This window comes from Streptomyces sparsogenes subsp. cuspidosporus (assembly GCF_039532705.1).
In the GTDB taxonomy this organism is placed as follows: Bacteria; Actinomycetota; Actinomycetes; order Streptomycetales; family Streptomycetaceae; genus Streptomyces; species Streptomyces sparsogenes.
In genome coordinates this window covers 55,934-112,419 of the sequence record NZ_BAAASD010000019.1, presented here as the reverse complement: position 1 = coordinate 112,419, position 56,486 = coordinate 55,934, and the positions used below count along the sequence as shown (strand labels likewise).

General features: G+C 72.9%; 54 protein-coding genes and 1 riboswitch (1 of these 55 cut by a window edge). Of the genes, 12 read left to right on the top strand and 42 right to left on the bottom strand.

The window, feature by feature from the left end:
• Window positions 1-97 precede the first annotated feature (97 nt).
• Window positions 98-721: an NADAR family protein gene (locus ABFY07_RS22830; protein WP_346176268.1), complete on the top strand. Its 624-nt coding sequence runs from the start codon at window positions 98-100 to the stop codon at window positions 719-721.
• Here ABFY07_RS22830 and ABFY07_RS22825 read toward each other — a convergent pair.
• Window positions 670-1,317, bottom strand: a complete 648-nt coding sequence (locus ABFY07_RS22825) for a DUF4190 domain-containing protein (protein ID WP_346176267.1) — start codon at window positions 1,315-1,317, stop codon at window positions 670-672. The genes ABFY07_RS22830 and ABFY07_RS22825 overlap by 52 nt on opposite strands.
• Window positions 1,318-1,605: 288 nt before the next feature.
• On the opposite strand from ABFY07_RS22825, the gene ABFY07_RS22820 reads away from it, so the two are divergent.
• Both ABFY07_RS22820 and ABFY07_RS22815 read left to right on the top strand, forming a co-directional pair.
• Window positions 1,606-2,628: an adenosine deaminase gene (locus ABFY07_RS22820; protein WP_065965215.1), complete on the top strand. Its 1,023-nt coding sequence runs from the start codon at window positions 1,606-1,608 to the stop codon at window positions 2,626-2,628.
• Window positions 2,625-3,335 carry a glycerophosphodiester phosphodiesterase gene (locus tag ABFY07_RS22815; RefSeq protein WP_346176266.1) on the top strand — a complete coding sequence of 237 codons (711 nt, stop codon included), beginning with the start codon at window positions 2,625-2,627 and terminating at the stop codon, window positions 3,333-3,335. The genes ABFY07_RS22820 and ABFY07_RS22815 overlap by 4 nt, the downstream gene beginning before the upstream one ends.
• On the opposite strand, the gene ABFY07_RS22810 is transcribed toward ABFY07_RS22815, so the two are convergent.
• On the bottom strand, window positions 3,307-3,861 hold the full coding sequence (locus ABFY07_RS22810; protein WP_346176292.1) for a Uma2 family endonuclease: 555 nt from the start codon (window positions 3,859-3,861) through the stop codon (window positions 3,307-3,309). The two genes, ABFY07_RS22815 and ABFY07_RS22810, sit on opposite strands and share 29 nt — an antisense overlap.
• 160 nt (window positions 3,862-4,021) lie before the next feature.
• Window positions 4,022-5,476, bottom strand: coding sequence for a gamma-aminobutyraldehyde dehydrogenase (locus tag ABFY07_RS22805; RefSeq protein ID WP_346176265.1), 1,455 nt, complete (start codon window positions 5,474-5,476; stop codon window positions 4,022-4,024).
• Between the two features lie 178 nt (window positions 5,477-5,654).
• On the opposite strand from ABFY07_RS22805, the gene ABFY07_RS22800 reads away from it, so the two are divergent.
• The 5 genes from ABFY07_RS22800 (at window position 5,655) to ABFY07_RS22780 (ending at window position 10,867) form a co-directional block, all read left to right on the top strand.
• Complete coding sequence (locus tag ABFY07_RS22800; RefSeq protein WP_346176264.1) at window positions 5,655-6,128, top strand: Lrp/AsnC family transcriptional regulator; 474 nt, start codon at window positions 5,655-5,657, stop codon at window positions 6,126-6,128.
• Between the two features lie 2 nt (window positions 6,129-6,130).
• The gene (locus tag ABFY07_RS22795) at window positions 6,131-7,492 is read left to right on the top strand and encodes an aspartate aminotransferase family protein (protein ID WP_346176263.1); all 1,362 of its coding nucleotides are present in this window, start codon (window positions 6,131-6,133) and stop codon (window positions 7,490-7,492) included.
• A gap of 189 nt (window positions 7,493-7,681) precedes the next feature.
• On the top strand, window positions 7,682-8,410 hold the full coding sequence (locus ABFY07_RS22790; protein ID WP_065965206.1) for an ABC transporter ATP-binding protein: 729 nt from the start codon (window positions 7,682-7,684) through the stop codon (window positions 8,408-8,410).
• On the top strand, window positions 8,392-9,636 hold the full coding sequence (locus ABFY07_RS22785) for a hypothetical protein (protein WP_346176262.1): 1,245 nt from the start codon (window positions 8,392-8,394) through the stop codon (window positions 9,634-9,636). The genes ABFY07_RS22790 and ABFY07_RS22785 overlap by 19 nt, the downstream gene beginning before the upstream one ends.
• A gap of 91 nt (window positions 9,637-9,727) precedes the next feature.
• Window positions 9,728-10,867, top strand: coding sequence for an LOG family protein (locus ABFY07_RS22780; RefSeq protein ID WP_346176261.1), 1,140 nt, complete (start codon window positions 9,728-9,730; stop codon window positions 10,865-10,867).
• 55 nt (window positions 10,868-10,922) lie between these two features.
• Here the strand turns inward: ABFY07_RS22780 and ABFY07_RS22775 are convergent, their stop codons facing one another.
• The 9 genes from ABFY07_RS22775 to rpsB all read right to left on the bottom strand — a co-directional run bounded on the left by ABFY07_RS22775 (window position 10,923) and on the right by rpsB (window position 20,746).
• Window positions 10,923-11,954, bottom strand: a complete 1,032-nt coding sequence (locus tag ABFY07_RS22775) for an ABC transporter ATP-binding protein (RefSeq protein WP_346176260.1) — start codon at window positions 11,952-11,954, stop codon at window positions 10,923-10,925.
• Complete coding sequence (locus ABFY07_RS22770; RefSeq protein ID WP_346176259.1) at window positions 11,954-13,567, bottom strand: ABC transporter permease; 1,614 nt, start codon at window positions 13,565-13,567, stop codon at window positions 11,954-11,956. Before ABFY07_RS22770 ends, ABFY07_RS22775 begins: the two co-directional genes overlap by 1 nt.
• Before the next feature lie 128 nt (window positions 13,568-13,695).
• Complete coding sequence (locus ABFY07_RS22765) at window positions 13,696-14,778, bottom strand: thiamine ABC transporter substrate-binding protein (RefSeq protein ID WP_346176258.1); 1,083 nt, start codon at window positions 14,776-14,778, stop codon at window positions 13,696-13,698.
• A riboswitch (TPP riboswitch) is annotated at window positions 14,772-14,876 on the bottom strand. It overlaps the preceding gene by 7 nt.
• Window positions 14,877-14,938: 62 nt before the next feature.
• Window positions 14,939-16,045, bottom strand: a complete 1,107-nt coding sequence (gene rlmN / locus ABFY07_RS22760; protein ID WP_346176257.1) for a dual-specificity RNA methyltransferase RlmN — start codon at window positions 16,043-16,045, stop codon at window positions 14,939-14,941.
• A 93-nt stretch (window positions 16,046-16,138) separates the two neighbouring features.
• Window positions 16,139-17,317: a phosphatidate cytidylyltransferase gene (locus ABFY07_RS22755; RefSeq protein WP_346176256.1), complete on the bottom strand. Its 1,179-nt coding sequence runs from the start codon at window positions 17,315-17,317 to the stop codon at window positions 16,139-16,141.
• Window positions 17,317-17,874, bottom strand: coding sequence for a ribosome recycling factor (gene frr / locus ABFY07_RS22750; protein WP_346176255.1), 558 nt, complete (start codon window positions 17,872-17,874; stop codon window positions 17,317-17,319). Before frr ends, ABFY07_RS22755 begins: the two co-directional genes overlap by 1 nt.
• A gap of 104 nt (window positions 17,875-17,978) precedes the next feature.
• A complete protein-coding gene (gene pyrH, locus ABFY07_RS22745; protein WP_065965195.1) occupies window positions 17,979-18,761 on the bottom strand; it encodes a UMP kinase in 783 nt (260 codons plus the stop codon).
• Between the two features lie 169 nt (window positions 18,762-18,930).
• The gene (gene tsf / locus ABFY07_RS22740) at window positions 18,931-19,767 is read right to left on the bottom strand and encodes a translation elongation factor Ts (protein WP_065965194.1); all 837 of its coding nucleotides are present in this window, start codon (window positions 19,765-19,767) and stop codon (window positions 18,931-18,933) included.
• A gap of 100 nt (window positions 19,768-19,867) precedes the next feature.
• Window positions 19,868-20,746 carry a 30S ribosomal protein S2 gene (gene rpsB / locus ABFY07_RS22735; protein ID WP_346176254.1) on the bottom strand — a complete coding sequence of 293 codons (879 nt, stop codon included), beginning with the start codon at window positions 20,744-20,746 and terminating at the stop codon, window positions 19,868-19,870.
• Window positions 20,747-21,208: 462 nt separating this feature from the next.
• On the opposite strand from rpsB, the gene ABFY07_RS43200 reads away from it, so the two are divergent.
• Window positions 21,209-22,048 carry a murein hydrolase activator EnvC family protein gene (locus tag ABFY07_RS43200; RefSeq protein WP_428836990.1) on the top strand — a complete coding sequence of 280 codons (840 nt, stop codon included), beginning with the start codon at window positions 21,209-21,211 and terminating at the stop codon, window positions 22,046-22,048.
• Here the strand turns inward: ABFY07_RS43200 and ABFY07_RS22725 are convergent.
• From ABFY07_RS22725 to proS, 18 genes are all read right to left on the bottom strand, one after another.
• Entirely contained in the window at window positions 22,002-22,556 is a 555-nt protein-coding gene (locus ABFY07_RS22725) for a TetR/AcrR family transcriptional regulator (RefSeq protein WP_346176291.1), read from the bottom strand. The genes ABFY07_RS43200 and ABFY07_RS22725 overlap by 47 nt on opposite strands.
• A 75-nt stretch (window positions 22,557-22,631) precedes the next feature.
• Window positions 22,632-23,465, bottom strand: coding sequence for an RNA polymerase sigma factor WhiG (whiG, locus tag ABFY07_RS22720; protein ID WP_346176253.1), 834 nt, complete (start codon window positions 23,463-23,465; stop codon window positions 22,632-22,634).
• 129 nt (window positions 23,466-23,594) lie between these two features.
• Window positions 23,595-24,956, bottom strand: a complete 1,362-nt coding sequence (gene dprA / locus ABFY07_RS22715) for a DNA-processing protein DprA (protein WP_346176252.1) — start codon at window positions 24,954-24,956, stop codon at window positions 23,595-23,597.
• A complete protein-coding gene (locus ABFY07_RS22710) occupies window positions 24,956-26,578 on the bottom strand; it encodes a YifB family Mg chelatase-like AAA ATPase (RefSeq protein WP_346176251.1) in 1,623 nt (540 codons plus the stop codon). Before ABFY07_RS22710 ends, dprA begins: the two co-directional genes overlap by 1 nt.
• On the bottom strand, window positions 26,578-26,937 hold the full coding sequence (locus ABFY07_RS22705) for a YraN family protein (protein ID WP_065965184.1): 360 nt from the start codon (window positions 26,935-26,937) through the stop codon (window positions 26,578-26,580). The genes ABFY07_RS22710 and ABFY07_RS22705 overlap by 1 nt, the downstream gene beginning before the upstream one ends.
• Window positions 26,938-27,020: 83 nt before the next feature.
• On the bottom strand, window positions 27,021-27,329 hold the full coding sequence (locus tag ABFY07_RS22700; protein ID WP_004944840.1) for a DUF2469 domain-containing protein: 309 nt from the start codon (window positions 27,327-27,329) through the stop codon (window positions 27,021-27,023).
• A gap of 39 nt (window positions 27,330-27,368) precedes the next feature.
• On the bottom strand, window positions 27,369-27,887 hold the full coding sequence (locus tag ABFY07_RS22695) for an NUDIX hydrolase (RefSeq protein ID WP_346176250.1): 519 nt from the start codon (window positions 27,885-27,887) through the stop codon (window positions 27,369-27,371).
• Window positions 27,880-28,632, bottom strand: a complete 753-nt coding sequence (gene lepB, locus ABFY07_RS22690; protein ID WP_346176249.1) for a signal peptidase I — start codon at window positions 28,630-28,632, stop codon at window positions 27,880-27,882. The genes ABFY07_RS22695 and lepB (ABFY07_RS22690) overlap by 8 nt, the downstream gene beginning before the upstream one ends.
• A gap of 41 nt (window positions 28,633-28,673) precedes the next feature.
• A complete protein-coding gene (lepB, locus tag ABFY07_RS22685) occupies window positions 28,674-29,426 on the bottom strand; it encodes a signal peptidase I (protein WP_346176290.1) in 753 nt (250 codons plus the stop codon).
• Window positions 29,427-29,637: 211 nt separating this feature from the next.
• Entirely contained in the window at window positions 29,638-30,813 is a 1,176-nt protein-coding gene (gene lepB / locus ABFY07_RS22680; RefSeq protein WP_346176248.1) for a signal peptidase I, read from the bottom strand.
• The gene (gene lepB, locus ABFY07_RS22675; protein ID WP_346176247.1) at window positions 30,806-31,591 is read right to left on the bottom strand and encodes a signal peptidase I; all 786 of its coding nucleotides are present in this window, start codon (window positions 31,589-31,591) and stop codon (window positions 30,806-30,808) included. Before lepB (ABFY07_RS22675) ends, lepB (ABFY07_RS22680) begins: the two co-directional genes overlap by 8 nt.
• Window positions 31,592-31,653: 62 nt before the next feature.
• The gene (gene rplS / locus ABFY07_RS22670) at window positions 31,654-32,004 is read right to left on the bottom strand and encodes a 50S ribosomal protein L19 (RefSeq protein WP_065965179.1); all 351 of its coding nucleotides are present in this window, start codon (window positions 32,002-32,004) and stop codon (window positions 31,654-31,656) included.
• 130 nt (window positions 32,005-32,134) lie between these two features.
• Window positions 32,135-33,115 carry a tRNA (guanosine(37)-N1)-methyltransferase TrmD gene (gene trmD / locus ABFY07_RS22665; protein WP_346176246.1) on the bottom strand — a complete coding sequence of 327 codons (981 nt, stop codon included), beginning with the start codon at window positions 33,113-33,115 and terminating at the stop codon, window positions 32,135-32,137.
• The gene (gene rimM, locus ABFY07_RS22660; RefSeq protein ID WP_065965178.1) at window positions 33,115-33,699 is read right to left on the bottom strand and encodes a ribosome maturation factor RimM; all 585 of its coding nucleotides are present in this window, start codon (window positions 33,697-33,699) and stop codon (window positions 33,115-33,117) included. Before rimM ends, trmD begins: the two co-directional genes overlap by 1 nt.
• A gap of 82 nt (window positions 33,700-33,781) precedes the next feature.
• Window positions 33,782-34,021 carry an RNA-binding protein gene (locus ABFY07_RS22655; RefSeq protein ID WP_030267150.1) on the bottom strand — a complete coding sequence of 80 codons (240 nt, stop codon included), beginning with the start codon at window positions 34,019-34,021 and terminating at the stop codon, window positions 33,782-33,784.
• Between the two features lie 2 nt (window positions 34,022-34,023).
• The gene (gene rpsP, locus ABFY07_RS22650; protein WP_065965174.1) at window positions 34,024-34,473 is read right to left on the bottom strand and encodes a 30S ribosomal protein S16; all 450 of its coding nucleotides are present in this window, start codon (window positions 34,471-34,473) and stop codon (window positions 34,024-34,026) included.
• A gap of 155 nt (window positions 34,474-34,628) precedes the next feature.
• Window positions 34,629-35,222, bottom strand: a complete 594-nt coding sequence (locus ABFY07_RS22645) for a hypothetical protein (RefSeq protein ID WP_065965172.1) — start codon at window positions 35,220-35,222, stop codon at window positions 34,629-34,631.
• Between the two features lie 226 nt (window positions 35,223-35,448).
• A complete protein-coding gene (gene proS / locus ABFY07_RS22640) occupies window positions 35,449-36,864 on the bottom strand; it encodes a proline--tRNA ligase (protein ID WP_065965171.1) in 1,416 nt (471 codons plus the stop codon).
• A gap of 370 nt (window positions 36,865-37,234) precedes the next feature.
• Between proS and ABFY07_RS22635 the strand changes: the two genes are divergently transcribed.
• Window positions 37,235-38,200 (top strand): methyltransferase domain-containing protein, encoded by a 966-nt coding sequence (locus ABFY07_RS22635; RefSeq protein ID WP_346176245.1) that lies wholly within the window; start codon window positions 37,235-37,237, stop codon window positions 38,198-38,200.
• A 58-nt stretch (window positions 38,201-38,258) separates the two neighbouring features.
• Here ABFY07_RS22635 and ffh read toward each other — a convergent pair whose 3' ends face one another.
• The 5 genes from ffh to nsdA form a co-directional block, all read right to left on the bottom strand.
• On the bottom strand, window positions 38,259-39,794 hold the full coding sequence (ffh, locus tag ABFY07_RS22630; protein ID WP_346176244.1) for a signal recognition particle protein: 1,536 nt from the start codon (window positions 39,792-39,794) through the stop codon (window positions 38,259-38,261).
• Window positions 39,795-40,098: 304 nt separating this feature from the next.
• Entirely contained in the window at window positions 40,099-42,816 is a 2,718-nt protein-coding gene (locus ABFY07_RS22625) for a [protein-PII] uridylyltransferase (protein ID WP_428836989.1), read from the bottom strand.
• A 58-nt stretch (window positions 42,817-42,874) separates the two neighbouring features.
• Window positions 42,875-43,213 carry a P-II family nitrogen regulator gene (locus ABFY07_RS22620; protein ID WP_065965167.1) on the bottom strand — a complete coding sequence of 113 codons (339 nt, stop codon included), beginning with the start codon at window positions 43,211-43,213 and terminating at the stop codon, window positions 42,875-42,877.
• The gene (locus tag ABFY07_RS22615) at window positions 43,210-44,502 is read right to left on the bottom strand and encodes an ammonium transporter (protein WP_346176243.1); all 1,293 of its coding nucleotides are present in this window, start codon (window positions 44,500-44,502) and stop codon (window positions 43,210-43,212) included. The genes ABFY07_RS22620 and ABFY07_RS22615 overlap by 4 nt, the downstream gene beginning before the upstream one ends.
• Window positions 44,503-44,720: 218 nt before the next feature.
• Window positions 44,721-46,220: a transcriptional repressor NsdA gene (gene nsdA, locus ABFY07_RS22610; RefSeq protein ID WP_076970716.1), complete on the bottom strand. Its 1,500-nt coding sequence runs from the start codon at window positions 46,218-46,220 to the stop codon at window positions 44,721-44,723.
• Window positions 46,221-46,658: 438 nt separating this feature from the next.
• On the opposite strand from nsdA, the gene ABFY07_RS22605 reads away from it, so the two are divergent.
• Window positions 46,659-47,330, top strand: a complete 672-nt coding sequence (locus ABFY07_RS22605; RefSeq protein WP_346176242.1) for a bifunctional DNA primase/polymerase — start codon at window positions 46,659-46,661, stop codon at window positions 47,328-47,330.
• A 134-nt stretch (window positions 47,331-47,464) separates the two neighbouring features.
• Here ABFY07_RS22605 and ftsY read toward each other — a convergent pair whose 3' ends face one another.
• From ftsY to ABFY07_RS22580, 5 genes are all read right to left on the bottom strand, one after another.
• Window positions 47,465-48,682, bottom strand: coding sequence for a signal recognition particle-docking protein FtsY (gene ftsY, locus ABFY07_RS22600; RefSeq protein ID WP_346176241.1), 1,218 nt, complete (start codon window positions 48,680-48,682; stop codon window positions 47,465-47,467).
• 35 nt (window positions 48,683-48,717) lie between these two features.
• Window positions 48,718-49,386, bottom strand: a complete 669-nt coding sequence (locus ABFY07_RS22595; protein ID WP_346176240.1) for a response regulator — start codon at window positions 49,384-49,386, stop codon at window positions 48,718-48,720.
• The gene (locus ABFY07_RS22590; protein ID WP_346176239.1) at window positions 49,383-51,518 is read right to left on the bottom strand and encodes a sensor histidine kinase; all 2,136 of its coding nucleotides are present in this window, start codon (window positions 51,516-51,518) and stop codon (window positions 49,383-49,385) included. The genes ABFY07_RS22595 and ABFY07_RS22590 overlap by 4 nt, the downstream gene beginning before the upstream one ends.
• Complete coding sequence (locus tag ABFY07_RS22585; RefSeq protein ID WP_346176238.1) at window positions 51,515-51,844, bottom strand: hypothetical protein; 330 nt, start codon at window positions 51,842-51,844, stop codon at window positions 51,515-51,517. Before ABFY07_RS22585 ends, ABFY07_RS22590 begins: the two co-directional genes overlap by 4 nt.
• 139 nt (window positions 51,845-51,983) lie before the next feature.
• Window positions 51,984-52,373 (bottom strand): hypothetical protein, encoded by a 390-nt coding sequence (locus ABFY07_RS22580; protein ID WP_104531371.1) that lies wholly within the window; start codon window positions 52,371-52,373, stop codon window positions 51,984-51,986.
• Between the two features lie 236 nt (window positions 52,374-52,609).
• Between ABFY07_RS22580 and ABFY07_RS22575 the strand changes: the two genes are divergently transcribed.
• Window positions 52,610-53,599, top strand: a complete 990-nt coding sequence (locus ABFY07_RS22575; RefSeq protein ID WP_346176237.1) for an LLM class flavin-dependent oxidoreductase — start codon at window positions 52,610-52,612, stop codon at window positions 53,597-53,599.
• Window positions 53,600-53,643: 44 nt separating this feature from the next.
• Here ABFY07_RS22575 and ABFY07_RS22570 read toward each other — a convergent pair whose 3' ends face one another.
• Together ABFY07_RS22570 and smc are read right to left on the bottom strand one after the other, a co-directional pair.
• A complete protein-coding gene (locus tag ABFY07_RS22570; protein WP_346176236.1) occupies window positions 53,644-55,062 on the bottom strand; it encodes a sugar porter family MFS transporter in 1,419 nt (472 codons plus the stop codon).
• A 213-nt stretch (window positions 55,063-55,275) separates the two neighbouring features.
• Window positions 55,276-56,486 carry the 3' end of a chromosome segregation protein SMC gene (smc, locus tag ABFY07_RS22565; RefSeq protein WP_346176235.1) on the bottom strand. The gene runs 2,377 nt beyond the window's last position, so only the last 1,211 of its 3,588 coding nucleotides appear in the window; its start codon lies off the right edge, out of view; it ends in the stop codon at window positions 55,276-55,278.

Sequence of the window (56,486 nt, the reverse complement as noted above, 5' to 3'; positions counted from 1 at the left end):
AAGTGCCGGGCAAATGCTATGGGCTGACCGATCTTCGGGCCCAACCGTCGCGATGGCTCCATCGAGCGCTGTCGGTGGCGGGTGCGAGAATCCGGGCATGGAGACGAACGGGGAGAGGGATTCGGTTTCGGCGGACGGCGGGCCGCGTTCGGTGGCGGAGCTGGCCGAGCGGGCCGGGCGCGGCGAGCGCTTCAGGTACGTCTGGTTCTGGGGGCATCGTCCGCCGCGCGGCGGGGGCCTGGGCCCCGGCTGCTTCAGCCAGTGGTGGCCCTCCGAGTTCGTCGTCGACGGAGTGCGGTACGCGACGGCGGAGCACTGGATGATGGCGGGCAAGGCCCGGCTGTTCGGCGACGCGGACGCCGAGCGGCGGGCGTTGGAGGCGGTCCACCCCAAGCAGGCCAAGGACGCGGGCCGTTCGGTGCGCGGCTTCGACCAGGCGGAGTGGGAGCGGCACCGCTTCGAGTTGGTGGTCCAGGGCAGTGTGCACAAGTTCGGCGCGGATCCGGGGCTGCGCGACTATCTGCTGAGGACGGGGTCACGGGTGCTGGTGGAGGCCAGCCCGCTGGACCGCGTCTGGGGCATCGGACTGGCGGCGGACGACGATCGGGCGCAGGACCCGGCCCGCTGGCGGGGGCTGAATCTGCTGGGCTTCGCGCTGATGGAGGCCCGTCAGCGGCTGTCGGCCGGGGAGTCCACGAGCGTGGCGGCGACCTCCGTGTAGCCGGGTCCGGCGGCGTACGGGTCGTCGTCCTGCTCGTCCGCGACATAGACGAAGATCATCACCACGCTCGCGATCACGGCGATCACCCCGAGAACGAGTCCGGTCAGGGCCTGTCCGCCGTTGTCCGCCTCGCCGCGCGTGGCCTTGGCGCGGCCGAGCGCCCCGAAGATGATCGCGAGCACGCCCAGGATGACGCCGAAGACGACGGTGAGGAAGAGGACGGTGCCGACGATGCCCAGCACCATGGCGGCGGTGCCGTTGCCGTTGTCCGGGGCGTAGGACCCGGGCCCGTAGCCCGGGCCCGGGTAGCCATAGGCCGGATACCCGGGGTCCGGATACCCGGGATAGGGGGGCTGCGCTCCGTACGGGGTCGCGCCGTAGCCGGTCTGCTCATAGCCCGGCTGCCCGTAGCCGGTCTGCCCATAGCCCGGCTGCCCATAGCCGGCGGGCGGGTACGGGACCGACCCGTACGGCCCGGGCGGGGGCTGATACGCGCTCGGCGTGCCGGGGCCGGTCGGCGCGAGGGGCGGCGGGGGCACCGCGCCCGGCCCGGCCTGCGGGGGCGGCGGCTGGACCGGGGGTGCTCCCGTGACCAAGGGTGCTCCCGGCACTGGCGGGGCACCTGGCACCGGCGGGGCGCCCGCCCCCGGGGCGGCCGGCTTGTCCAGGGCCACCCGCGGCTCCGGCGGGGCCCATGGATCACGCTCGCGCGGCTCCGGCGCCTTCGGCTGTCCCGTCTGGTCAGGCTGGTCAGGCTGGTCAGGCTGGTCGCCCATGTCTCCCCCAGGTGATGTCCGCCCATGTTACGGCCTGCGCCGGCCCGGGGCCGACGCCCCATTACGATGACCGGAACCGTCGCAGCCGGCCGCCTCCCGGAGGATTCGTTGACCGATCTGACCACCTTCATCGCGGGCCTTCCCAAGGCGGAGCTGCATGTCCACCATGTCGGCTCCGCCTCCCCGCGCATCGTGGCCGCGCTCGCCGCCCGCCACCCCGACTCCGCTGTCCCCACCGACCCCGAGGCTCTCGCCGACTACTTCGTCTTCCGCGACTTCGCGCACTTCATCGAGGTCTACCTCTCCGTCGTCGACCTGGTCCGCGACGCCGACGACGTACGGCTGCTCACCTACGAGATAGCCCGCGACATGGCCCGGCAGAACATCCGCTACGCCGAGCTGACCGTCACCCCGTACAGCTCCACCCGGCGCGGCATCCCCGACGTCGCCTTCGTCGAGGCGATCGAGGACGCCCGCAAGGCGGCGGAGTCCGAGCTGGGCACGGTGCTGCGGTGGTGCTTCGACATCCCCGGCGAGGCGGGCCTGGAGGCCGCCGAGGAGACCACCCGCATCGCCTGCGACCTGGGCGCCGCGGGCCTGGTGAGCTTCGGCCTGGGCGGCCCGGAGATCGGCGTGCCCCGCCCCCAGTTCAAGCCGTACTTCGACCGCGCCATCGCGGCCGGGCTGCACAGCGTGCCCCACGCGGGCGAGACCACCGGCCCGGAGACCATCTGGGACGCGCTCACCGAGCTGCGCGCGGAGCGCGTCGGCCACGGCACCAGCGCCACCCGCGACCCGAGGCTGCTGGCGCACCTCGCCGAGCGCCGGATCCCGCTCGAGGTCTGCCCCACCTCCAACATCGCCACCCGCGCGGTCGCCACGCTGGACGAGCACCCGCTGAGGGAGATGGTCGAGGCCGGGGTGCTGGTGACCATCAACAGCGACGACCCGCCGATGTTCGGCACGGACCTCAACACGGAGTACGCGGTGGCGGCGCGGCTGCTGGACCTGGACGCAGCGGGCGTCGCGGCCCTCGCCAAGAACGCGGTCGAGGCGTCCTTCCTTGACCCGGAGGGCAAGGCGCGGCTCGCGGCCGAGATCGACGCCTACACGGCGGTCGCGGGTCGATGACGGCGGCGGCCCCGTCCTGCACGGCGGTCGGCCACCGCGGCGACCCGTACGTGTGCCGCGAGAACACCCTCGCCTCGGTGCGCTCCGCGGTGCTGGCCGGGGCCGGCGCGGTGGAGATCGACGTGCGCTCGACCCGGGACGGCGTCCCGATGCTGCTCCATGACGCGACCCTCAAGCGGCTGTGGGGGCACGACCGCCCCCTCGCCGCGCTGACCGCCGCCGAGGTGGGGCGGCTGACCGGCGGCGGCGTGCCCCTGCTGCGGGACGCCCTCGCCGCGGCCGACTCGACCCGCGTGATGATCGACCTGCCCGACGCCTCGGCCGCGCACGGCGCCCTCACCGAGGTCCGCGAGTCCGGGGCGGCCGACCGCGTCTACTACTGCGGCAACCTGGCCGCCCTGCGCGCGGTACGCCGCGCGGACCCGGACGCGGAGATCGCCCTGACCTGGACCACCCTCGCCCCGCCCCGCCCGACCCTGCTCGCCGATCTGCGCCCCCGCTGGCTCAACTACCGCTTCGGCCTGGTCTCCCCCGAGCTGGTAGCCCGCAACCACGCGGACGGGCTGCTGGTCTCCGCGTGGACCGCCGACACCCGGCGGTCGATGGCGCGGCTGCTGCGCGCGGGGGTGGACTCGATCACGACCAACCGGATCGGGGCGCTGTGCGCGATGCTGCGGGTCAGTCGCGGGAGAACTCGTCCGTCGTGAGGGTGAGCTTGACGACCGTGCCCGTCAGATCGATCGGCTCACCGAAGGCGACCTTCAGCTCGCTGAGATACTCGCCCCCCTTGGGGTGCGTGTGGAGGTGGCACCTGCCGGTGTACGGGTCGACGATCAGGTAGACCGGAACCTCGGCTTCGGCATAGACCGCCTTCTTGTCCCCGTAGTCGTTGGCGGCGGTCGACCTGGAGATGACCTCGAGGACGAACTCCATGTCCTCGGGCTTGCACCGGCCCTTGTCGTCCGCTTTCGCGTCCTCCTTGAGAGCGACCAGGTCGGGGCAGAGCCCGTTGAGGCCCGGGAAGTCGAACCGGACGTCCGACGCCAGGCGCTTCCTCGCATACCGGGTGCGCAACTGCTCGTAGACGGCACTGATCGTGTCCCAGTGGAGTTTCCGCTGCGGCGACATGAAGACGGCCCCCTTGACGATCTCGACCTTGTAGCCCTCGGGGACTGGCATCTGCTCCAGCCGCTCGAACAAGTCGTCCAGAGTCAGCTCTCCGCTGTCGGCCATCTCGATCCTGTCGGTCAGTACAACCCTGTCGGTCAGCTCGATGGTCACGGCCGTGCTCCTCCCCGCCGCGCTTCGGATGCGCGGCCGTGCGGTACAACGATAGGCACGGTTCCCGCGACACGGTTTACGCGTCCCGGGAACCGTGCCTGCCGTCGGGGGGTCAGCCGTCCAGCGAGGTCATCACGTGCTTGATGCGCGTGTAGTCCTCGAACCCGTACGCCGACAGGTCCTTGCCGTAGCCGGACTTCTTGAAGCCGCCGTGGGGCATCTCGGCGACCAGCGGGATGTGGGTGTTGATCCAGACGCAGCCGAAGTCCAGGGCCTTGGACATCCGCATGGCGCGCGCGTGGTCCTTGGTCCACACCGAGGACGCCAGCGCGTACTCCACGCCGTTGGCGTAGTTGACGGCCTGGGCCTCGTCGGTGAAGGACTGGACGGTGATGACCGGGCCGAAGACCTCCTTCTGGATGATCTCGTCCTCCTGCTTGAGCCCGGAGACGACGGTGGGGGCGTAGAAGAAGCCCTTCTCGCCGACGCGGTGGCCGCCCGCCTCGACCTTGGCGTGCGCGGGCAGCCGGTCGATGAACCCGCTGACCTGCGCAAGCTGGTTGGCGTTGTTGAGCGGGCCGTACAGCACGTCCTCGTCGTCGGGGGCGCCGGTCCTGGTGTCGGCGGCGGCCTTGGCCAGGGCGGCGACGAACTCGTCGTGGATGGACTCGTGGACCAGGACGCGGGTGGCGGCCGTACAGTCCTGGCCCGCGTTGAAGAAGCCCGCGACCGAGATGTCCTCGACGGCCTTGGCGATGTCGGTGTCCTCGAAGACCACGACGGGCGCCTTGCCGCCGAGCTCCAGGTGGACCCGCTTGAGGTCCTTCGAGGCGCTCTCGGCGACCTGCATGCCGGCCCGGACGGAGCCGGTGATGGAGGCCATGGCGGGCACGGAGTGCTCGACCATCAGGCGGCCGGTCTCGCGGTCGCCGCAGATGACGTTGAAGACGCCGCGGGGGTGGCCCAGCTCGGTGAGCACCTCGCCGATGATCTCCGCGATCAGCACGGTGGAGGCGGGGGTGGTGTCGGAGGGCTTGAGGACGACGGTGTTGCCCGCCGCCAGCGCCGGGGCGAACTTCCACACGGCCATCATCATGGGGTAGTTCCAGGGCGCGACCTGCGCGCACACCCCGATCGGCTCGCGCCGGATGATCGAGGTCAGCCCGTCCATGTACTCGCCGGCCGAGCGCCCCTCCAGCATCCGCGCCGCGCCCGCGAAGAAGCGGATCTGGTCGATCATGGGCGGGATCTCCTCGCTCGCGGTGAGCGCGAGCGGCTTGCCGGTGTTCTCGGACTCGACGGCCACGAGCTCCTCGGCGCGCGCCTCGAAGGCATCGGCGATCTTGAGCAGCGCCTTCTGGCGCTCGGCCGGGACCAGGTCGCGCCAGGCCGGGAAGGCGGCCGCGGCGGCCGCCATGGCGGCGTCCACGTCGGCCCGGCCGGACAGCGGGGCCGTGGCGTAGGGCTCGCCCGTGGCCGGGTTGACCACCTCCGTGGTCCGCCCGTCCGCGGCGTCCCGGAACTCCCCGTCGATGTAGTTGCGCAAACGACGCAGTTCGGTGGTCACGTGCCACCCCTCCTTGTCGGGTGTCCATTGGATGAGACACCACAGTAGTCGGCATGACGACGCTTTCAACATACCCGCCACACCAAAACAACGGAATCAGCGATATAAGGCCCTCTCGACAACGAATTTCATCGAATAAGGGTTGCGAGACGGCTGAGGCTCGTGCACAGTGGGCTCCGTGGCCACACCTGACAAGAACGGCACACCGCCGATCGACTCCGTCTCCCTGGCGATCATCGAGCAGCTCCAGGAGGACGGCCGCCGTCCGTACGCCGCGATCGGCAAGGCCGTGGGCCTGTCCGAGGCGGCCGTACGGCAGCGCGTGCAGAAGCTGCTCGACCAGGGCGTCATGCAGATCGTCGCGGTCACCGACCCGCTCACCGTGGGGTTCCGGCGGCAGGCGATGGTCGGCATCAACGTCGAGGGCGACCTCGACCCGGTCGCCGACGCCCTGACCGCCATGGACGAGGTCGAATACGTGGTCGTCACCGCGGGCTCCTTCGACCTCCTCATCGAGATCGTCTGCGAGGACGACGACCATCTCCTCGAGGTGATCAACAAGCGGATCCGCACGCTTCCCGGCGTGCGCTCCACCGAGAGCTTCGTCTACCTCAAGCTCCGGAAGCAGACCTACACCTGGGGAACGAGATAGCAATGAGCGCCGACCTCTCCACCACGGCGTACGACCACCTGTGGATGCACTTCACCCGCATGTCGTCGTACGAGAACGCCCCCGTACCCACCATCGTGCGCGGTGAGGGCGCCTACATCTACGACGACAAGGGCAAGCGCTACATCGACGGCCTCGCCGGGCTCTTCGTCGTCAACGCGGGCCACGGGCGCGTCGAGCTCGCCGAGACCGCGTACAAGCAGGCCCAGGAGCTCGCCTTCTTCCCGCTGTGGAGCTACGCCCACCCCAAGGCCGTCGAGCTCGCCGAGCGGCTCGCCGGCTACGCCCCCGGCGACCTCAACAAGGTCTTCTTCACCACCGGCGGCGGCGAGGCGGTCGAGACCGCCTGGAAGCTGGCCAAGCAGTACTTCAAGCTCGTCGGCAAGCCCACGAAGCACAAGGTCATATCCCGCGCCGTGGCCTACCACGGCACCCCGCAGGGCGCCCTGTCCATCACCGGGCTGCCGGGCCTGAAGGCCCCTTTCGAGCCGCTCGTCCCCGGCGCCCACAAGGTGCCCAACACCAACATCTACCGCGCGCCCATCTTCGGCGACGACCCCGAGGCGTTCGGCCGCTGGTGCGCCGACCAGATCGAGCAGCAGATCCTCTTCGAGGGCCCGGACACGGTGGCCGCGGTCTTCCTGGAGCCCGTGCAGAACGCGGGCGGCTGCTTCCCGCCGCCGCCCGGCTACTTCCAGCGGGTCCGCGAGATCTGCGACCGCCACGACGTGCTGCTCGTCTCCGACGAGGTGATCTGCGCCTTCGGGCGGCTGGGCACGATGTTCGCCTGCGACAAGTTCGGCTACGTCCCGGACATGATCACCTGCGCCAAGGGCATGACCTCCGGCTACTCCCCCATCGGCGCCTGCCTGGTCTCCGACCGGCTCGCCGAGCCCTTCTACCGCGAGGACAACACCTTCCTGCACGGCTACACCTTCGGCGGCCACCCGGTCTCGGCGGCCGTGGCCCTGGCCAACCTCGACATCTTCGAGCGCGAGGGGCTCAACCAGCACGTCCTGGACACCGAGGCCGACTTCCTCGCCACCCTGCGCCGGCTGCACGACCTGCCGATCGTCGGCGACGTGCGCGGCAACGGCTTCTTCTACGGCATCGAGCTGGTGAAGGACAAGGCCACCAAGGAGTCCTTCGACGCGGAGGAGACCGAGCGCGTCCTGTACGGCTACCTCTCCAAGGCGCTGTACGACAACGGGCTGTACTGCCGCGCCGACGACCGCGGCGACCCGGTCGTCCAGCTCGCGCCGCCGCTGATCGCCGACCAGGCGCTCTTCGACGAGATCGAGCAGGTGCTGCGGGCGGTCCTGACCGAGGCGTGGACCAAGATCTGAGCGCCTCCGGGCCGCCCCTTCCGACCGGCCGGATTGCGGCTGATCGGAGGAAACGGCAGCGTGCCCGCGCCGAGCCTGGGCGCGGGCACGGGCCGGAGTCCTTACCGTGCCAGTGACCCATTGGCTCTGCGGTCGTTCCCCCAACCGGGGGAACGCACGGACGATCGCAGCTGAGGCGAGGTGCTTCGCATGGTGGCTCCGCCGGACAACGACGTGCTCTGGGCACGCACCCTGACGTACGCCTACGGCGGGTCGCCCGCCCTCGCCGGCGTCTCCCTCGGCGCCCGCGACGGCGAGATCCTGGCCGTGACCGGCCCGCGCGGCTGCGGGAAGACCACCCTCCTCAAATGCCTGTCCGGCCTGCTCGTCCCGGACCGCGGGGAGGTGTGGTTCAACAGCGCCCCCGTGCACACCCTCTCCCCGCTCGGCCGCGAACAGCTCCGCCGCGACCGCTTCGCCTGGATCGACACGGAGCCCCAGCTCATCGCCGAGCTCACCGCCTGGGAGAACGCCGCGCTGCCCCTGATGCTGCGCGGCACCGGCCGGCGCGAGGCCAAGAGCACCGCGCACGAGTGGCTGGACCGGCTCGACATCGGCGAGTGCGCCCGCCTGCGCCCCGCCGCGCTCCCCCAGGCACAGCGCCAGCGCGTGGCGATGGCCCGCGCGCTGGCCTCCGCGCCCGCCGTGCTGTTCGCCGACGAGCCCACCGCCCCGCTGCACAGCACGGACCGCGCCCAGGTGCTGCGCACCCTGACCACGGCGGCCCGCTCGCACGGCATCACGGTGCTCCTGGCCACCCATGACGAGGAGGTGGCCACCCTCGCCGACCGCACCGTCGCGCTGCTGGACGGCCGCCGGGTGGGTTCGCCGCACTCCCCCGAGGCGGAGGGCAGGTCCGCGTGCTCAGTCTCCGCCTAGCCCGCGGCGCCCGGCCCCTGGCCCTGGTGCGCCGGTCACTGGTGGCGACCGCGGCGGCGGGCACGGGCTTCCTGCTGCTCTGCGCCCTCGGGTACGCGGCCGGGCATCCCGAGCAGGCCGACGACGCGGTCGTACGGCTGCTGTGGTGCGTGGTGCCCCTGGCGGCCACCGCCCAGCTCGCGGTCTCGGTCGCGCGCGCCGACCCGAGCGTCCCGTTCGGCCCGGTCTTCGCGGCGGCCGGCGGCGGCCCGGCCAGGTCCGCGCTGCTCGCGGCGGCCTCGGCCGCCCTGTCGTGCGCGCTGGGCTGTGTGCCGGCCCTGCTGGTCTTCCTGCACCTGCGGGGCGATCTGGGCGGCTCGTGGCCGCTGTGGCCCGATGCGGCGAGCGGGGCGGCGAGCGGCGCGCTCGGCGCCGGTCACCCGGTGCCCTGGGCGGCCGCGGTCACCCTGCTCGCGCTCGTACCGGCGGTGGCGGCCGCGGCCTGCGCGGTCCACCTGTGGCCCCGGGGAGCGCGGCGCGCGCGGGGGGCGCGGGGAGGCGGCCGGGCGCGGGGCGCGGAGACGGCCCCGCGCGGCGCGGCGCCGGAGTTCGCGACCCGGCGACTGCCCTGGGGCATCGCGCTGACCGCGGCCGGCATCGCCATGGAGGCGTACACGAACAACGCCGGCAGCGGCCCTCCCCCGCCCCCCGGCAGGCTGCTGCCGCTCCCCGGCCACCTGGGGAGCAGCCCGCCCGGCGTGGTGGGCGGCTGGGCGCTCACGGCGGTCGGCCTCGTGCTGGCCGGGCCCGGCCTCACCCACCTGTGCGGCAGATTGCTGTCCGCGGGCCGCCCGGGGGCGCTGCGGCTGCTGGCCGGGCGGGTGCTGCAGCAGGAGGCGGGGCGCCTGGGGCACCCGATCGGCGTGCTGTGCGCCGTCGCCTCCGGCGCGTACGCCGCGGTCCAGCTCTACGGCGCGGGCCCCGGCTCGTCCGGCGACCGCCCCTTCGGCCCGCTCACCGGCCTGGGCGCCGCGCTGATCATGATGTGCGCCACCGCCTCGGCGCTCACCGCGGCGCTCGAGACGAAGAGCGCCCGGGGCAGGACGACCGAAGCCCTGCTGCGCCTGGGCGCGCCGCCGCGCCTGCTGCGGGGCGCCGCGGCCCTGCGCGGGGTGGCCCTGCTGATCCTCCTGGCCCCGCTGGCCTGGGCGGTCGCGGAGCTGAGCACGCTCCCCTTCGACCACTGAGCCGCGCCACGCGCCACTCCGCGCCATGCGCCACTCCGCGGCCCGCCGACCGCCTCGGCCCACCGCCGGGGGCCGCCAGTAGCATGTCGCCGTGCTGACCGACGACGCTTCCACCGCCGCCCAAGACCCGTGCCCCGACCGGGAGATCGAGTCCCTGCGGGAGTTCGACGAGGTCGTGGCGCGCGGCTCACTGGCCGGGTACCGCGTCCAGTCCGTCGATCTGACGGACCGTACCCCGGCGCTGCTCGGCACGGACACCGCCGAGGCCGTCTTCCTCGGCTGCCCGATGGAGCCCGAGGCCGCCGCCAAGGTGCGGGCCGGCGGCGCGCTGGTCTTCCCGCCGGTGCCGGGACTGCCGTTCGACCCCTACCGCGGCACCCTCTACTCGCCGAGCGAGCTGTTCGAGGGGCTGGCGGAGCGGGGCTACGCGGGGACGCCCGACGCGCTCGCGTACGCCTGGTTCCAGCGGACCAAGGCCGACGGCGACATCTTCTCCTCGATGCTGCGCTCCATCCACGACGACGCCGTCTCGGACGCCCTCGACGAACTCCTCGCCGGGTCACGGGTGGTGGGTGTGATGGGCGGGCACGCCCTGGAGCGCGGCTCCGACGGGTACGCGGGCGCGGCCCGGCTCGGGCGGGCGCTGGCGCGCTCGGGGTTCACGGTCGCCACGGGCGGCGGGCCGGGCGCGATGGAGGCCGCCAACCTGGGCGCGTACGCGGCGCCGTTCGCCGACGGGATGCTCGACGAGTCCCTGGAGGTGCTCGCCAAGGCACCCTCCTTCCGGCCGTCCGTCGGGGAGTGGGCCGAGGCGGCCTTCGCGGTGCGCGAGCGGTGGCCCGGCGGCGGCACGTCGGTAGGCATCCCCACCTGGTTCTACGGGCACGAGCCGCCCAGCGCCTTCGCCTCGCACATCGCGAAGTACTTCGCCAACGCCACCCGCGAGGACGGTCTGCTGGCGCGGTCGAACGCGGGGGTGGTGTTCCTGCCGGGCGCCGCCGGGACCGTCCAGGAGATATTCGACAACGCGACGCCGAACTACTACGAGTCGCGCGGCGAGCCGACGCCCATGGTGCTCGTGGACCGCGACCACTGGACGCGCCGCCTGCCGACCTGGCCCCTGCTGGAGGCGCTCGCCCAGGGCAGGTCCATGGCGGCCCGGATCGCGCTGGTGGACTCGGTGGACGAGGCCCCCGAAGCCCTCATGTCCCTGACGGGCCTGACGGGCTGAGCGCAGGGCCTCCGTGAGGGGCGCGGGGGGGGCGCGCCCACGTCTCAGGCGCGGCTCAGGCGTCGGCGCCCAGCACCACCACGTCGCCCGCCTCGAAGGCGGCCCCGACCCGTTCCCCCTCTCCCGGCGCGTCCCGCAGCGCGCACGCCGCCTCCAGGCGCGGCGCGCCCGCGGGCTGGAGGGCGAGTGCCACACGGTCGCCTCGGAAGGTCCGCGCCAGCACCGTGCACGGCAGGCCCTCCTCGGGGGAGACGAGCCGCACCCCGGCCGGGCGGACCAGCAGTCGGCACGGCCCCGGCGGGGTGCCGTCCGGGACGGGGAGCTTGCCCCAGGGCGTATTGGCGCGCTCGCCGTGGACGACGGCGTCAACCACGTTGTCGAAGCCCAGGAAGCGGGCGACGAACTCGGTGGCGGGGCGCTGCCACACCTCCAGCGGGGTGCCGGTCTGCGCGACGCGCCCCCCGTCCATCACCACCACCCGGTCCGCGAGCGCGAACGCCTCGCCCTGGTCGTGGGTGACCGCGAGCACGGTCGTGCCCAGCTCGCCGAAGAGCCGGCGCAGTTCGACGACGAGCCGCTCCCGCAGCCCGCGGTCGAGCTGCCCCAGCGGCTCGTCCAGCATCAGCAGTTGGGGGCGCGGGGCCAGGGCGCGGGCCAGCGCGACCCGTTGCTGCTCGCCGCCGGACAGCGAGGCGACCGCCCGCCGCTGGGCGCCGGGGAGGCCGACCAGGTCCAGCAGTTCGGCGACCCGGCGCTCGGCCTCGGCGCGCGCCACCTTGCGCATCCGCAGTCCGAAGGCGACGTTGCCGCCCACGTCCCGCTGCGGGAAGAGCTGGTGGTCCTGGAACATCAGGCCCACGCCGCGCCGGTGGGTGGGCACCCCGGACTGGTCGCGGCCGGACAGCCACACCCGCCCGGTGTGGGCGCGCTCCAGGCCGGCCACGACGCGCAGCAGCGTCGACTTGCCGCTGCCGCTCGGCCCCAGCACCGACACCGTCTCGTGCTCGGCCACATGGAGGTCCACGGCGTCCAGCGCCGTGCGCTCGCCGTAGCGGACCGTCACCTCGTCCAGTCGCAGCAGGGTCATCAGAACTCCCCCGAACGGTCGGTGCGGATCCGCTCCAGGAGCAGCAGGGAAGCCGCGCACACCAGCATGAGAATCGTGCTCAGGGCCATGGCCTGGCCGTAGTTGAGCTGCCCGGCCCGGCCGAGGAAGCGGGCGACGGCCACCGGCAGGGTCGGGTGGTCGGGCCGGGCGATGAACACGGTCGCCCCGAACTCGCCCAGCGACACGGCGAACGCGAAGCCCGCCGCGACCCCCAGCGCCCGGGCGACCATCGGCAGGTCCACCTCCCGCCAGGCCCGCAGCGGGGACGCGCCGAGCACGGCCGCCGCCTCGCGCAGCCGGTGGTCCACCGCGCGCAGCACGGGCAGCATGGTCCGTACGACGAAGGGCACGCCCACCAGGGCCTGGGCGAGCGGTACGAGGATCCATGAGGCGCGCAGGTCCAGCGGCGGCTCGTCGAGGGCGATGAGGAAGCCGAAGCCGACGGTGACGGCGGAGGTGCCCAGCGGCAGCATCAGCAGCGCGTCGAAGCCCCGCACCAGTCTGCCCGCTTTCCTGGTGAGCGCCGCGGCCGCCAGGCCGCCCACCACCAGGGCGAAGACGGCCGCCACGGCGGCGTAGCGCAGGGAGTTCCAGACGGCTTCCATGGGTGCGACGAAGAATGTCCCGCCGCTGTCGGCCGCCGACTGCAGGGCGCGGTAGTACCCGAGGCCGTAGCCGCCGGGGGCGTCCAGGGAGCGCTCGACGAGGACCGCGAGCGGCAGCAGGATCAGCAGCGCCACGGAGGCGAGCACGCCCCACAGCAGCGCCCACTGGGCCGGGCCCTGGGGGCGGCGCGCGGTCCGCTCGGGGTCGACGAGCTTCAGGGCGCCCTCGCGCCGCCGTACGGTCCAGGCGTGCAGCCCCAGGACCGCGGCGACCGCGGCGAACTGGACGAGGGTCAGCACGGCGGCCGTCGGCAGGTCGAGCAGTTGCGCGGTCTCCCGGTAGATCGCGACCTCCAGGGTGGCGTACCGGGGGCCGCCGAGGATCTGGACGACGCCGAAGGAGGTGAAGGTGAACAGGAAGACCATCAGGGCGGCGGCCGCCACGGCGGGGGCCAGCGCCGGCAGCGTCACCCGCCGCCACGCGGCCAGGCGGCTCGCGCCGAGCACCCGCGCGGCCTCCTCCTGGCGCGGGTCGAGCTGTGCCCACAGCCCGCCGACGGTCCGTACGACCACCGCGTAGTTGAAGAAGACGTGCGCGAGGAGGATCGACCAGACGGTGGTGTCCAGGCGTACGCCCCACAGGCGCTCCAGCAGCCCGCCGTGGCCGAGCAGGGCGAGGAACGCGGAGCCGGCCACGACGGTCGGCAGGACGAAGGGGACGGTCACGACGGCGCGCAGCAGCCGCTTGCCGGGGAAGGCGAAGCGGGCGAAGACATACGCGCCGGGGAGCGCGACCGCAAGCGTCAGGGCGGTGGACGCGGCCGCCTGCCAGCCGGTGAACCACAGGATGTCCAGGACGGCCGGGTCGGTGAGCACCTCGCCGGCGCGGCCCAGCCGCCACTGTCCTCCGTCGCGCAGTCCGCGGGCGACGATGGCGGCCACCGGGTAGAGGAAGAACAGCGCGAAGAAGGCGGTGGGCACGGCCATCAGGGCCAGCCGCAGCGCCGCCCCGCGGAGGTCAGCGCGCCGCCGGGGGCTCGCCTTCGACGCCCCCGGCCCCACCGCCCGGGGGGCGTCGGGAACGTCGGGGGCGCCTGCGTCACGTTCGCGGCGCTTTACAGGACGAGCGAGGACCATGCCTTGACCCACTGGTCACGGTTCTTGGCGATCTTCTGGGGGGCCAGGGTGGCCGGGTCGGCGATCTGCACCCCGTACTTGGTGAACAGCTCGGGCAGCTTGGCGTCCTCGCGGGCCGGGTTGACGTACATCTTGAGTGGCACGTCCTCCTGGAACCTCTTGGTCAGCAGGAAGTCCAGCAGCGCCTTGCCGCCCTTGGTGTTCGACGCGCCCTTCAGAAGGCCGGCGAATTCCACCTGCCGGAAGCAGGTTCCCGTCGCGACCCCTATGGGGGACTGCGCGGGACGCGGCTTGGCGTCGACCACCTCGGCCGGCGGGCTGGAGGCGTAGGAGACGACCAGCGGCCGGTCGCCCTTGGCCCCGCCCGCCGAGCCGGAGAAGCGGTCGTAGTACGCCTGCTCCCAGCCGTCGACGACCTCGACGCCGTTGGCCCTGAGCTTCTTCCAGTAGCCCTGCCAGCCGTCGTCGCCGTAGCGGGCGGCGGTGCCCAGGAGGAAGGCGAGGCCGGGTGAGGAGGTGGCCGCGTTCTCGGTGACCAGGAGGTTCTTGTAGGCGGGCTTGGTCAGGTCGGCGAAGGTCTTCGGCGGGGCGAGCTTCTTGTCGGCGAAGTACTTCCGGTCGTAGTTGACGCAGATGTCCCCGAAGTCGACCGGGGTGACGCGGTGCTTCGCCGCGTCGAGCTGGAGCGCCGCCGGGACCTTGTCCAGGCCCTTGGCCCGGTACGGGGTGAACAGGTCGTTGTCGAGCGCGCGGGACAGCAGGGTGTTGTCCACGCCGAAGAAGACATCCCCCTGAGGGTGCGACTTGGTGAGGATGGCCTGGTTGACGGCCGCCCCGGCGTCGCCGCCCGGCTGGAGCCGCACCTTGTAGCCGGTCTTTCGGGTGAACTCCTTCAGCACGGCCTTGGAGGTGGCGAACGAGTCGTGCGAGACCAGGGTCACGGTCTTGGACCCCGAGCCGCCGGAGGAGCCGGAGGAGTCCTCGCCGCAGGCGACGAGGGTGGTGAGGCCGAGCGAGCCGAAGAGGGCGGTGGCGACGGCATGCCGAAGACGGCGGTTCATACGATCTGACTCCCTACGCCGGTATGACCCGGATCAGGTCCGAGGGTCTGCGGCCGGGCCGCACTCTCAGCGCTGTTCGCGCTCCCCTGTCGGAATGTTCATTTGTTCGAGCTGGTGCCTCGTGTACGAGGCGGTGCCAGGGCACCGTATCAGCCGGGCCTCAGCGCTCGGCCGCCGCCAGCTGCCCGCAGGCCCCGTCGATCTCCTGGCCCCGGGTGTCCCGGACGGTCACGGGCACGCCGTGGGCCTCCAGGGCGGCCACGAACGCCTTCTCGTCCTCCGGCCTGGACGCGGTCCACTTGGAGCCCGGAGTCGGGTTGAGCGGGATCAGGTTGACGTGCGCCCGGCGCCCCTTGAGCAGCCGTCCCAGCAGGTCGGCCCGCCACGCCTGGTCGTTGATGTCCCTGATCAGGGCGTACTCGATGGAGACGCGGCGGCCCGACTTCTCCGCGTACTCCCACGCCGCGTCCAGGACCTCGCGGACCTTCCAGCGGGTGTTGACCGGGACCAGGGTGTCGCGCAGCTCGTCGTCGGGCGAGTGCAGCGACACCGCGAGCCGGCACTTGAAGCCCTCGTCGGCGAAGCGCAGCATCGCCGGGACGAGCCCGACGGTCGAGACGGTGATGCCGCGCTGGGACAGGCCGAGGCCGTCCGGCTCCGGGTCCGTCAGCCTGCGGATGGCACCCACGACGCGGTTGTAGTTGGCGAGCGGCTCGCCCATGCCCATGAAGACGATGTTCGACAGCCGCGCCGGCCCCCCGGGGATCTCGCCATCCCTGAGCGCCCGCATACCGTCGACGATCTGGTGCACGATCTCGGCGGTGGACAGGTTGCGGTCCAGGCCCGCCTGACCGGTGGCGCAGAACGGGCAGTTCATGCCGCAGCCGGCCTGGGAGCTGATGCACATGGTGACCCGGTCCGGGTAGCGCATCAGCACGGACTCCACGAGCGTGCCGTCGAAGAGCCGCCACAGGGTCTTGCGGGTGGTGTCGTCGTCACAGCTGATGTGGCGCACCACGCTCATGAGGTCCGGCAGCAGCCCGGCCGCCAGCTTCTCGCGCGCGGCGGCCGGGATGTCGGTCCACTGGGCCGGGTCGCGGCTGTAGCGGGCGAAGTAGTGGCGCGACACCTGGCCGGCGCGGAACGGCTTCTCGCCGAGGGCGGCGACGGCCTCGCGGCGCTCGGCGGGCGTGAGGTCGGCGAGATGCCGCGGCGGCTTCTTGGCTCCGCGCGGCGCGACGAAAGTGAGTTCTCCGGGCTTGGGCATGGTCTCCCCAGTGTCTCAGACGTGCGTACGGCCCCGCGCCAGGAGCGGCGCGGGGCCGAAGGGCCAGGGTGTGGGGCCGGGGTGCGGGGCCGGTCAGCCGCCGCCCACGAAGATCACCATCAGCAGCCAGACCACGGGCGCGGTGGGCAGCAGTGAGTCCAGCCGGTCCATGATCCCGCCGTGGCCGGGCAGCAGCTTGCCCATGTCCTTGATGCCCAGGTCACGCTTGATCATGGACTCGCCGAGGTCGCCCAGGGTGGCGCTGACCGCGACGGCGGCCCCGAGCAGCAGCCCGTGCCACCAGGCGCCGCCCTCGATCAGGTACTGCATGCACAGCGCGCCCGCGACCATCGCGAAGAGGATCGCTCCCAGCAGGCCCTCGCGGGTCTTGCCGGGGCTGATACGCGGGGCGAGCTTGTGGCGGCCGAAGCGCCAGCCGACCGCGTACGCGCCGGTGTCGCTGACCACGGTCAGCAGCAGGAAGACGAGCACCCGCCGCGGCCCGTCGTCGGCCGAGAGCATGAGCGCGACGAAGGTGGCCAGGAAGGGTACGTAGAAGGCCGCGAAGACCCCGGCCGTGACATCCCTGAGGTAGTTCTCCGGCGGCTCGGTCATCCGCCACACCAGCACCGCCAGGGCGGTCAGCGACACGGCCACCCACGCGCCCTCCGCACCGCGCACGTAACCGGCGACCACCATGGCGACGCCGCCCACGGCGAGCGGGACCAACGGGACGCGGATGTCCTTGCGCTCGGCCAGCCGGGAGGTCAGCTCCCACAGGCCGACGACCACGGCGACCGCTATGACGCCGACGAACACCGGCTTGTAGATGAACAGCGAGGCGACGACCACCACGCCCAGGCCGACGCCCACCCCTATCGCGGCGCGCAGATCGCGGCCCGCGCTCTTCTTCTTGGCGCCCCCGGCCTCGTCGGGGCGGTGTGCGCTGTCGGCCGGCATGGCGTCGGGTCGCTCCGGGGGCGTCGGGGGATGTACGGCGGGTTGCCGCGGGCCGCGCTCCGGCTCCCGGTCGTCGCGGAACAGGGGGCCGCTCGGCCGAGCGGCCCCCCGATCACGGTCGGCGGCATCCCGAGGGTCTCCGCCTGCGTGGGGCACGGTGGGCATGGGCCGAGTCTGCGCCGCCCCGCCCACCTCGCGCGCGGGACCCGCCGAGGGCGGGGGCACCTCCCCACGAAGCGAGGGGGAGGGCCCCTGGTCGGCCGGTCCCCGGAGGCGGGCGCTCGGCGGAGCTCCCCAGGATGAGTCGTTCATCAGACCTCGAGCAGCTCGGCTTCCTTGTGCTTGAGCAGCTCATCCACCTGCGCGACGTACTTCGCGGTGGTGTCGTCGAGCTCCTTCTCCGCCCGGCGGCCCTCGTCCTCCCCGACCTCGCCGTCCTTGACGAGCTTGTCGATGGATTCCTTGGCCTTGCGGCGGACGCTGCGGATCGAGATCTTCGCGTCCTCGCCCTTGCCCTTGGCGACCTTGATGAATTCCTTGCGGCGCTGCTCGGTGAGCTCGGGGAACACCACCCGGATGATGTTGCCGTCATTGCTCGGGTTGACGCCCAGATCGGAGTCGCGGATCGCCTGCTCGATGTTGCGCAGCGCGCTCTTGTCGAACGGGGTCACCACGGCCATGCGCGGTTCCGGAACCGAGAACGACGCCAGCTGGTTGATCGGCGTCATCGCCCCGTAGTAGTCCGCCACGATCTTGTTGAACATCGCCGGGTGCGCACGCCCGGTGCGGATCGCGGCGAAGTCCTCCTTGGCGACCACAACGGCCTTCTCCATCTTCTCCTCGGCCTCGAGGAGGATCTCTTCGATCACCACTTGCTCCTGGTGTTATCAGTAAGCAGAGCCTCGCCCCTGCGTGCGTCTTCTCCTGCACGGTGTCCGACCGGCAGGCCGTTGTCCATCCCCCGTATGAGCCGTCAGGCCCGGGAGCCCTGGTCGCTCACGAGCGTGCCGATCTTCTCACCCTTCACCGCACGCGCGATGTTCCCTTCGGCGAGAAGCTCGAAGACGAGGATCGGCAGTTTGTTGTCGCGGCACAGCGTGATGGCGGTGGCGTCGGCGACCTTGAGGTCGCGGGTGATCACCTCGCCGTACTCCAGGGCGTCGAACTTCACCGCGTCCGGGTTCCGGGCGGGGTCGGAGTCGTACACCCCGTCCACCCCGTTCTTGCCCATGAGCAGGGCCTCGGCGTGGATCTCCAGGGCACGCTGGGCCGCGGTGGTGTCGGTGGAGAAGTACGGCATGCCCATGCCCGCGCCGAAGATGACCACGCGCCCCTTCTCCAGGTGGCGCACCGCACGCAGCGGAATGTACGGCTCCGCGACCTGGCCCATGGTGATGGCGGTCTGGACGCGGGAGTCGATGCCCTCCTTCTCCAGGAAGTCCTGGAGGGCGAGACAGTTCATGACCGTGCCGAGCATGCCCATGTAGTCCGAGCGGGCCCGGTCCATGCCGCGCTGCTGCAGTTCGGCGCCGCGGAAGAAGTTGCCGCCGCCGATGACGATGGCGATCTCGGCGCCGTCCCGGACGACCGCGGCGACCTCGCGGGCGATGGCGTGCACGACATCGGGGTCGACCCCGAGCCCCCCGCCCCCGGCGAACGCCTCACCGGAGAGCTTCAGCAGGAAGCGACGGCGTTTGACCCTGCCCTGAGCGTTCTTCTCGTCGGCGGCCTGTCCGGCGCCCGCGCCCTGATTCATTGGAGATCTCCTCGTGCACATACGAAGAAGGCCACTGCCGGACGGGTCCTTGATCGACCTCTGCGGCAATGGCCTCCTCGTCACATCTGCGGCCGACCGGTTGACGGTTGGCTGCCTACGACCCTATCGGGGTCGCCGGTCATTCGCTGCTCGGCTCCGACGCCGACGCTCAGACGCCGACGCGGAAGCGCGCGAAGCGCTTGAGCGTGACACCGGCCTCGTCCAGGACCTTCTGGACGGACTTCTTGTTGTCCTTGGCGAACGGCTGGTCCACCAGGACGTTCTCCTTGAAGAAGCCGGTGACGCGACCCTCGACGATCTTCGGCAGGGCGCCCTCGGGCTTGCCCTCCTCGCGAGCGGTGGCCTCGGCCACGCGGCGCTCGTTCTCGACCGTCTCGGCCGGGATCTCGTCACGGGTCAGGAACTTCGGCGCGAACGCGGCGATGTGCTGCGCGACGTCCTTGGCGACCGTGGCGTCTTCCTTGTCGAGCTCGACCAGCACGCCGACCTGCGGCGGCAGGTCCGGGCTGGTGCGGTGCATGTACGCGGCGACGTAGCCGCCGGAGAACTGCGCGAAGCGGTCCAGGACGATCTTCTCGCCCAGGGTCGCGTTGGCCTCGTCGACGAACGCCTGGACGGTCTTGCCGGCCTCGATCTCGGAGGCGAGCAGGGCCTCCAGGTCGGCCGGGGAGGTCTTGGCGACGTGGGCGGCGATGGCGTCGGCGACGGCCACGAACTTGTCGCCCTTGGCGACGAAGTCGGTCTCGCACTTCAGCTCGACCAGCACGCCGGAGGTCTTGTCGTCCGAGATGATGGAGACGACGGCGCCGTTCTCGGCGCTGCGGCCCTCGCGCTTGGCCACGCCCTTCTGGCCCTTGACGCGCAGGATCTCGACGGCCTTGTCGACCTGGCCCTCGGCCTCGTCCAGCGCCTTCTTGCAGTCCATCATGCCGGCGCCGGTGAGCTCACGGAGCTTCTTGACGTCAGCGGCGGTGAAGTTCGCCATGATCTGTGAATCTCTTCTCGAAAGTCGAAAGCTCTACGGGGGAACGGCGGGGGTGGCGCACCGGGCGCCCTCCCCCGCCGTCACGTCGCAGCCTGAGTGGTCAGGCCTGCTCGGCGTCCGCGGCCGGGGCCTCGGCGGGCTGCTCGGCCTCGGCCGGCTGCTCGGCCTCGGCGGGCTTGGCCGCCTCGGGCTCGTCGGCCTTCTTCTCGCCCTCGAGCAGGTCGCGCTCCCACTCGGCGAGCGGCTCACCGGCGGCCTTGTCGGCCTTCTCGTCACCGGTGGCGACACCGGAGCGGGCGATGAGGCCCTCGGCGACCGCGTCGGCGATCACACGGGTGAGCAGGGTGACCGAGCGGATCGCGTCGTCGTTGCCCGGGATCTTGTAGTCGACCTCGTCCGGGTCGCAGTTGGTGTCGAGGATCGCGACGACCGGGATGCGGAGCTTGCGCGCCTCGCCGACGGCGATGTGCTCCTTCTTGGTGTCGACGATCCAGACGGCGCTCGGCACCTTCTGCATCTCGCGGATACCGCCGAGGGTCTTCTCCAGCTTGGCCTTCTCACGCGAGAGGACCAGGAGCTCCTTCTTGGTGAGGCCGGAGGCGGCCACGTCCTCGAAGTCGATCTGCTCGAGCTCCTTGAGGCGCTGCAGGCGCTTGTAGACGGTCGAGAAGTTGGTGAGCATGCCACCCAGCCAGCGCTGGTTCACATACGGCATGCCGACGCGGGTCGCCTGCTCGGCGATCGCCTCCTGCGCCTGCTTCTTCGTGCCGACGAACATGATGGAACCGCCGTGGGCGACGGTCTCCTTGACGAACTCGTAGGCGCGGTCGATGTACGACAGCGACTGGAGCAGGTCGATGATGTAGATGCCGTTGCGCTCCGTGAAGATGAAACGCTTCATCTTCGGGTTCCAGCGGCGGGTCTGGTGCCCGAAGTGGACGCCGCTCTCCAGCAGCTCCCGCATCGTGACGACGGCCATGGCCGTACTCCTTGAAGTGCTCGGTTCCACGGCGGCCGGGCGGCCGCCGCGCCTGACGCCCCGGCGCGCCTGCCACGGAAGGTGCCCTCGCGGAGGGCTCGTCCGAGGACCGAGGGGCGCGGCCGCCATGCTGTTCGAGCGGTATCGATGGACGGATCGAGGCCGATCGGGGTGCCGGTGGCGGGGCGTGCGAAGTCGATCCGGTGACCCGGATCGCCACAAGAAGTGTACGGGACCCGCGCGGTGCCGGGTGACGGCGATATCCACAACCCGTGAGTAGTCCCCAGATCGTGTCCATGATCCACGCGAATCGGCGCGTCGCGCCACGGTGTTTCCATGCGACTTCCCGTGCCACGTCCAGGGCCGCTTCCCGGGCGACCGCGCCCCGCCGACCCGGCCCCCTGCCCGTGCCCGCCGACCCTCCCGACCTCGCCTTTCGCGCTCCTGCGCGCGCTCCTGCGCGTGGTCCTGTCCGGTGTCGTCCTCGGCTGGATCTCGCTGCTCCTGGGGTGGCCGGCCGCCGCGGCCCAGGCCCGTGACGGGCGGTCCTGGCCGGTGGGGTCCGAGGCGGGAGGGGGCAGGCCGACGGTGCTGCGGGGCTGGGAGCCGCCGCCGGCGCCCTGGGCGGCGGGCCACCGCGGGGTGGACCTCGCCGCGCGCCCCGGCCCAACGGTGCGCGCGGCGGCGGCCTGCGGGGTGTCCTTCGCGGGCCCGGTCGCCGGCCGCGGGGTGCTCACCATCGAGCTGCCGGGCACCGGCCGACCGCCGCTGCGGACGACCTACGAGCCGGTGCGGGCCCTGGTGGCCGAGGGCGAGCGGGTGCGGGCCGGGCAGGTGGTGGGGACGGTGGCCGCGGGCCCCTCCCACTGCCCCTCCGGCTGTCTGCACTGGGGGCTGCGCAGCGGCGATCGCTATCTGGACCCGCTGTCGCTGCTCGACCCGTGGATGCTCAGGCGTGGCCCCTCCCGGCTGCTGCCGGTGTTCGGCGTACCGGAGCCTGCGGACGCGGCGGAAGAAGCGGGTGGCCCGGCCGGGCCACCCGCGGGCACGGACCGGGTGCCCTCGGTCCTGCCACCGGGCACCGCGGGCCCCGCAGGGTCCGGAGAGCTGGCCCAGGCCGCCGCCCTGGCCGGCGCGGCGGCCTGGGCCGGTGCGCGGCTGCGCGGCGCGCGGGGGCCGGGGGGCCGGCTCGGGGTGCTCGGGGCGCGCATCACTCAGGGGACAGGGGCACAGCGTGTGGGGCGGGTGCGCGGGGTCAGGGGCGTACGCCGCGGAGGGCCATGGCGACGGCCGCCTCGGTGACGCGCGCGGGGTCCTCGGCGCCGAGCTCGATCCGGCGGACCGCGGCGTCCACGACACCCTGCAGCAGCACCGCGGTCAGCCGCGGCTGCTCATGACCGAGGTCGCCGAGGGCCTCGACGACCATGGCGATCAGCCCGCCGTGCGCGGCCCTGATCTTCTCGCGGGCGCCCGCGTCCAGCTCCCCGGCGGAAATCGCCACGACGGCGCGGTGGCGGCGGTCGCCGACCAGCGCCAGCTGCCGCCGCACATACGCCTCGATCTTGGCCTCGGGCGAGTCGGCCCGCTCCATGGCCGCCTCGACCTCGGCGGCCCAAACGGGGAAGTCCACCGCGCACAGCTCCTCGACCACGGCCGCGCGGGAGCGGAAGTACTCGTAGACGGAGGACCGCGCGAGGCCCGTGCGCTCGGCGAGGGCGGGGAAGGTCAAGGCCTCCGTACCGCCCTCGGACAGCAGGGAACGGGCGGCGTCCAGCAGGGCGCCGCGCTGCATCGTCCGGTGCTCGGCCACGGAGGCCGCTCGAATCCTGGGCACGCCTCCACTTTACGAAAGGCCCCCTGACCGGGGCGATACAGACGGGAGGATTCACCGTCCGACATCGGCGAGCTTGGCCCGCAGCTGCAGCACGGACTTGGTGTGGATCTGGCTGACCCGGCTCTCGGTGACCCCGAGGACCTGCCCGATCTCGGCCAGCGTGAGCCCCTCGTAGTAGTAGAGGGTGACCACGGTCTTCTCCCGCTCGGGCAGCGTATTGATCGCGCGGGCGAGCAGCCGGCGCAGCTCGCGGTCCTCGGCCACCTCCACGGGGTTGTCGGCGGCGGTGTCCTCCAGGGTGTCCATGAGGCTGAGCCGCTCGCCGCCCTCCCCGCTCCCGTGCAGCAGCTCTTCCAGGGCGACCACATTGGCCAGCGACAACTGGCTGAAGACGCCGTGGAGTTCCTCGAGGCCGATGTTCATCTCGGCGGCCACCTCGGCCTCCGAGGGGGTGCGGCGCAGGGCCGCCTCCAGCGTGGCGTACGCCCGCTCGACGGCCCTGGCCTTCTGACGCACCGAGCGCGGGATCCAGTCCAGCGCCCGCAGCTCGTCGATCATCGCGCCACGGATGCGGGTGATCGCGTAGGTCTCGAACTTGATGGCCCGTTCGGGGTCGAACTTCTCGATGGCGTCGATGAGTCCGAAGACTCCCGAGGAGACGAAGTCGGCCTGCTCGACATTGGACGGCAGCCCGACGCTGACCCGCCCGGCCACATACTTCACCAGCGGTGAGTAGTGGAGGATCAACTGCTCCCGCAGCCGACCGTCGCCCGTGGACTTGTAGGACCGCCACAGCTCGTCGAGCGACGAGGGGGCGGGGGGACGCACCGCGCCGCGGGCAGGGGTCGGCGCCGCGCGGTCAGACCCGGAGATGTGCTGGGGCATTCGTCGCCTTGTGCCGTTCTGCCATGACGTGGGTGAGGACGTGCGCTTCCGCCGGAAACCTTGTGAGCGTAGCGTGAGTGAGCCATCGCGGTATGCGAAGGGAGTCGGCTCGGCGGTGTGCGGATACGGTCATCGCCTCAACCCTTTCACCCGATTGCCCCAAATCTGCGGACCGCCTCGCCGTGTGGCCCCGTTCCGGTGGGCCGGCCGGGCCAACTCCCAGCGGTCGCCATGACGTTCGACGAATCCCAGGGCGAGCAGCTCGTAGAGCCGGCTCAGCGCCTCCTCGCAGCTCGTCCCGGAGTCCCGGGCGACCTCGCGGCCGTCGCTGCCGCCCTGTGCCGACAACGCTTCCAGGACGCGAGCCGTCACGGGATCGAGCAGGTCCCGCTCCACCAGTGGCCCCTGCCGGGCGGGGGCGAGGTCCCCGATGCCGCCCACCAGCTCGGCCACTTCATCGGCGTCGGTGACCAGGACGGCCTCGCCGCGCAGCAGTTCATGGACCCCGGCGGAGAGCCCGCTGGTGACCGGGCCCGGCACGCCCATGGTGTGCCGGCCGAGCTTCAGCGCGCGGCGCGCGGTGACCAGGGACCCGCTGCGGTACTGGGCCTCGACGACGACCGTGCCGCGGGTGAGCGCGGCGATGACCCGGTTGCGGAGCACGAAGCGGCCGCGGGTCGGGTGCGCGCCGGGCGGCAATTCGCCGAGCAGCAGGCCCTGTTCCGCGATGCGCTCGATCAACTCGGCGTGTCCCCGGGGGTAGGGGACGTCGACGCCGGAGGCGAGCACGGCGACGGTCGCCCCGGCGGCGGCCAGCGCGCCCCGGTGCGCCGCGCCGTCCACGCCGTGGGCCGCGCCGGAGACCACCACCCAGCCCCGCTCGGCGAGCCCCGCGCCCAGGGTGGCCGCGACATGGGCGCCGTAGTCGCTGCAGGCGCGGGCGCCCACCACGGCGACGGAGCGCAGCGCCCACATCCGCAGCGAGGGCCGGCCGCGCACCCACAGCCCCACCGGACGGGCGTCGCCCAGGTCGTCGAGTTGACCGGGCCACTCCAGATCGCCGGGGCAGACGAAGCGCCCGCCGCGGGCCGCGACGGTGGCCAGGTCGGCGGCCGGATCGAGGCGCTCGGCCCGCAGCCGACACCCGGCGAGACGCTCCTCGCTCGCCCCGGGCGGCGGCTTTCCGGCCCCGCAGAGCGCCCGCCGCAGCGCCACGGGCCCCAGCTCGCGCAGCCAGCGCCCCACCGTCTCGTCCCCGGGCTCCACCAGCCGGGTGAGGGCGGCCCGCGCCAGACGCTCCTCCTCCGGCGCGGCCGCGGCTACCCGCTCGCTCCCGTCCGGGCCGGGCCCGGGCCCGTCGGCCTGCCCGGGCCCGTCGGCCTGCCCGGGCCCGTCGGCCTGCCCGGACGCCTCCGGCCCGCCCGCCTCCGGCCCGTACGCCTCCGGCCCGCCCGCTTCCGGAGTACCGGCCGTTCCCGGGGTGCCGGCCATCAGAACCCCACCGCCCCGGCCGGGATCCCCCGGCTGACGCCGGTGCGCAGCTGGAGCGCCTGCGCCACGTCCTCGGTCTCCGGCCGGTCGTGGCCCGCCAGGTCCGCGAGGGTCCAGGCGACCCGCAGGACGCGGTCGAGACCCCGCGCGGTGAGCAGCCCGCGCTCCATGTCGCGCTCGGCCTCGCGCAGCGCGCCGGGGCGCGGGTACCAGCGGGTGCGCAGCTCATGGCCGGGCACCTCGCTGTTGGTGCGCCAGGGGGTCTCGGTGAAGCGCGCGGCGGCGCGCTCCCGGGCCTCGCGCACCCGGGCCGCGGCCGTCGCGGTGCTCTCACCCGCACCGGGCGCCCCGGTGAGCTCCGCCCGGCTGACCGCCTCGACCCTGACCCGCAGGTCCACCCGGTCGAGCAGCGGGCCGGACAGCCGCGCCTGATAGCGGCGGACCGTCGTGGGCGAGCAGTCGCAGCCGTCGCCGACGTACGAGTGGCGCCCGCAGGGGCACGGGTTGGCGGCGAGCAGCAGCAGGAAGCGCGCGGGCATGCGCACCATGCCGGCCGAGCGGGCCACCACCACATGGCCCGACTCCAGGGGCTGCCGGAGCGCGTCGAGCACCTGGGCGCTGAATTCGGGCGCCTCGTCCAAGAAGAGCACTCCCCGATGGGCGAGGGACACCGCGCCGGGCCTCGGCAGCCCGTTTCCCCCGCCGACCAGGGCGGCCATGGTGGCCGAGTGGTGCGGTGCGCAGTAAGGCGGCGCGGCCACCAGCGGCTGACCGGGCGGGAGGATCCCGGCCACCGAGTGGACGGCGGTCACCTCCAGGGCCTCCCGCCGGGTGAGCGGGGGCAGCAGGCCGGGCAACCGCTCGGCGAGCATGGTCTTGCCCGCGCCCGGCGGGCCGGCCAGGAACAGATGGTGGCTGCCGGCCGCGGCGACCTCCAGGGCCTTGCGGGCGGCCTGCTGACCGGCGACCTCGGCCAGGTCGGGGCGGCGCTCGGCGGCCCCGGAACCGGCCGCCACGCCGGCGCCCATGCCCGCGCCCGCCAGGCTCAGCCCGGCGAGCATCGGATCGGGGCGGCCCTCCTCCGGCTGCTCCTCCTCGGCGGGCACCGGTTCGTCCGTCAGCACGGCGATCAACTGGCGCAGGGTCCGCACGCCGAGCACCGAGACATCCGGCACCAGGGACGCCTCGGCCGCCGTCTGCTCGGGAACGACCACCTGCCGGTAGCCGGCCTCGGCGGCCGCGAGCACCGCGGGCAGCACCCCGCGCACCGGGCGGACCCGGCCGTCCAGACCGAGCTCCCCGATCATCATCAGGTCGGCGATCAACCGCGGGTCGAGGCGCTCGGCGGCCCCGAGCACCGCGCAGGCCACAGCCAGGTCGAAGCCGCTGCCGCCCTTGGGCACGGACGCCGGGCTGAGACCCACGGTGAGCTTCTTCTGCGGCCACTCGGCGCCGGAGTTGACCACGGCCGCGCGGACCCGGTCCCGGCTCTCCACCAGGCTCTTGTCCGGCAGCCCCACCAGGGTGAAATTGGCGACGCCCGGCTCCAGGTCGGCCTGGACCTCCACCACCACGCCCTCGACCCCCAGCAGGGCGACCGAGCAGGTGCGGGCGAACCCCATCAGGCGGCCCCCCGCACATGCTCGACCACCGGCGCGCCGCGCTCCGGCAGCACCACGCCGACCAGGTCGATCCGCACCCCGCCCGGCGGCGGGCCGCCGTGCCGCTCCAGCCAGCGCTCGGCCAGCCGGCGCAGCCGGTCGGCCTTGCCGGGGGTGACGGCCGCCATCGGGTGTTCGTACCCTCCGGCACGGCGGGTCTTGACCTCGCACACCACCAGCGCCCCGCCGTCCAGGGCGACGATGTCGATCTCCCCGTCCCGGCACCGCCAGTTCCGCTCCAGGACGGTCATCCCGGCCTGTGACAGCCGGCGCACCGCCAGATCCTCGCCGTAGCGTCCGAGCGCTCCTCGGGCGTTCATTCGGCACCACCTCCGGCACCGACTGTGACGCCCCGGCGCCGGATTATTGGATCTTTGTGGACAACCGACCGGTTGTGGACAACTCAGCCACTCGGAAGGTCGAGATCGCTCTTGTTCAGCTCCTCGATGTTCACGTCCTTGAACGTCAGGACGCGCACCTGCTTGACGAAGCGAGCCGGCCGATACATGTCCCACACCCAGGCGTCGGCCATGGAGACCTCGAAGAACACCTCACCCTGCACCGAGTGCACCTGCATCTCGTAGTCATTGGTGAGATAGAAACGCCGCTCGGTCTCGATCACATACTTGAACAGGCCGACGACATCGCGATACTCCCGGTAGAGCTTCAGCTCCATCTCGGTCTCGTACTTCTCGAGGTCCTCGGCGCTCATGGCATGTTCCCCTTCAGCCGTGCGTCCCCCCATTGTGCGTCAGACGCGTTCAGTCTCCAGGATCACCGGCGCAGTCGGGGGTCCCTCGTCGAGCAGCCTACGCAACAGTTCCACGAGCCGTGACGGGTACACCGGCTCCCGCACCCGGGCCAGCTCCTCGACCGCCCACCAGCGCAGCCCCGTGACGGAGCGCCGCTCCAGCTCCGTCTGGCCGCCGGTCCGCGTCGCGGTCTGCTCCGTACGGCCCAGGTAGTACCACTCGTCCTGGTGCCAGCGCCGCCCGTCGAACGGGAAGGAGCACACCCGCCGCCACAGCACCGGGCCCAGCTCCACCTCCGTGATCCCGGTCTCCTCCGCCAGCTCCCGGCGCGCCGCCTGCTCCCGGCTCTCCTCGCCCTCGAGCCCGCCGCCCGGGGTGAACCACCAGGTCGTCGACGGGTCCGCCGGCTCGAAGCCGTGCAGCAGCAGGATCCGGTCCCGCGGGTCGAGCAGGACCACCCTCGCGACCTTCCGCAGCGGGCCCTCGGCGCGGTCGTCCGCACCGGCCCCGTCAGACACCGCTCGCCACCTCCGGCCGCTTCTCGCCGCGCCTGGCGCCGCGCCCCAGCCGGCGCGCCAACGGCCCGTACGCCGCGCCCGCCAGGATGAGCACCGCCCCGGCCACGGCGGAGCCGAGGATCAGCCGCAGCGGACCGGGCCGCGAGACGCCGCCCGGCAGCGCCTCGAACGCCTTCGGGCGCTCCAGCATCCCCAGGTCGAGCGGCCAGGCCCGGGCGTCCACCCGGCCGCTCACCGCTCCGCGTGGGACGGCCCCGCCGGTGCGGTCGGCCAGGTGCACCCGGGAGTCCAGGGAGTCGGCGCGGTGGTCGCCCAGGAGGAACAGCTTCCCCTTGGGCACGGTCGCCGAGAAGACGGTGGGCGAGGCCGGCTTCCTGCTCTCCAGATACGGTTCGTCAAGGGGGGTGCCGTTCACCGTCAGCCGCCCCTGCTTGTCACAGCAGGCAACCTTGTCACCGCCGACCCCCACGACCCGCTTGACCATGGGCAGATCGCCCCAGAGCGCGTCCTTGAAGACGACCACGTCGCCACGGCGCACCTCGTCGCCGTCTATTCGCTCCGCGAGCACGCGGTCACCCCGGCCGATGGTCGGCGCCATCGAGTCGGTCGGAACCGTGTACGGCTTGTAGACCACCGCTCCCCACACGAACGCGCCCAGGAACAGCACACAGCCCACCCCGACCGCCAGCCCGGACACCAGGCTCCCGCGCCCCTTGCCGCCTCCGGCCTGCCGGGCTCCGCTCATTCCAGTGCTCCTGCCTCACGTAGCAGACGTGCGTACGGGCGTCAGTCAACCGTCCCGCGCGCCTTGCGGACCAGCCGCCGGCGGCGCCACAGCACGATCGGCACCGCGCCCGCGAAGCCGAGCGCCGAGGGGGCCATGGAGGCCGCCGCGCCCAGCCCGGGCTGGTCGAAGGTGCCGGGGACGGGGAGGGTGGACCAGCGGTCGACCGGCCAGGCGATGACGATGGCCCGCCCGACGACCTGGTCCACCGACACCGTGCCGTTGTTCAGGTTCTGGTGGTAGCGGGAGTCCAGCGAGTCCTGGCGGTGGTCGCCCATCACCCAGATCCGGCCCTTGGGCACCTTGATCGGTCCGAACGGCTTGTCGTCGCACGGCGTGCCGCCGGGGAAGATGTACCCCTTCTCGTTCAGCGCCTTGCCGTTGACCTTGACCGGCCCGCCCTTCTGGCACTCGACCGTGTCCCCGCCGACCGCGATGACCCGCTTGATCAGGTCCTTCTCCTCCGCGGACGGCATCAGGCCGATGAAGCTCAGCACCCGCTGGACACCCCTGGCGAGCGGGCCCGAGTCGGACTGCTGGGTCTCGTCGCCGAGCCAGCCGCCCGGGTCGTGGAAGACGACGACCTCGCCGCGCTCCGGCTCGGCGCCGAACCACGGGGTCAGCTTGTCCACCAGCACCCGGTCGCCGCGCTGCAGCGTGTTCTGCATCGAGTCGGAGGGAATGGAGAACGCCTGCACCAGGAAGGTCTTGATCAGCAGGGCGAGCAACAGGGCGATGCCCACCAGGATCGGCAGCTCGCGCCAGAACGAGCGCGGCTTCTTGTCCTTGGCCCCCTCGGGCTTGTCGTCCGGGCCGTCCTCGCCGTCGGAGGAGTCGGGGGAGTCGGAACCTCCGGAGGAGCCGCCCGGAGAGTCGGGGGAACCGGAAGAGCCCGAACCGTCCGGCGGGTCCGCGGGAGGGTCCGAGGCGTCGGGAGAACCCGGCTTGCCGAGCGGGACCGGGGTCTCAGAGGAGCCCGGAGCGGCCTGGGAGCCGCCCGCCGGGCCGGACGCGGTGTCCGTGGCACCGGGACCCCCCGGCGCCTGTGTCGCGTCGGGGGCCCCGCCCGAGGGCGCACCGGCCGGGCGCTCCCCGCTCGCGGGTGGCTCTCCGCTCGCCCCCGGCTGCCTTTCGGGCTCTTCGTGACCGGATCGAGCGCCTACCGCCAAATCCCCCACATTCTCTCCTCACGCCGCACTGCCGCCCGCGCCACGAACGGCGCAGGCCCACCACTCCCATAACGAGCGGGAGTTCCGCAGGGGTCGGGAGCTGGACCAACCCTTGCTGATCCGAGGACAGCCTATGCGGCGAGCCGCGCGCCTGCGTCGCCCCGCTCGGCGCGTCCTTCACCGACGCATAAGTGTCGGGTTCCTCCAGGCGCCGCCAATGGCTGAAGGGCCACGCGATCACCACGGCGCGGCCGACGACGAGGTCGTCCGAGACGGTGCCGTGGTCGGGCTCGTCCAGATGGACCCGGGAGTCCGCCGAATTCTCCCGGTGGTCACCCATCACGAAGATCCGTCCCTCGGGGACGGTCACCTTGAACCGGCGCTCCGAGGGCACATTACCCGGGTGCAGATACGGCTCGTCCAGCGGCGTGCCGTTGACCGTCACCCGGCCCTGCTTGTCACAGCACTCGACCGTGTCGCCGCCGACCCCGACCACCCGCTTGATCAGATCCTGCTCGTTCGACGACGGCAGCAGCCCGATCCAGGTCAGGAACTCCTTGGCCTGCTTGATGACCACCGGGTCCTCCGCGGGCGGCTTCCGCTCGTCCTCCAGCCAGCCCCCGGGGTCCTTGAAGACCACCACATCGCCGCGCGACGGCTTCGAGCCGAACCACGGCGTGAGCTTGTCCACCAGCACCCGGTCACCGATCCTGATCGTCTGCTCCATCGAGCCCGACGGGATCACGAACGCCTGGACCAGGAAGGTCTTGAGCACCAGGGCGATCAGCAGCGCGACCCCGATCAGGATCGGGATCTCCTTGATGGCCGAACGGCGCCGTCTGCGCTTGATACGGCGCTGCACCTTGCGCCGCTCCGCCCGCCCGCCCAGCCGCGGCCCCGTGCGCGGGGCGTCCACACTGTGCGCGGGACCGGGGCGGCCGCTCGCGTGCCGGGACCGCCCACGGCTACCCATGGCCGCCGCCCGGGGCCGGATCCGGCACGCGCCCGAAACCCTCCGGGCGGTGCACCGACCTCCAGCGGCCGACCGGCCAGCCGATCCAGTCCACCCGTCCGATCACCTTGTCGACCGGGACCGATCCCCCGCCCGGCTCGCCGAGGTGGTCCCGTGAGTCCCTGGAGTCGGCGCGGTGGTCCCCCATGACCCACAGCTTGCCGCGCGGCACCACGATGTCGAACGGGACCTGTGACGGGGCGTCCCCCGGAAACAGGTAGTCCTCGTCGACCGGCTGCCCGTTCACCTCGATCCTCCCCCGCTTGTCGCAGCACCTGACGCGGTCACCGCCCACGCCCACCACACGCTTGATGTAGTCGGTCTCGGCCGGCTCGGCCAGCCCGACCGCCGCGGCCGCCCCTCGCAGCAGCGCCGTCACCGGATTCTGGGACGGCTCCTCCTGCACGAAGGATCCGGTGCCGTCGAACACGATGACGTCACCGCGGCGCGGCGTGTCACCGAAACGGTACGCCAGCTTGTTCACCAGGACCCGGTCTCCGGGCCGAAACGTGTTCTCCATCGATCCGCTGGGGATCAGGAAGGGCTGCACCACGAAGGCGCTCAGCAGCAGGACGAAGGCGACGCAGGCCGCCGCGAGCACCCCCGTCCGGCGCCAGGGCCCGCCCCCGGTCAGCCACCGGAGCGCCCGCCGCGTACGCGAAGAGCGCGACCCCTCCTCCGGTCCCTCGGGGGAACGGGAGGAGCGGTCGCGCTCCGAGAGCTGTGCGTCGGTCTCCATCGGGCCAGAGCCTATCCGGCCCGCCTGTGTCGCCCGGCAGTAGCTCAGTTGTCGCGCAAAAGTCAGTTGTCGCGCTTCTCCTTGATCTTCGCGGCCTTGCCGCGGAGGTCACGCAGGTAGTACAGCTTGGCGCGGCGGACGTCACCGCGGGTGACGACCTCGATCTTCTCGACGATCGGGGTGTGCACCGGGAAGGTGCGCTCGACGCCGACGCTGAAGCTCACCTTGCGGACGGTGAAGCTCTCGCGCACGCCGGAACCCTGGCGGCGGATGACGACGCCCTTGAACTGCTGGACACGGGAGCGGTTGCCCTCGATGACGCGGACGTGCACGTTGACCGTGTCACCGGGGCGGAAGGTCGGGATGTCGCTGCGCAGCGACGCGGCGTCGACGGTGTCGAGCAGGTGAGACATGAGTGTCTGCTTTCCTCGCTGATGCCACAGGTCATCAGCGGCATATCGGATGATGATTCGGAGTGCCGCCTGGTCGGGTGGGCGTCGATCCCCCTGTGGCAGGGGCGCACACCGGACGTACGGCAGCGGCCTATTCTTCCACGGCCTGACCCGGCCGCCCAAATCGAGGCCCTTGATCGTGTTCGCCCGCCTCCGGGCGCTCGGGTCCCCTGTCGACGGGCTTCGTCGCACGGTCGCCCGCGCCGCGGAGCGGCATATCGGATTCGAGCCCTCGGTCCCTCCTCCTCAGCCCTTTCGACAGGGGCGCGCCCTTCGGCTCGCTCACGGCGCGCTCTTCCCAGCCCAGCTCGGCCAGGAGCTTGCGGTCGTGCTTGTCCAGCGCGGCCGGGTCGCAGCGTTCTATGAGGTCGGGCCGGTTGCGGCTGGTGCGGCGGAACGCCTCGTCCCTGCGCCAGCGCGCGACCTTGCCGTGGTGGCCGCTGAGCAGCACCTCGGGGATGCCCCGGCCGCGCCACTCCGGCGGCTTGGTGTAGACCGGGCCCTCCAGCAGATCGGCCATGGCGCCGGGGGCGAAGGAGTCGTCGCGGTGCGACTCCGCGTTGCCCAGCACACCGGGCAGCAGCCGGGCCACGGCCTCCGTGATCACCAGGACCGCGGCCTCCCCGCCGGCCAGCACGTAGTCGCCGATGGAGACCTCGTACACGTCCAGGCGCTCGGCGTACTCGTCGATCACCCGGCGGTCGATGCCCTCGTAGCGGGCGGGGGCGAAGACCAGCCAGGGGCGCTCGGCGAGCTCGACGGCGAGGGCCTGGGTGAACGGGCGGCCGCTGGGGGTGGGCACGACCAGCGTGGGCAGCTTCGCCGCCCCGTCCCCGCCGTCCCCCGACTCGATGATCTGGTCCAGCGCCTCGCCCCACGGCTCGGGCTTCATGACCATGCCGGGCCCACCCCCGTACGGGGTGTCATCGACGGTGTTGTGCCGGTCGTGCGTCCAGTCCCGCAGGTCGTGGACGCGTACGTCCAGCTGTCCGCGGGCGCGCGCCTTGCCGACCAGCGAGACGTTGAGCGGCTCCAGGTACTCCGGGAAGATCGTGACGACGTCGAGCCGCATCACGCGCCCCCGCGGTCCGCGCCGCCCCGGCCGCCCGGCTCTTCGGGGGCCTGGCCGCGGGCGACCTCGGCCTGGGTGTCGTCGAGCAGGCCGGGCGGCGGGTCGATGACGGCCCGCTGCCCCTCGAGGTCGATCTCGGGAACCACCTGGGAGACGAAGGGGACCAGCACCTCGCCGCCGTCGGGCCGCCGGACGACCAGCAGGTCCTGATAGGGCAGATGGGAGATCTCCGCGATCCGCCCGACCTCCGTGCCGTCGACCGTGACCACGTCCAGGTCGATCAGCTGGTGGTCGTAGTACTCCTCGGGGTCCTCCGGGGTCTCCTCCGGGTCGACCTCCGCGATGAGCAGGGTGTTGCGCAGCGCCTCGGCGGCCGTACGGTCCGCGACCCCCGCGAAGCGCAGCAGCAGGCGGCCGCTGTGCACCCGGCCGGTCTCGATGGTCAGCGGCCCGACCGAGGACGGGTCGGTGGCCAGGACGGCCCCCGGGGCGAGCCGGAGCTCCGGCTCGTCGGTGCGCACCTCGACGGTGACCTCACCCTTGATGCCGTGGGCACGGCCGATCCGCGCCACAACCAACTGCACTGTTCGCTGTCCCTTCACACACACGGGCCGGGGACGGCCCTAAGCCCTCCCCGGCCCGTGCCGGTGCTCTTCTTGACGCTGCTCAGCGAACCTGGTCCACGTCGACGAGGTCGACGCGGATACCACGGCCGCCGAGGGCGCCCACGACGGTACGCAGGGCGCGGGCGGTCCGGCCGTTACGGCCGATCACCTTGCCGAGGTCGTCGGGGTGAACCCGCACCTCGAGAACGCGCCCGCGCCGCAGGTTGCGCGAGGCGACCTGCACGTCGTCGGGGTTGTCGACGATGCCCTTGACCAGGTGCTCGAGGGCCTCCTCGAGCATCCTCAGGCCTCGGTCGACTCGGTGGACTCGGCCGCCGCGTCAGCAGCCGCCTCGTCCGCCTTCTTGTCGGACTTCTTCGCCTTCGGGGTGATGGCCTCACCCTTCGGCTCGGCACCGCTGTCCTTGGCGGCCGCCTCGAACAGCGCACGCTTGTCGGCCTTCGGCTCGGCAACGAGCATCGGGGCCGGGGCGGGCAGGCCCTTGAACTTCTGCCAGTCGCCGGTGACCTTGAGGATGGCGAGCACCGGCTCGGTCGGCTGCGCGCCGACGCTCAGCCAGTACTGCGCGCGCTCCGAGTCGACCTCGATGCGCGAGGGGTTCTGCACCGGGTGGTACAGACCGATCTCCTCGATGGCCCGGCCGTCACGGCGGGTACGGGAGTCGGCGACGACGATGCGGTAGTGAGGCGAACGGATCTTGCCCAGACGCTTCAGCTTGATCTTGACTGCCACGGGAGTGGTGTCTCCTGGTCTTGACGTGATTGAGCACCGCGAAGTGCCGCGTGGGGTTGCGGTACCCGAGTGCCCGATGGACGCGTCAGCCGGAGGAGAGAGGGGTCCTGGTCGGCTGTCGAGTACAGCAGACCATTGTGCCACACCGTGACAGGTCAGCCGACCGCGGCCACCGCCTCCGGGATACGGAACGGCTTCCCGCATCCCCCGCACATGATCGGCGCCTGGGCCAGCACCGACGGGACGACGCGGACATTGCGCCCGCAGTCGCACACCGCCTTCACCCGGACCCCACCGCCCGACGAACCGTGCCGGGCGGCCGGCCCGCGGAAGGTGCGGGCGGTGTCGGCGGCGGTCGCCACGGTGTGCGCCTTGAGGGCACGCTGCAGCCGGTCGATGGTCGGCCGATAGCGCCTTCTCGCCTCGGGGCTGAGCGTGACCAGGGAGAAGCCGCTGCTGGGATGCGGCTCATCGGAGTGGTCCAGGCCCAGCTCCTCGGCGATGGCCAGGAACCGTCGGTTGTGGTAGCGGCCGGCGCGCGAGGTGTCACGGACACCTCGCGCCGCGGCGATGCCATGGACTGCCTCGTGCAGCAGCCGTTCGAAGGAGAGCTCGGCGCCACACGCGGACGACGACTCTCCGATCAGCGATTCGGGCGCGGCGAGATCCGGCAGCTCGGGGTGGTGCCGTTGAATGTCGGCCCACGCCTGCGCCAGTTCCGCGGCGAGTACAGGTGGTGTCGTGCTCACGTCGTGATAACGAGCGGGGAGGGCCCGGTGTTCCGATTCCGGGGCATCGCAAATAATTTGCACGTACCAGTCAGTTCAGCGCTGATGCGTCCCGAGGAGGGCGGGTGCGCAAATGTGTGGATGAGGCACCCACCGCGCACCAAGGCGGTACGTAACACCCCGCCCGCCACTCCCCCGGTTCACTCCGGCTCACCCGGTTTCACCCCGGATCGGATCAGGAGGCGCGTCAGTAGGCGCGCGCGACAAAGGCGACGTTACCGGGCGCGTCATCGGCGTCCGGCACCGACCCGTCCTCGGCCACCAGGCAGCGCACGGTCGCGGCCTGCTCGGCGAGCGCCGCCTCGCCCTCCGGCCCCAGGTCCGCCCATCGGATCCGCGCCCAGCCGCCCGCCGCCGCGGCCTCGGCGGCCTCCTGGACGGTCCGCACATCCGAGGTCCGGGCCTCGCGCCGCTCCCGCGCCTGGCGCAGCAGCAGCGCCTGGTCCTCCTCCAGGACCTTCGGCAGCAGGTCGGGCAGCAGGTCCAGGCGCACCGGCTCCTTGCCGCCCGGGATGCGCCGCGCCACCATCGCGGTGCCGCCCTCCAGATCGCGCGGGCCGACCTCGATCCGCACCGGAACGCCCTTGAGCTCCCAGTCCACGGCGCGGCGGCCGAAGGGGGTGTCGGTCCGGTCGTCCACCTGGACCCGCACCCCGGCCGCCGCCAGCCGGTCGCCGATCTCGCGGACCTTGGCCAGCACCGCCTCGTCGCCCTTGATGGCCAGCACGACGGCCTGGACGGGCGCCAGCCGCGGCGGGACGCGCAGCCCGTTGTCGTCGCCGTGCATCATCACCAGCGCGCCGATCATGCGGGTGGTGCTGCCCCAGGAGGTCTGCCAGACGAGTTCCTGCGTGCCGTCCTTGGAGAGGAACTGGGTGTTGAACGCGCGGGCGAAGTTCTGGCCCAGCTCATGGCTGGTGCCCAGTTGCAGCGCCTTGCCGTCGCCCATCATCCCCTCCAGGGTGAGGGTGTTGATGGCGCCCGCGAAGCGCTCCTTGGCGGTCTTGCGGCCCAGCACGACGTCCATGGCCAGCACGTTCTCCATGAAGTCCGCGTAGACGTGCCGGTGGATGCGGGCGGCGAAGTCGCGGGCGTCCTCGTACGTGGCGTGGGCGGTGTGCCCCTCCTGCCACAGGAACTCGGAGGTCCGCAGGAAGAGCCGCGGCCGCAGCTCCCAACGCACCACGTTGGCCCACTGGTTGATCAGCAGCGGCAGGTCGCGGTAGCTCTGCACCCACTTCGAGAAGTACTCGTTGATGATCGTCTCGGAGGTGGGCCGCACCACCACCGGCTCCTCGAGCTTCTTCCCGCCGCCGTGGGTGACGACGGCGAGCTCGGGGGCGAACCCCTCGACGTGCTCCGCCTCCCTGGTCAGGTACGACTGCGGGATGAAGAGGGGGAAGTACGCGTTCTGGACGCCCACGGCCTTGATCCGGGCGTCCATGTCCTGCTGCATCCGCTCCCAGAGCCCGTAGCCGTACGGTCGGATGACCATGGTGCCGCGCACCGGGCCGTTGTCGGCCAGTTCGGCCTTGTTGATCAAATCCTGGTACCAGCGCGGGAAATCCTCCGCCTGGGGGGTGAGAACGGGAGCCTTCGCCATGGCGCCGATCGTACGGCGGCGGCCCGCGTAACCGTGAATCCGGCTGGACAGGCCATCAAGGGAAGCCGCCGGCGAGTGAGCCGAAGGGGCGCGCCGCTGTCGAAAGGGAGAGCGCGCGCAGACCCCGAGGAACGAGGGGGCGAGCACGGTCGACCGTCGACAGTGGCTGGAAGCGCCCCGGAGGCGAACCGAGCCCAAAAAAGGGGAGGGGCGTGCGGGGGCGCACAGCGGGGGCACATAAGCACGGCCGTGAAAGCTCTGGACGCGCGGACGGATGCGGAGTTCCCTGGCATACGGGGTGGGATCGCGCAGCGCACAACGGTGGCACCAGGCTCTTGGCTCATGCTCTCGTCGGATTGGGGCGCTTTCGATGACATCTACGCTCGTACGGCAGCACGTCCCGCACCCCCCGCACCCCTCCTCGCCGCGCACGGCGGCACCCCGCGCCCGCGACTGGGCGGAGATCCAGGAACGGATGCTGGTGCCGCTGTACGAGGCCGTGTACGAACGGCTGGAGGTCGGCGCCGGGACCCGGCTGCTGGGCCTGGGCTGCGGCTCGGGCCTGGCCCTCCTCATGGCGGCGGCGCGCGGCGCCGCGGTCTGCGGGGTGGACCCGGACGAGGAGCGCCTGGAGCTCGCCCGCGAGCGGCTGCTGGCCCGGCCGGGCCCACGGCCGGGCGCGCATCCTGGCGTACCGGAGAGGGCCGCGCGTCTGGTCCGTCTGGGCGACGGCGGCCTGGGGGACGCCCTGAAGGGGTCGGGGGCCGAAGCGGCGGGATCGGGGACGGCAACGGGGTCGGGGTCGGGCTTCACCGTCGTCACGGCGTTCGAGCCCTTGTCCGCTATCGGCTCCGGCGGCGGGCCGTCCGGTCCCGGCGACGCCCTGTCCGGGCGGCTGGCCGCGGCCGCCGCCCTCGCCGAGCCGGGCAGCCCGGTCGTACTGGCCGGCTGGGGCCCGCCGGAGCGGTGCGCGACCTCGACGGTGCTGCGCGTGGGCGCGCGGCTGGCCGATCCGATGTTCCCCCAGCTACCGCTGGGAGGTGGCCCCTCCCCCACGCGCTGGCAGCCGTCCGGCAGGGACGACCTGGAGCACCTCGCCCAGCGGGCCGGGCTGCGGCCCGACGGGTCGGGCCGGGTGGCCTGCCCGTTCGGATACGCCGACATGGACAGCGCGGTGCGCGGGCTGCTGTCGACGGGGCTCTTCGACGCGGCGGAGCGGGTCACCGACCCAACCCAGGTGCGCAAGGAGATCGCGGAAGCGCTCCATCCGTACCGGCGTCAGGACGGCACGGTGTGGATGGAGAACGTGTTGCGTTACCTCATCGCTCGGGTGTGAGGGGCCCGCGGGCGGGTCCGCGGGCCGCTCGGCCCGCGTGGCCCTCGCCGCGCCCCGCTCAGCCCATGAACTTCTTGAACTCGTCGGGGAGTTCGAAGTCCTGCCCGCCCTGGCCGGCGGGCAGCCCGAACGCGCCGCCCTGCTCGCGACGGGCCGCGGCGGCCTGCTCCTCGGCCTTGCGCTTCATCGGGTTGCCGCTGCGCTGCTTCCCCTTGGCCTTCTTCTGCTGCTTGCCCTTGCGCTTGGCGGCGCCACCCATGCCCGGCATCCCCGGCATGCCCGGCATGCCGCCCTGGGCCATCTTCGACATCATCTTGCGCGCGTCGAAGAACCGCTCCACCAGGTTCTTCACGGCGCTCACCTCGACGCCGGAGCCGCGGGCGATACGGGCGCGGCGCGAGCCGTTGATGATGGTCGGGTCCTGGCGCTCGGCCGGGGTCATCGACTTGATGATCGCGGCGGTGCGGTCCACGTCCCGCTCGTCGAGGTTGTTGATCTGCTCCTTGATCTGGCCCATGCCCGGGAGCATGCCGAGCAGCTTGGAGATGGAGCCCATCTTGCGGACCTGCTCCATCTGGGCCAGGAAGTCGTCGAGCGTGAACTCCTTGGGGCCCTTCGCCAGCTTGGCCGCCATCTTCTCGGCCTCTTGCTGGCTGAAGGTCTGCTCGGCCTTCTCGATCAGGCTCAGCATGTCGCCCATGCCGAGAATGCGGGACGCCATGCGGTCCGGGTGGAACGCGTCGAAGTCGTCCAGCTTCTCGCCGTTGGAGGCGAACATGATCTGACGGCCGGTGACATGCGCGATGGACAGCGCGGCACCGCCGCGCGCGTCGCCGTCGAGCTTGGAGAGCACCACGCCGTCGAAGCCCACGCCCTCGCGGAAGGCCTCGGCGGTGTTCACCGCGTCCTGGCCGATCATCGCGTCGACGACGAAGAGGACCTCGTCCGGGCTGACCGCGTCGCGGATGTCCGCAGCCTGCTGCATCAGCTCCTGGTCGATGCCCAGGCGGCCGGCGGTGTCGACGATCACGACGTCGTGCTGCTTGGTCCTGGCGAACTCGATCGAGTCCTGGGCCACCTTCACCGGGTCGCCCACGCCGTTGCCCGGCTCCGGGGCGAAGACCGCGACACCGGCCCGCTCGGCGACCACCGAGAGCTGGTTGACGGCGTTGGGGCGCTGCAGGTCGCAGGCGACCAGCAGCGGCGCGTGGCCCTGCCCCTTGAGCCAGCGGCCGAGCTTTCCGGCGAGCGTCGTCTTACCGGCACCCTGCAGACCCGCGAGCATGATCACGGTCGGCGGCTGCTTGGCGAAGCGCAGGCGGCGGGTCTCGCCGCCGAGGATGCCGATCAGCTCCTCGTTGACGATCTTGATGACCTGCTGGGCGGGGTTCAGCGCCTGGGAGACCTCCGCCCCCAGCGCCCGCTCCTTGATCTGCTTGATGAAGGACCGGACGACTGGAAGCGCGACGTCCGCTTCAAGCAGGGCGATCCGGATCTCACGCGCCGTGGCGTCGATGTCCGCCTCGGAGAGGCGGCCCTTGCCCCGGAGGTTCTTGAAGGTACTCGCCAAGCGGTCGGAAAGGGTATCGAACACGGCGGTCGTAAATCCTCGGGTCGGGGGCGGAGACAATCGCCCTCCAGAGTATCCGCCCGCGGGCCCAAGCGTCCCTGCCTGCCCCGATCGGGGCAGGCAGGGAGAGTCCCCGTATGCCGCGGGGAGCACATCGATGCCCTCTCGGACCGCCTCGCGGCGACCGGACCATCCCCCGGACCATCCCCGCTCGGGCGGGGCGAGGCAGGCAGGCAGACAGGCAGACAGGCAGACAGGCAGACAGGCAGACAGGCAGGGCGAGAAATACAACGTCCACCGTGAGCGCGGGGTTACGCGACAGCGACGCTCACCGCAGCGCGCGCTCGACCTCCCGGGCCACCTCCGCCGCGCGGACGGGCCGCAGCGGGGCGCCGGACGCGTCGGTGACGTAGAAGGCGTCCACCGCGTTGGCGCCGAGCGTGCTGACGTGGGCGCTGCGCACCGTCACCCCCGCGTCCTCCAGCGCGCGGCCGATGCGGTGCAGCAGCCCGGGGGCGTCCTGGGCGCGCACCTCGATCACCGTGGCGAGCTGGGAGCTGCCGGGCGCGACGGTGACCCGCGGGGGCGGGGCGTGGACGCCGCGGCGGCGGGGGTAGCCGCGGTAGGCGGCCTCGCGCTCGGCGAGCCGGGCGACGATGTCGAGCGACCCGTCCAGGGCCCGCAGCAGGTCCTTGCGCAGCCGCGCGGCCTGCGGCAGCGAGCCGTACTCGGCGGCCACCCGCCAGCTCAGCAGCAGCACGCCCGGGCCGGCCCCGGCCCCGGGCGCGGGGCGGGCGGGGCCCGGGGCCCCGGGGCCGGTCAGCTCCTCCGGCAGCCCGACGGCGCGCAGGTCCGCCGCCCGTACGGTCAGCCGGTGCAGCGCCAGCACGCCGGCCGCGGCGGGCAGCACGCCGGGCTGGTCGGGGACGGCGATCAGCAGCTCCACGCCGATGGACTCCGTGCCGGGCTCGGCGCCGGGCTCAGCGTGGGACCGGGCGCCGGGCTGCGCGCCGGTCCGCCTGGCCGGGGCGCCGGAGGCCGGGGCGCCGGAGGCCGGGGCGCCGGAGGCCGGCGCACCCGCCCGGGCCCCGGCCGGCTCCCCGGGGGGCAGCGCCTCCGAGCGGGCGTGCAGGGCCAGCACGGGGCCGCCGGTGCGCCAGGCCTCGACCGCCAGCCGCTCCTGCTCGGCGGTGGTCTGCTGCGGCGCGGACGGGTCCGCGGCCGGCTCGCCGGCCAGGACCCCCGCGACTCGCTTGACCAGGTCGGCGACGAGCGAGCCGCGCCAGGCGCTCCAGGCGGCGGGGCCGGTGGCGAGCGCGTCGGCCTCGGTGAGGGCGTGCAGCAGCTCCAGGGTGGTGGTGGAGCCGACGGCCTCGGCGACCGAGCGCACGGTGGCGGGGTCGTCCAGGTCCCGGCGGGTGGCGGTCTCGATGAGCAGCAGGTGGTGGCGGACCAGCGTGGCCAGCACGGCGACGTCGGCGCGGTCGAAGCCGATCCGGGTCGCCACGTCCCGGGCGATGGTCTCGCCCGCCACCGAGTGGTCGCCGGGCCAGCCCTTGCCGATGTCGTGCAGCAGCGCGGCGATCAGCAGCAGATCGGGGCGGCCCACGCGGCGGCTGAGCGCGCTGGCCCGTACGGCGGTCTCGACGAGGTGGCGGTCCACGGTCCAGCGGTGCACGGGGTTGCGCTGCGGGCGGCAGCGCACCCGCTCCCAGTCGGGCAGCAGCCGGGTGATCAGGCCCTCGGCCTCCAGCGCCTCCCAGACCCCGACGGTGGACTCGCCGGCGCCGAGCAGCGTCACCAGCTGCTCCCTGGCCTCGGGTGGCCACGGCACGGGCAGGGGGCACGCGGCGGCGGCCAGGCGCCGTACGGCGTGCAGGGACAGCGGCAGCCCGGCCTGGGCTGCGGCGGCCGCGGCCCGCAGCGGAAGCACGGGGTCGCGCTCGGGGCGCGCGGCGCGCGCCAGCACCACCTCGCCGTCCTGCTCGACGACGCCCTCGGCGAGCGGGCTGCGCTCCGCCGCGCCCGCGCCGCCCGCCTGGGAGCCGCCGCGCCCGCGGCCGCCGAGGAGGCCGCGCAGCCGCGGCCGGGCCGACCGGGCGCGCAGCACCCGCTCGACCTCGCGCCAGGTCACATCGCTCGCGTACGAGATCGTCCGGGCCGACTCGTAGACCTGGCGCAGCAGGGTGTCGGCGTCGAGCAGACCGAGGTCGGCCGCGACCTGGTCCTGCTCCTGCAGCGCGAGCCGGTCGGTGGCCCTTCCGGTGGTCAGGTGCAGCGCGTCGCGGGCGTCCAGCAGCCGGCGGCGCGCCTCGGCGAGGCCCTCGCGGGGCGCGTCGGCGAGCCAGGAGGCGGCGACGGCCCGCAGCGCCGTCGCGTCGCGCAGCCCGCCGCGCGCCTCCTTGAGGTCCGGTTCCAGCAGGTACTGCAGCTCGCCGTGGCGCCGGGCGCGCTCCTGGCCCAGCTCCCGCAGTTCGGGCAGGCGCCTGGGCGCCTGGGCGCGCCAGTCGGCGAGGACGGCGGTGCGCAGCCCGGCGGTGAGCGCGGCGTCGCCCGCGATGTGCCGCGCGTCCAGCAGGCCGAGCTGTGCCTTCAGGTCCTCGCCCGCGGTCTTGCGGGCCTGGTCGGGGGTGCGTACGGAGTGGTCGAGGGCGAGGCCCAGGTCCCACACCGGGTACCAGACGTGGTCGGCGAGCGCGGCGATGGCCGGGGCGTCGGCGGAGCCGTCGTGGAGCAGCAGCACGTCCAGGTCGCTGCGGGGGGACAGCTCGCCGCGCCCGTAGCCGCCGACCGCGACGAGGGCGACGCCCTGCGCGTGGCCGTCCCGCTCGGCGATGCCCGCCTCCCGGGCGCCGCCGGTCAGCAGCGCGGCCAGCCACTGGTCGGTGAGCTCGGCGAGGGCGGTACGGCGCGGCGGCCCGGACCGCGACTCCTCCTGGAGGAGTCGCAGCCGGGCCGCCGCGTAGCCGCCGGGCACCGAGTCGGCCGCCGTCCCGGACGCCGTCCCGGCCGTCGCCTCCGTCTTCGCCTCGACGCTTTCCGTCAACTCGGCTCCTCGGTCACAGTCCTCGGTCACAGGGAAGGACGTCCGGGTGGTGGGTTTCTCAGAGCGCGTCCGGGCCGCGCTCGCCGGTGCGCACCCGTACCGCCGTCTCGACGGGGACGCTCCAGACCTTGCCGTCGCCGATCTTGCCGGTGCGGGCCGCCTTGACCACGACCTCGATCAGGTCGTCGGCGTCGTCGTCCTCGACCAGCACCTCGACGCGGACCTTGGGCACCAGGTCGACGGTGTACTCGGCGCCCCGGTAGACCTCGGTGTGGCCGCGCTGGCGGCCGTAGCCGCTGGCCTCGGTGACGGTCAGGCCGTGGACCCCGAAGGCCTGCAGGGCCTCCTTGATCTCGTCCAGCCGGTGAGGCTTGACGACCGCGGTGATGAGCTTCACGCGTCCACCTTCTTGTTCTGCGGCGCGCCCGCGCCGACCTGGTCCTGGATGGTGGTCACCGTACGGCGCGCCACGTGGGAGCTGCCGACGGCGCTGAAGTCGTAGGCCGTCTCGGCGTGGTAGGCCTGGTCGAGGCCGCCGACCTCCTCGTCCTCACTGGCCCGGAAGCCGATGGTGACGTCGATCGCCTTGGCGAGGATCCAGGAGACGGCGAACGAGTAGGCCAGGACCGTGAAGGCGCCGAGCGCCTGCTTGCCGAGCTGGTTCAGGCCGCCGACGCCGTCGGTGGCGAGCAGGCCGACCAGGAGGGTGCCCAGGATGCCGCCGACCAGGTGCACGCCGACCACGTCGAGCGAGTCGTCGAAGCCCAGCTTGTACTTGAGGCTGACCGCCCAGGAGCAGACGACGCCGGCGACGAGGCCGATGATGATCGCGCCCCAGGCGTTGACGGCCGCGCCGGAGGGGGTGATGGCGACGAGGCCCGCGACGGCGCCGGAGGCCGCGCCGAGGGTGGTGAAGGCGCCGTGCCGGACGCGCTCGTAGGCCAGCCAGCCGAGCATGGCCACGCCGGTGGCGATCTGGGTGTTGAACGCCATGTTGGCGGCGGTGCCGTTGGCGGCGAGCGCGGAGCCGGCGTTGAAGCCGAACCAGCCGAACCACAGCAGGCCGGAGCCCAGCATCACCAGGGGGAGGTTGTGCGGCCGCATCGGGTCCTTCTTGAAGCCGACGCGCTTGCCGAGGACCAGCGCGCAGGCGAGGCCGGCCGCGCCCGCGTTGATGTGGACCGCCGTGCCGCCCGCGAAGTCGATCACTTCCTTCTTGAAGAGCCAGCCGTCCGCCTGCCAGACCCAGTGGGCGACCGGGAAGTAGACCACGCTGACCCACACGGTGATGAACAGCGTCCAGGCCCCGAACTTGACCCGGTCGGCGACCGCGCCGCTGATCAGGGCGGGGGTGATGACCGCGAACATCAGCTGGAAGAAGGCGAAGGCGAAGACCGGGATCGCGTCGGGCTTGGCGCCCCAGAGCGAGTCGGGGTGGATGCCCTGGAAGCCGATGTGGTCGAGGTTGCCGAGCAGCCCGCCGCCGATGTCGTCACCGAAGGTGAGGGAGTAGCCGAACAGCACCCACAGGAGGCTGACGATCCCCAGCGCGATGAAGGACATCATCAGCATGTTCAGGGCGCTCTTCACGCGGACCATGCCGCCGTAGAAGAAGGCCAGGCCGGGCGTCATCAGCATCACGAGCGCGGCGCTGATCAATACGAACGCGGTATTTGCGCCATTCAATGTGGACGTCTCCTCGAAATGACGGCCCGTGCGGGCAGGACTGGCGGTGGGCCGGTTTTCGCCACGAGGTTGACGCAGCGCCGTTTCAGTCGATGCCGCTCGATGTTTCACGGCAGTGACGAAGGGCGCGGGAGTGTTACGCACTGATGAACTGGCACTGGACGGCCGGAAGCCCCGTTACCGTGGCGCGGCCACGGAACGGGGCCGGGACCCGGGGGTCAGACCGCCCGGACGGACTCCCCCGTGTCCGGGGAGTCGCGCAGGTGGTCGGCGGCCAGCTCGCCGAGCCGGATCACCTCGGGGACGGTCCCGTAGTCGCGGACCGCGGTGTCCACGGTCTTGCGCAGCCGGTTGCCGACCCGCTCGGAGCGCACCCGCCGGGCGAGCGGCAGCACCTTCTCGGCGACCGCCGCGCACTGCTCGGGCTCCTTCTGGAGGAGGTGGACGGTGGCCAGGCCGATCAGGTTGAGCGCATACGAACGCTGGTGCCCGCCCTCCTGGTCCGCCTCCTGGCCGAAGAGCTCCACGGCGCGGTGCATCACGGGGTCGGCCAGCTTGGCGTAGGTGGGGCTGCGGCCTGCCACATAGGCGAGGTCGCGGTACGAGTGCGCGTTCTCCGCGTTGAGCTCGGCCTCGGAGAAGAAGCGGATCCAGTCCGGGTCCCCGTCACCCGGGGCGCACTCGGCGAAGGCGTCCTCGGCCATCTTCACGGCGCGGTGGCACTTGCTGGGCTGGCCCATGTTGGCGTACGCCCGGGCCTCCATCGCATACAGCATCGCCTGGGTCCTGGGCGTCGCGCTCTCCCGGCTGCCGTACTGGGCGAGGTGGATCAGCTCCAGCGCGTCCTCGGGCCGCCCCACATGGATCATCTGGCGGCTCATGCTGGAGAGGATGTACGACCCCAGGGGCCGGTCGCCGGATTCCTTGGCCGCGTGCAGGGCGAGGACGAAGTACTTCTGCGCGGTGGGCTGGAGCCCGATGTCGTAGCTCATCCATCCGGCCAGCTCGGCCAGCTCGCCCGCGACCTTGAACAGCCGCCGGGAGACCGGTTCGGGGTGCGACTCCTGGAGCAGGTCCGTCACCTCGTGGAGCTGGCCCACCACGGCCTTGCGGCGCAGCCCGCCGCCGCACTGGGCGTCCCACTTGCGGAACATCACGATGGTGGACTCCAGCAGCTCCAGCTCCGGCCCGGAGAGCCGGGAGACCCGCCGGGAGCGGCCCGCCTCCTGCTGGGTGCGGCCACCGGCCCGGCCGGAGGGCGAGGGCACCAGCCAGCGCTGCATCGGCTCGATGAGCGCCGGGCCCGCCGAGAGCGCCAGGGAGGTGCCGAGGAAGCCCCGCCGGGCGAGCATCAGGTCGCTGCGCGAGAACTCGCCGATCAGCGTGACCGTCTCCGGACCGGCCCAGGGCAGGTCCACTCCGGACACGGACGGTGACCGGTGGGCCGTGCGCAGCCCGAGGTCCTCGATGCCGACCACACAGCCGAAGCGCTCGGAGAACAGCTCGGAGAGGATCTGCGGGATCGGCTCACGCGGCTGCTCGCCGTCGAGCCAGCGGCGCACCCGGGAGGTGTCGGTGCTGATGTGGTGGGCGCCCAACTGGCGTGCTCTGCGGTTCACTTGGCGCGCGAGCTCGCCCTTGGACCAGCCGCTGCGCACGAACCACGAACCCAACTGCGCGTTGGGACGCTTGTCAGCACCGCCGCCGTTGTCGCCCACTGGAATGCCCCCATCCCACGATTCCGCTCGCACCGCGACCAGAATGCCCTCTGTCACGGTCAGTTGTCCCCGCGATCCACCGCATCAACCGCGGGAGACGGGGGGTTCATGCACTGAAAGTAATCTTACGATCACGCCTCCGGCGAGGAAGTTCGCGAAAACGCCACCATTCGCCACCCCTTCGAATGAACGCCACTGGCGATTCACGCGATTCACTTGACACAGGACGACCGGAAACCAGGTGGAGGGGTGCGCCCAGGGGCGCGTGCGTGACGGCTCACCACCCACCGCGCCACGCCACGCCACACCGCCGCACGCGCATCCGCCGGGCCACGCATGGCTACGGAGCGCCATGACCCGGCTCCACAACGTAGCCGGACGCGGGTTTCGGCGCGGTTCGGTTCGTAACCATCGGCAGGGCGACCCGTTGGAGGGGGCATGGGCTTCACGATCGGCGGCATCCGGGACATGCGGCCGGGCTCACGGCGCCGCGGCCGCACGTCCGAGTGCACGACAGTGGCGGAGTACACCGGCCTGTGGGGATGGGACGTGGTGCCGGGCGCCCGCGCGGCCCGCGGCTCCGGCGGCAGCAGAAACGAATGTTCATGCGGCGCGGCCGACTGCGCCGCCCCCGGCGCCCACCCCCTCCCCCACGCGACCGCCGTCCCCGCGGGCGCCACCCTCGACGACGCGGTGGCGGCCTGGGAGCAGGTCCCGGGCGCCGCGGTGTTACTGCCCGTGGGCGCCTCGTTCGACGTCCTGGAGGTCGCCGAGCAGGCGGGCCGCTGCGCCCTGGTCCGGCTGGAGCGGATGGGGCTGCCGCTGGGCCCGGTGATCGCCACCCCGCACGGGCGCGCCCAGTTCTTCGTCGCCCCGGGCGCCGCCGCGCGGCTGCCGCAGCTGCTCTACCGCATGGGCTGGGACGACGCCGACCTGGATCTGCGCTGTCTGGGGCCCGGCGACCACATCACCGCCCCGCCCAGCGACCTCGGCGGCCTCGGCCCGGTCCGCTGGCTGCGCCCGCCCACGCTGGACACGGCGGGTCACCCGCCGCACGCCCGGCTGCTGCTGGGCACGCTCGCGTACGCCGCCCATCGCGCGCGCGGCTGAGACACCGCCGTAGCCGGAAGACGCCCGCAGACGCCCGCGGACGCCCGCGGACGCCCGCGGACGCAGGAAACGCCTCGGGCGCCCGGGGAGTCCCGGGCGCCCGAGGCGTGTGGGTGGGTGTGGGTGCGTCGCGGTCAGTCGCCGATCAGCGCGTCGACGAAGGCCTCCGGCTCGAACGGCGCGAGGTCGTCCGCGCCCTCCCCCAGGCCCACCAGCTTCACCGGCACGCCCAGCTCCCGCTGCACCGCCACCACGATGCCGCCCTTGGCGGTGCCGTCCAGCTTGGTGAGCACGATGCCGGTGATGTCCACGACCTCCGCGAAGACCCGCGCCTGCACCAGGCCGTTCTGCCCGGTGGTGGCGTCGAGCACCAGCAGCACCTCGTCCACCGCGCCGTGCTTCTCCACGACCCGCTTGACCTTGCCCAGCTCGTCCATGAGGCCGGTCTTGGTGTGCAGCCGTCCGGCCGTGTCGACGAGCACGACGTCCGCGCCCTCGGCGATGCCCTCCTTGACCGCGTCGAAGGCCACCGACGCCGGGTCGCCGCCCTCCGGTCCCCGGACGGTGCGGGCGCCGACCCGCTCGCCCCAGGTCTGGAGCTGGTCGGCGGCCGCGGCGCGGAAGGTGTCGGCCGCGCCGAGGACCACCGACTTGCCGTCGGCGACCAGCACCCGCGCGAGCTTGCCGGTGGTGGTGGTCTTGCCGGTGCCGTTGACCCCGACGACCATGACGACGCCCGGCTTCTCCTCGCCGTTCACGCCCACGCCGCTCTCGGTGTGGACGGTGCGGTCGGCCTCGGTGCCGATCAGCTGGAGCAGCTCCGCGCGCAGCAGGCCGCGCAGCTCCTCGGGGCTGCGGGTGCCGAGCACCCTGACCCGCTCGCGCAGCCGCTCCACCAGCTCCTGCGTCGGCGCGACGCCGACGTCGGCGGTCAGCAGGGTGTCCTCGATCTCCTCCCAGGTCTCCTCGTCCAGATGCTCACGGGACAGCAGGGTCAGCAGCCCCTTGCCCAGCGTGGTCTGGGAGCGGGCCAGCCGGGCGCGCAGCCGCACCAGCCGGCCGGCGGTCGGCTCGGGCACCTCGATCGCGGGTGCCTCCGGCTGCGCGGGCACGGTGGGCGCGGGGGGCGCCTCGGTGACCGGCAGATCCACTTCCTCGATGGTTCTGCGCGGCTCTTCGAGCGTCGGTTCCGCCTCCTCGCCGACGTGGGGCTCGGCGGGCGGCGCGGTGACGGACGGGCTGCTCGGCGGGGCCGGGGGCAGCCGCTTCTTCTTACGGCTGCCGATCACGAGCCCGCTGACCGCGGCGAGCGCGATCACAGCGATGACTACGGCAAGGATGACTTGTTCCATAACGCCCCCAGTATCAGCCAACGCGGCGCGGGCAGTCATTCACCTCCGAGCCCGGCCTCACGGGCCCGGACGATCGCCTGGGCGCGGTCGCGGACCTGGAGCTTGGCGAAGATGGAGCCGACGTGGTTGCGCACGGTCTTGTCCGTGACCACCAGCCGCTGGGCGATCTGGCGGTAGCCGAGTCCGGCGGCGAGCAGCTCCAGGACCTCGCGCTCCCGGGCGGTGAGGGTGGGGAACGCCTCCTTGGCCGAGGCCGTGCCGAAGGAGCCGAGCAGGGCGCCGAGCCGCTCGGCCATGCGCGGGCTGAAGACCGCGCCGCCGCGGGCCACGGTGTGCAGGGCGCGCAGGATCTCGTCGCGGCCCGCGCCCTTGAGGAGGTAGCCGCGGGCGCCGGCGCGCATGGCCGCCAGCAGGCTGTCGTCGTCCTCGGACATCGTCATGACGACCACCCGCGCCTCGGGGCGGGCGCACAGGATCCGCCGGGTGGCCTCCGTGCCGGACCGGCCGGGCAGGCCGAGGTCCATCACCACCAGGTCGGGCTCGGTGCGCTCGGCCTCGGCGACCGCCTCCTCGGCGGAGGCGGCCTGGCCGACCACGGTGAAGGCGTCGTCCAGGTTGACCGCGGCCGCCAGGCCCTCGCGGAAGAGCGGGTGGTCGTCCACCAGCAGGACGCGCCACTGCGGTCCTCCCGCGGCCGTGGTCACCGGTCCAGCACCTCTTCCCCGTGGCCCTCCCGGTCCGCACCGCCCTCCCGGTCCGCGGGGTCCGCGGGGTCCGCGGGGTCCGCGCGGTCCTCCTGGTCGTCAGCGGTGAGCGGCAGGATCGCGTGCACCACCGTGCCCGTCGCGGATCCCGTCACCGAGCAGGTGCCGCCGATCTCCTCCGCGCGCTCGGTCACCGACGCCAGCCCCACCCCGGGCACGGCCCCGCGCCGCAGCCCGCTCCCGTCGTCGGTGACCGTGACCTGGAGCGTGTCGGGGCGCGCGGTGAGCTCGATCCGCACCTGCCGGGCCCGGGCGTGCCGCACCGCGTTGGTCAGCGACTCGGCCGCGATCCGGTACGCGGCCGTCTCCACACCGGGCGACAGCGGCGGCAGCACGCTGGGCCGGGTGGCCACGGTCACCCGGGGTCCGGCGCCGCCCAGCCGCCGCGCCAGGTCCCGTACGGCCTTGGCCAGGCCGCGCTCGGCCAGGGCGGCGGGGGCCAGGCCCGAGGTGATCCGGCGGACCTCGACCAGGGCCTCGGCGAGGGTTTCGGCGGCCTCGCGGAGCTGGTGGCGGGCGGGGTGGTCGGGCGGGCAGGTGGTCTGCGCGATGTCCAGGCGCAGCCGTACGGCGGCGAGCTGGGGGCCGAGGCCGTCGTGGATCTCGCGGCGCAGCCGGCGGCGCTCCTGCTCGCGGGCGAGCACCAGCCGCTCCCGGGCCGCCTGGGCCTCCTCGGCCAGGCGCAGGGCCGCGAGCGCCGGGGCGGCCTGGTCGGCGAGCAGCGACAGCAGGCCACTGTCCCGCTCGGCGGGGGTGCCGGAGCCGTCGCGGGCCACTTCCAGGCGGCCGACCGTACGGCCGTGGTGGCGCAGTACGAACGTCTGGACCGGGCCGGTGAGCGGCGCCCCTGCGGTGGCCAGCCGGCGGGGCCCGGCGCGGGTGTCGACGCTGACGGCGGCGCCCGAGACGCCGAGGTCCTCGACGGCGCTGCGGCAGATCTGCTGGGGCACCTCGCCGGGGTGGGGCGCCTGCTGGAGGCGGACGGCCAGGGCGCCGGCGGCCTCGTGGGGGCGGGCGCGGGGGCCGTAGAAGGCGCGCTCGACGCGCAGGGTCAGCCAGCGGGCGGTGGGCCGCAGGGCCCAGCCGAGCAGCAGCGCGCAGCCGACGGCGGTGGTGATCGCGCCGCCGCGCAGGGAGGGCAGTCCGGCCTGGACTGCGACGGCGGCGCAGACGACCACGGCGGCCAGCGAGGTCAGGACGAAGGCGCGGGCGAGGCGGTGGCTGGTGACGCGGTCCAGCCGCCATATGCCGGTGCGGGCGACGCCCAGGCAGATGGCGGCGGCCCACACGGCGCTGCCGACGGTGCGCGCCACGAGGGTGGGCGTGCCCTCGGCCCACTCCGCGAGCAGCAGGAAGACGCAGGACGGGTAGGCGGCGGCCAGCAGCGCCCAGTTGCGCCGCTCGGCGCCGTGGGCGACGGCGGCGCGGCAGCACAGCGCGCCCGTCACGACGGCGGCGACGGCGCGCAGGACCCATGGCTGTGCCGCGGCGTAGGTCTCGAGGTGGTCGAAGGCCCACTGTCCCCAGGCGGTGGCGAAGAGGGGGTTGGGCGCGGGGCCGGCCATCGGCTCGCTGATGAGCCAGAGCGCGGCGTAGCCCAGCCAGTAGGCGGAGGCGCCGGCGCTCATGGCCCACCACTGGCGGCGCCGCTGCGAGCCGCGCGGGAACAGCCACAGCGGCAGCAGCAGGACGGTCAGCGGGCGGCAGGCGATCCCGGCGGCCGCGATCAGCAGCTGGACCATCGCGCCCGCCGGTCCGAGGTCGGCCAGGCCCAGCAGGTCGGCGGCGGCGGAGGGCAGCAGCCACAGCGCGCCGGCCACGAGGAGGACGCTGCCGTAGCGGCGGGCGGAGCGCTCGGCGAGCAGGAGCACCCCGACGCCGACGACGGGGAAGCCCACGGCCACGCGGGTCAGCACGGCGGTGCCACGGGGCTGCGGGCAGGACAGGGCCGGCCAGGGGTCGTTGATCCGCAGCAGGCCGGCCAGCCAGCCCGCGAGGACCACCACGAACAGGGCCGACACCCCGCCCGCGGCCTGCACGGCGCGGTCCTTGGGCTGGACCTCGCGCCTCATCCCGTCCCGGAGAGCCGGGCGAGCCGGGCGGGGGCGGCGGCCTGGGCGGGTCCGGTGGTGCGGGCGCCGCCCCGGCCCCTGACCCACAGCGTGATGTAGGTGCCGCTGTGACCCGGCCGGCACTTGTACTCGTTCCACTTGTGGGCGTCCACGCCCTCCCGGCCGGCCTTGCGGCAGGCGCCGGTGGTGTGGAAGTGGCCGGCTTGCCGCCAGGCCGCGCTCTGCGTGGCGGCGGCGGGTGCCGCTGGGGCGGTCCCCAGGACGGCGCCGGCGAGCAGGACGAGCGCGGTCATGGCGTGGGCCCGGCGGGTGCGGGATGGGCTCATCTGCAGACCTCCTTGTTCTCCGGTCCGAGCACTACCCGCGGCGGGGCGGGTGAAGTGCGGCACGGGCCCGGGCCCACCCGAACCGGTGACCGGCCCGCACCCGCGTCCCGTTCCGGTTCCCGTCCGCGGGGTGCGGCGGTCACCACACCAGCAGCAGAATGGCGAAGGCGATCGACTCGGCCTCGATGTAGGGCACGCCGGACCGCATCAGGCTGAGCATGATCGGCTTGGCCGACCAGATCTCGAGGCCCTCCAGGAAGTGGGCGAGCCGGTGGGCGTGGCGGCGGACCACGGCGATCTCGCGGGGTCCGAGCCGGGTGAGCAGTTTGGTCAGCAGGTCGCCGCCGTGGCGCAGGGCGACGGTCAGCAGCCGCTGCCGTACGAGCCGGGCGTCGGCGGGGGCGGGGTCGGCCGGGCCGAAGAGCGCGGCCTTGGCCGCTTCGAGTTCCGTGGTGTCGCCGGCGGCCCGTCGCACCCGGGTGACGAGGTCGTCGATGTCGGATCCGGTGATGACCGGTGCCCGCGTCATGGTGGTCACGTGCCCCTCCGCTTCTGGTTGCCCCTTGGTGTGCCGCCCGTGTGATCGGCGGTGGCCGGCCCGAGCGGCGGGCCCGCCTGCCCCTACCGTCAGCCGCCCCGTGTCCCAGGCGCATGAGTCATCCGCCCCGCCCGCGCCCGGCGCCGGGCGGGTGCCGCTCCCTGTTTATTTGACGTACGGTCAGTTACCGTGCCCTGGCCCGCTCACCGCGAAGGGGGACGTCCGCCATGCCGGTCACGGTCGTACGGCTCAATCTCGTCGATCCGAACGCCACGCCGGAGTCGCTGTCCCGGCGCTACCGGGCGGCCGTCGAGATGGCCGCCTTCGCCGACGAGCGGGGCATCGACACCGTGCAGACGGAGGAGCACCACGGGGTGGCCGATGGCTGGCTGCCGTCCCCGCTGACCTTCGCGGGCGCGATGCTGGGCGCCACCCGGCGGATCACGGTCACCGTCTCGGCGCTGATCACTCCGCTCTACGATCCGCTGCGGCTGGCCGAGGACATCGCCGTGCTCGACCTGGTGAGCGGCGGCCGTCTGATCACGGTGGCGGGCATCGGCTACCGGCCGGAGGAGTACGCGGGGCTCGGCAGGGACTGGGAGCGGCGGGGTCCGCTCCAGGACGAGGCGCTGGAGACGCTGCTCGCGGCCTGGACCGGCGAGCCCTTCGGCTACCGGGGCCGCATGGTGCGGGTCACGCCGCGCCCGTACTCCCGGCCGCATCCGGCGCTGCTGGTCGGCGGCAGCTCCAGGGCCGCCGCGCGCCGCGCCGCCCGGCTGGGCCTGCCGTTCTTCCCCAGCGCGCATCTGCCGGAGCTGGAGGCGTACTACCACGCGCGGCGCCTGCAGTACGGGACGGACGGCTGGTGTGTGATGCCACCCGCGCGGACCTCGCTGTTGCATGTGGCCGAGGACCCGGAGCGGGCGTGGGCGGTGGTCGGCCCGTATCTGCTGCACGAGGCGCGGACGTACGACTCGTGGCAGTCGGGCGGGGGCGTGCGGTCGGCCGTGCGCTCCCGGGCCGAGGACGTCGGGGCGCTGCGGCGCGAGGGGGTCTACCGCGTGGTCACGCCGGAGGAGTGCGTGGCGCTGGCGGGAGAGGGGGGTGGCGCGGGGAGTCTGGTGCTGCATCCGCTGTGCGGCGGGATGCCCGTGGAGGAGGGCTGGCGCTCGCTGGGGCTGTTCGCGGAACGGGTTCTGCCCCGCCTCGGGGGGTGAGGCGGGGCAGAACCCTTGGAGAGGGAGAAGCGGCCGGCGGGGGGTCAGCCCATCTCCTCCAACGCCTTGCCCTTGGTCTCCGGCACCCACTTGAGGATGAAGGGGATCGAGAGCGCGGCGAAGACGGTGTAGATGACGTACGTCGCCGACAGGTTCCAGTCGGACAGGCTCGGGAAGCTCGCGGTGATGGCCCAGTTGGCGATCCACTGCGCGGAGGCGGCGACGCCCAGCGCGGCGGCGCGGATCTTGTTCGGGAACATCTCGCCGAGCAGCACCCAGACCACCACACCCCAGGAGAGGGCGAAGAAGAGGACGAAGGCGTGGGCCGCGATCAGGGCCAGGACGCCCTGGGTGTGCGGGAGCTTGCCGTCGACCAGGTGTGCCGAGAAGGCCCAGGCCACCAGGGCGAGGGAGACGGCCATGCCGGCCGAGCCGATCAGCGCCAGCGGCTTGCGGCCGATCCTGTCGACGAAGATCATCGCGATGACGGTGCCGAGGATGTTGATGATCGACGTGGTGAAGGAGTAGAAGAACGAGCTGCTCGGGTCGACGCCGACGGACTGCCACAGCGTCGAGGAGTAGTAGAAGGCCACGTTGATGCCGACCAGCTGCTGGAAGACCGAGAGGCCGATGCCGATCCAGACCACCGGCAGCAGGCCGAACCGGCCGCCGAGCAGGTCCTTGAAGGTGGACTTGTGCTCGCTGCGCATGGCCTGCTCGATCTCGGCGACGCGCGTGTCGAGGTGGACGCCGTGGCCCTCGACCTCGGCCAGGACCTGCTTGGCGCGGTCGATCTTGCCGACGGAGATCAGGAAGCGGGGGGACTCGGGGATGGCGAAGGACAGCAGGCCGTAGAGCACGGCCGGGACGACCATCACGCCGAGCATCCACTGCCAGGCCTCGATGCCGGCGATGTGGCCGCGCTGGTCGCCGTCGGCGGCGTTGAGGATGCCCCAGTTGACGAGCTGGGACAGGGCGATGCCGATGACGATCGCGGCCTGCTGGAAGGAGGCCAGGCGGCCGCGGTACGCGGGCGGGGCGACCTCGGCTATGTAGGCCGGGCCGATCACGGAGGCCATGCCGATGCCGATGCCGCCGAGCACCCGCCATACGGCCAGGTCCCACAGGGCGAAGGGCAGGGCGGAGCCGACCGCGCTGACGGTGAACAGCACGGCGGCGATCTGCATGACGCGGATCCGGCCGATGCGGTCGGCCAGGCGGCCCGCGATGGCCGCGCCGATGGCCGAGCCGATCAGGGCGATGGCCACGACCTGGGCGAGGGCGGCGGAGCCGATGTCGTACCGGCCGCGGATGGCCTCGACCGCCCCGTTGATCACCGAGCTGTCGTAGCCGAAGAGGAAGCCGCCCATCGCGGCGGCGGCGGTGATGAAGATGACACGGCCGAGGTGTTCCGGCTGGGCGCCGCGGCCCTCGGATCCCCGCACCTGCACGGTGGTGGTCAACGTGAACTCCTGTGGCCCGCCCGGCAACGCTGCCGGGGTGGGGGTGGCCTTCCAGCGGAGGCGCAGCCGAGAGGGGGGTCGGCCACCACTTGAAGGTAAAAACGACGTTGCCGAGACTATTCCTTCAAGTTTCGAAGTCAATAGGGTGTGACCAACCAGTCGCCACAGGTCGCCTGGCCGTGCTTGATCGAATGACTTCAAGTGTTGAAGCGCTTACCGCAGCCGCTGACTGATGACCTTCGACACCCCGTCGCCCTGCATCGACACCCCGTACAGCGCGTCGGCGACCTCCATCGTCCGCTTCTGGTGCGTGATCACGATCAGCTGGGAGCTCTCCTGCAGCTCCTCCATGATCCGGATCAGCCGCTGCAGATTGGTGTCGTCCAGCGCCGCCTCGACCTCGTCCATGACGTAGAACGGGCTCGGCCGCGCCTTGAAGATCGACACCAGCAGCGCCACGGCGGTCAGCGACCGCTCCCCTCCGGAGAGCAGCGACAGCCGCTTGACCTTCTTCCCCGGCGGCCTGGCCTCCACGTCCACGCCCGTGGTCAGCATGTTCTCCGGGTCGGTGAGCACCAGCCGGCCCTCGCCGCCCGGGAACAGCCGGGAGAAGACGCCCTCGAACTCGCGCGCCGTGTCCCGGTAGGCCTCCGTGAACACCTGCTCGACGCGCTCGTCCACCTCCTTGACCACCTGCAGCAGATCGGCCCGCGTCTTCTTCAGGTCCTCGAGCTGCTCGCTCAGGAACTTGTGCCGCTCCTCCAGCGCCGCGAACTCCTCGAGCGCCAGCGGGTTGACCTTCCCCAGCTGCTGATACGCCCGCTCGGCGGCCTTCAGCCGCTTCTCCTGCTGCGCCCTGACGTAGCGCACCGGCTGGTTGCGCGGGTGGTCCGGGTCTTCGGGCAGCACCTCGCCCTCGGCCGGCGGGGACGGCGGCACCGGCTGGTCCGGTCCGTACTCGGCGATCAGCCCGGCCGGCTCGACGCCCAGCTCCTCCAGCGCCTTGGTCTCCAGCTGCTCGATCCGCAGCCGCTTCTCGGCGCCCAGCACCTCGCCCCGGTGCACCGAGTCGGTCAGCTTGTCCAGCTCGCTCTTGAGCTCACGCCCGTGGTTGCGCTCGGCGACCAGCTCGCGCTCCCGCTCCGCCTTCGCCCGCTCGGCGGCGTCCCGCTCCTCCTCGGCCCGCACCAGCGAGACCTCGACATGCGCCAGCAGCTGCCGGGCGCCCGAGGCCACCGCCGAGGCCACCGCCGCCTCGTGGCGCAGCCGCGCCCGCCGCTGCTCGGCGCGCGCCCGCGCCTCACGCTCGGCGCGCGCGCCCCGGTCGAGCGCGTCCGCCCGCCCCGCGAGCCCCTTGACCCGCTCCTCGTGCGTACGGACCTGGAGCCGCGCCTCCATCTCCGTCTGCCGGGCGTTCGCCCCGT

Coding starts and splice junctions, on each gene's coding strand:
- ABFY07_RS22605 (WP_346176242.1), top strand. CDS start 46,659: ATGGGCTTCACGATCGGCGGCATCCGGGACATGCGGCCGGGCTCACGG.
- ABFY07_RS22755 (WP_346176256.1), bottom strand. CDS start 17,317: ATGAACGACTCATCCTGGGGAGCTCCGCCGAGCGCCCGCCTCCGGGGA.
- tsf (WP_065965194.1), bottom strand. CDS start 19,767: ATGGCGAACTTCACCGCCGCTGACGTCAAGAAGCTCCGTGAGCTCACC.
- dprA (WP_346176252.1), bottom strand. CDS start 24,956: ATGGCCGGCACCCCGGGAACGGCCGGTACTCCGGAAGCGGGCGGGCCG.
- ABFY07_RS22810 (WP_346176292.1), bottom strand. CDS start 3,861: ATGGCCGACAGCGGAGAGCTGACTCTGGACGACTTGTTCGAGCGGCTG.
- ABFY07_RS22580 (WP_104531371.1), bottom strand. CDS start 52,373: ATGACGCGGGCACCGGTCATCACCGGATCCGACATCGACGACCTCGTC.
- ABFY07_RS22790 (WP_065965206.1), top strand. CDS start 7,682: ATGGTGGCTCCGCCGGACAACGACGTGCTCTGGGCACGCACCCTGACG.
- ABFY07_RS22815 (WP_346176266.1), top strand. CDS start 2,625: ATGACGGCGGCGGCCCCGTCCTGCACGGCGGTCGGCCACCGCGGCGAC.
- proS (WP_065965171.1), bottom strand. CDS start 36,864: ATGGCGAAGGCTCCCGTTCTCACCCCCCAGGCGGAGGATTTCCCGCGC.
- ABFY07_RS22635 (WP_346176245.1), top strand. CDS start 37,235: ATGACATCTACGCTCGTACGGCAGCACGTCCCGCACCCCCCGCACCCC.
- rpsB (WP_346176254.1), bottom strand. CDS start 20,746: ATGGCCGTCGTCACGATGCGGGAGCTGCTGGAGAGCGGCGTCCACTTC.
- ABFY07_RS22795 (WP_346176263.1), top strand. CDS start 6,131: ATGAGCGCCGACCTCTCCACCACGGCGTACGACCACCTGTGGATGCAC.
- lepB (WP_346176247.1), bottom strand. CDS start 31,591: ATGGAGACCGACGCACAGCTCTCGGAGCGCGACCGCTCCTCCCGTTCC.
- whiG (WP_346176253.1), bottom strand. CDS start 23,465: ATGCCCCAGCACATCTCCGGGTCTGACCGCGCGGCGCCGACCCCTGCC.
- ABFY07_RS22705 (WP_065965184.1), bottom strand. CDS start 26,937: ATGAACGCCCGAGGAGCGCTCGGACGCTACGGCGAGGATCTGGCGGTG.
- trmD (WP_346176246.1), bottom strand. CDS start 33,115: ATGCGGCTCGACGTCGTCACGATCTTCCCGGAGTACCTGGAGCCGCTC.
- rlmN (WP_346176257.1), bottom strand. CDS start 16,045: ATGCCCAAGCCCGGAGAACTCACTTTCGTCGCGCCGCGCGGAGCCAAG.
- ABFY07_RS22770 (WP_346176259.1), bottom strand. CDS start 13,567: ATGGCCGTGCCCACCGCCTTCTTCGCGCTGTTCTTCCTCTACCCGGTG.
- ftsY (WP_346176241.1), bottom strand. CDS start 48,682: ATGGAACAAGTCATCCTTGCCGTAGTCATCGCTGTGATCGCGCTCGCC.
- ABFY07_RS22710 (WP_346176251.1), bottom strand. CDS start 26,578: ATGGGGTTCGCCCGCACCTGCTCGGTCGCCCTGCTGGGGGTCGAGGGC.
- ABFY07_RS22765 (WP_346176258.1), bottom strand. CDS start 14,778: ATGAACCGCCGTCTTCGGCATGCCGTCGCCACCGCCCTCTTCGGCTCG.
- ABFY07_RS22775 (WP_346176260.1), bottom strand. CDS start 11,954: ATGACCCTGCTGCGACTGGACGAGGTGACGGTCCGCTACGGCGAGCGC.
- rplS (WP_065965179.1), bottom strand. CDS start 32,004: ATGTCTCACCTGCTCGACACCGTCGACGCCGCGTCGCTGCGCAGCGAC.
- ABFY07_RS22585 (WP_346176238.1), bottom strand. CDS start 51,844: ATGAGCCCATCCCGCACCCGCCGGGCCCACGCCATGACCGCGCTCGTC.
- pyrH (WP_065965195.1), bottom strand. CDS start 18,761: ATGAATCAGGGCGCGGGCGCCGGACAGGCCGCCGACGAGAAGAACGCT.
- ABFY07_RS22700 (WP_004944840.1), bottom strand. CDS start 27,329: ATGAGCGCCGAGGACCTCGAGAAGTACGAGACCGAGATGGAGCTGAAG.
- ABFY07_RS22655 (WP_030267150.1), bottom strand. CDS start 34,021: ATGCTCGAGGAGGCCCTCGAGCACCTGGTCAAGGGCATCGTCGACAAC.
- ABFY07_RS22830 (WP_346176268.1), top strand. CDS start 98: ATGGAGACGAACGGGGAGAGGGATTCGGTTTCGGCGGACGGCGGGCCG.
- ABFY07_RS22590 (WP_346176239.1), bottom strand. CDS start 51,518: ATGAGGCGCGAGGTCCAGCCCAAGGACCGCGCCGTGCAGGCCGCGGGC.
- ABFY07_RS22575 (WP_346176237.1), top strand. CDS start 52,610: ATGCCGGTCACGGTCGTACGGCTCAATCTCGTCGATCCGAACGCCACG.
- lepB (WP_346176249.1), bottom strand. CDS start 28,632: ATGAGCGGAGCCCGGCAGGCCGGAGGCGGCAAGGGGCGCGGGAGCCTG.
- lepB (WP_346176248.1), bottom strand. CDS start 30,813: ATGGGTAGCCGTGGGCGGTCCCGGCACGCGAGCGGCCGCCCCGGTCCC.